The sequence below is a fragment of the Phytohabitans sp. LZ39 genome, from assembly GCF_059359075.1.
The window spans coordinates 115344-172580 of sequence record NZ_JCADBM010000023.1 but is presented as its reverse complement, the minus strand read 5'-3'; the positions used below and the strand labels follow the sequence as shown (position 1 = coordinate 172580).

55 protein-coding genes and 2 pseudogenes (1 of these 57 cut by a window edge) are annotated in these 57237 nt (G+C 69.7%); 33 read left to right on the top strand and 24 right to left on the bottom strand.

All coding sequences use genetic code 11. From position 1 onward, the window contains the following. Positions 1 to 761, bottom strand: the 5' portion of a protein-coding gene (locus AC5L36_RS35310; protein ID WP_441222972.1) for a LysR family transcriptional regulator. 148 nt of this gene lie to the left of the window's left edge; 761 of the gene's 909 nt are visible here — the first part of the coding sequence; the start codon lies at positions 759 to 761; its stop codon lies off the left edge, out of view. 105 nt (positions 762 to 866) lie between these two features. Between AC5L36_RS35310 and AC5L36_RS35305 the strand changes: the two genes are divergently transcribed. The 3 genes and pseudogenes from AC5L36_RS35305 (at position 867) to AC5L36_RS35295 (ending at position 2553) form a co-directional block, all read left to right on the top strand. Then, a complete protein-coding gene (locus AC5L36_RS35305; RefSeq protein WP_441222971.1) occupies positions 867 to 1946 on the top strand; it encodes an alpha/beta hydrolase in 1080 nt (359 codons plus the stop codon). 121 nt (positions 1947 to 2067) lie between these two features. Further along, positions 2068 to 2238: pseudogene (locus tag AC5L36_RS35300) on the top strand (transposase); the annotation flags it as partial. 9 nt (positions 2239 to 2247) lie between these two features. Next, on the top strand, positions 2248 to 2553 hold the full coding sequence (locus AC5L36_RS35295; RefSeq protein WP_441222970.1) for a hypothetical protein: 306 nt from the start codon (positions 2248 to 2250) through the stop codon (positions 2551 to 2553). A 605-nt stretch (positions 2554 to 3158) separates the two neighbouring features. Here the strand turns inward: AC5L36_RS35295 and AC5L36_RS35290 are convergent. The 5 genes from AC5L36_RS35290 to AC5L36_RS35270 all read right to left on the bottom strand — a co-directional run bounded on the left by AC5L36_RS35290 (position 3159) and on the right by AC5L36_RS35270 (position 7751). Beyond that, positions 3159 to 4115: a tyrosine-type recombinase/integrase gene (locus AC5L36_RS35290; RefSeq protein ID WP_441222969.1), complete on the bottom strand. Its 957-nt coding sequence runs from the start codon at positions 4113 to 4115 to the stop codon at positions 3159 to 3161. 409 nt (positions 4116 to 4524) lie between these two features. Then, entirely contained in the window at positions 4525 to 5631 is a 1107-nt protein-coding gene (locus AC5L36_RS35285; protein WP_441222968.1) for a DNA-methyltransferase, read from the bottom strand. Further along, positions 5628 to 6203, bottom strand: coding sequence for an XF1762 family protein (locus AC5L36_RS35280; protein WP_441222967.1), 576 nt, complete (start codon positions 6201 to 6203; stop codon positions 5628 to 5630). The genes AC5L36_RS35285 and AC5L36_RS35280 overlap by 4 nt, the downstream gene beginning before the upstream one ends. 366 nt (positions 6204 to 6569) lie before the next feature. Beyond that, positions 6570 to 7295 (bottom strand): hypothetical protein, encoded by a 726-nt coding sequence (locus AC5L36_RS35275; RefSeq protein WP_441222966.1) that lies wholly within the window; start codon positions 7293 to 7295, stop codon positions 6570 to 6572. Between the two features lie 276 nt (positions 7296 to 7571). Then, entirely contained in the window at positions 7572 to 7751 is a 180-nt protein-coding gene (locus tag AC5L36_RS35270) for a hypothetical protein (protein ID WP_441222965.1), read from the bottom strand. A gap of 524 nt (positions 7752 to 8275) precedes the next feature. Between AC5L36_RS35270 and AC5L36_RS35265 the strand changes: the two genes are divergently transcribed. The 9 genes from AC5L36_RS35265 to AC5L36_RS35225 all read left to right on the top strand — a co-directional run bounded on the left by AC5L36_RS35265 (position 8276) and on the right by AC5L36_RS35225 (position 18474). Continuing rightward, positions 8276 to 8785, top strand: a complete 510-nt coding sequence (locus AC5L36_RS35265; protein ID WP_441222964.1) for a hypothetical protein — start codon at positions 8276 to 8278, stop codon at positions 8783 to 8785. A 5-nt stretch (positions 8786 to 8790) separates the two neighbouring features. Next, the gene (locus AC5L36_RS35260) at positions 8791 to 9588 is read left to right on the top strand and encodes a hypothetical protein (protein WP_494909502.1); all 798 of its coding nucleotides are present in this window, start codon (positions 8791 to 8793) and stop codon (positions 9586 to 9588) included. Positions 9589 to 9902: 314 nt separating this feature from the next. After that, the gene (locus tag AC5L36_RS35255; RefSeq protein ID WP_441222962.1) at positions 9903 to 10229 is read left to right on the top strand and encodes a pilin; all 327 of its coding nucleotides are present in this window, start codon (positions 9903 to 9905) and stop codon (positions 10227 to 10229) included. Position 10230: 1 nt separating this feature from the next. Next, a complete protein-coding gene (locus AC5L36_RS35250) occupies positions 10231 to 11796 on the top strand; it encodes a TrbL/VirB6 family protein (RefSeq protein ID WP_441222961.1) in 1566 nt (521 codons plus the stop codon). A gap of 15 nt (positions 11797 to 11811) precedes the next feature. Then, positions 11812 to 11997, top strand: coding sequence for a hypothetical protein (locus tag AC5L36_RS35245; protein ID WP_441222960.1), 186 nt, complete (start codon positions 11812 to 11814; stop codon positions 11995 to 11997). Then, on the top strand, positions 11990 to 12928 hold the full coding sequence (locus AC5L36_RS35240; protein WP_441222959.1) for a PrgI family protein: 939 nt from the start codon (positions 11990 to 11992) through the stop codon (positions 12926 to 12928). Before AC5L36_RS35245 ends, AC5L36_RS35240 begins: the two co-directional genes overlap by 8 nt. After that, positions 12928 to 14730, top strand: a complete 1803-nt coding sequence (locus AC5L36_RS35235) for a VirB4 family type IV secretion system protein (protein ID WP_441222958.1) — start codon at positions 12928 to 12930, stop codon at positions 14728 to 14730. Before AC5L36_RS35240 ends, AC5L36_RS35235 begins: the two co-directional genes overlap by 1 nt. Continuing rightward, the gene (locus AC5L36_RS35230; protein WP_441222957.1) at positions 14727 to 17360 is read left to right on the top strand and encodes a helicase HerA domain-containing protein; all 2634 of its coding nucleotides are present in this window, start codon (positions 14727 to 14729) and stop codon (positions 17358 to 17360) included. Before AC5L36_RS35235 ends, AC5L36_RS35230 begins: the two co-directional genes overlap by 4 nt. A 196-nt stretch (positions 17361 to 17556) precedes the next feature. Next, positions 17557 to 18474 (top strand): replication-relaxation family protein, encoded by a 918-nt coding sequence (locus AC5L36_RS35225; RefSeq protein ID WP_441222956.1) that lies wholly within the window; start codon positions 17557 to 17559, stop codon positions 18472 to 18474. Positions 18475 to 18647: 173 nt separating this feature from the next. Here AC5L36_RS35225 and AC5L36_RS35220 read toward each other — a convergent pair whose 3' ends face one another. The 10 genes from AC5L36_RS35220 to AC5L36_RS35175 form a co-directional block, all read right to left on the bottom strand. Beyond that, entirely contained in the window at positions 18648 to 19022 is a 375-nt protein-coding gene (locus AC5L36_RS35220; protein ID WP_441222993.1) for an ATP-binding protein, read from the bottom strand. Continuing rightward, positions 18964 to 19194, bottom strand: a complete 231-nt coding sequence (locus AC5L36_RS35215; protein ID WP_494909503.1) for an ATP-binding protein — start codon at positions 19192 to 19194, stop codon at positions 18964 to 18966. The genes AC5L36_RS35220 and AC5L36_RS35215 overlap by 59 nt, the downstream gene beginning before the upstream one ends. Further along, positions 19143 to 19475: a hypothetical protein gene (locus AC5L36_RS35210; protein WP_441222955.1), complete on the bottom strand. Its 333-nt coding sequence runs from the start codon at positions 19473 to 19475 to the stop codon at positions 19143 to 19145. The genes AC5L36_RS35215 and AC5L36_RS35210 overlap by 52 nt, the downstream gene beginning before the upstream one ends. Further along, positions 19472 to 19810: a hypothetical protein gene (locus tag AC5L36_RS35205; RefSeq protein WP_441222954.1), complete on the bottom strand. Its 339-nt coding sequence runs from the start codon at positions 19808 to 19810 to the stop codon at positions 19472 to 19474. The genes AC5L36_RS35210 and AC5L36_RS35205 overlap by 4 nt, the downstream gene beginning before the upstream one ends. A gap of 5 nt (positions 19811 to 19815) precedes the next feature. Then, complete coding sequence (locus AC5L36_RS35200; protein ID WP_441222953.1) at positions 19816 to 20454, bottom strand: Mu transposase domain-containing protein; 639 nt, start codon at positions 20452 to 20454, stop codon at positions 19816 to 19818. A gap of 187 nt (positions 20455 to 20641) precedes the next feature. Continuing rightward, complete coding sequence (locus tag AC5L36_RS35195; protein ID WP_441222952.1) at positions 20642 to 21196, bottom strand: nucleotidyltransferase domain-containing protein; 555 nt, start codon at positions 21194 to 21196, stop codon at positions 20642 to 20644. 318 nt (positions 21197 to 21514) lie between these two features. Further along, on the bottom strand, positions 21515 to 22723 hold the full coding sequence (locus tag AC5L36_RS35190) for a hypothetical protein (RefSeq protein WP_441222951.1): 1209 nt from the start codon (positions 22721 to 22723) through the stop codon (positions 21515 to 21517). A gap of 125 nt (positions 22724 to 22848) precedes the next feature. Next, positions 22849 to 23169: a helix-turn-helix domain-containing protein gene (locus tag AC5L36_RS35185; protein ID WP_441222950.1), complete on the bottom strand. Its 321-nt coding sequence runs from the start codon at positions 23167 to 23169 to the stop codon at positions 22849 to 22851. Positions 23170 to 23785: 616 nt separating this feature from the next. Beyond that, positions 23786 to 25165, bottom strand: a complete 1380-nt coding sequence (locus tag AC5L36_RS35180) for a tetratricopeptide repeat protein (RefSeq protein WP_441222949.1) — start codon at positions 25163 to 25165, stop codon at positions 23786 to 23788. 1 nt (position 25166) lies between these two features. Further along, positions 25167 to 28370: a CHAT domain-containing protein gene (locus tag AC5L36_RS35175; RefSeq protein WP_441222948.1), complete on the bottom strand. Its 3204-nt coding sequence runs from the start codon at positions 28368 to 28370 to the stop codon at positions 25167 to 25169. A gap of 41 nt (positions 28371 to 28411) precedes the next feature. Between AC5L36_RS35175 and AC5L36_RS35170 the strand changes: the two genes are divergently transcribed. Together AC5L36_RS35170 and AC5L36_RS35165 are read left to right on the top strand one after the other, a co-directional pair. After that, the gene (locus AC5L36_RS35170) at positions 28412 to 28828 is read left to right on the top strand and encodes a hypothetical protein (RefSeq protein WP_441222947.1); all 417 of its coding nucleotides are present in this window, start codon (positions 28412 to 28414) and stop codon (positions 28826 to 28828) included. Beyond that, positions 28825 to 29793: a hypothetical protein gene (locus AC5L36_RS35165; protein ID WP_441222946.1), complete on the top strand. Its 969-nt coding sequence runs from the start codon at positions 28825 to 28827 to the stop codon at positions 29791 to 29793. Before AC5L36_RS35170 ends, AC5L36_RS35165 begins: the two co-directional genes overlap by 4 nt. A gap of 22 nt (positions 29794 to 29815) precedes the next feature. Here the strand turns inward: AC5L36_RS35165 and AC5L36_RS35160 are convergent, their stop codons facing one another. Beyond that, positions 29816 to 30643, bottom strand: coding sequence for a GNAT family N-acetyltransferase (locus tag AC5L36_RS35160; RefSeq protein ID WP_441222945.1), 828 nt, complete (start codon positions 30641 to 30643; stop codon positions 29816 to 29818). A 170-nt stretch (positions 30644 to 30813) separates the two neighbouring features. Next, the gene (locus AC5L36_RS35155; protein WP_441222944.1) at positions 30814 to 31134 is read right to left on the bottom strand and encodes a hypothetical protein; all 321 of its coding nucleotides are present in this window, start codon (positions 31132 to 31134) and stop codon (positions 30814 to 30816) included. A 588-nt stretch (positions 31135 to 31722) separates the two neighbouring features. Here AC5L36_RS35155 and AC5L36_RS35150 point away from each other — a divergent pair. The 15 genes and pseudogenes from AC5L36_RS35150 to AC5L36_RS35080 all read left to right on the top strand — a co-directional run bounded on the left by AC5L36_RS35150 (position 31723) and on the right by AC5L36_RS35080 (position 45145). Then, positions 31723 to 32271, top strand: coding sequence for a hypothetical protein (locus AC5L36_RS35150; RefSeq protein WP_441222943.1), 549 nt, complete (start codon positions 31723 to 31725; stop codon positions 32269 to 32271). A gap of 162 nt (positions 32272 to 32433) precedes the next feature. Next, entirely contained in the window at positions 32434 to 33141 is a 708-nt protein-coding gene (locus AC5L36_RS35145) for a hypothetical protein (protein ID WP_441222942.1), read from the top strand. Between the two features lie 142 nt (positions 33142 to 33283). Then, positions 33284 to 33862 carry a hypothetical protein gene (locus AC5L36_RS35140; RefSeq protein WP_441222941.1) on the top strand — a complete coding sequence of 193 codons (579 nt, stop codon included), beginning with the start codon at positions 33284 to 33286 and terminating at the stop codon, positions 33860 to 33862. Positions 33863 to 33970: 108 nt separating this feature from the next. Then, positions 33971 to 34597: a hypothetical protein gene (locus AC5L36_RS35135; RefSeq protein WP_441222940.1), complete on the top strand. Its 627-nt coding sequence runs from the start codon at positions 33971 to 33973 to the stop codon at positions 34595 to 34597. A 354-nt stretch (positions 34598 to 34951) separates the two neighbouring features. Continuing rightward, a complete protein-coding gene (locus AC5L36_RS35130) occupies positions 34952 to 35395 on the top strand; it encodes a hypothetical protein (protein ID WP_441222939.1) in 444 nt (147 codons plus the stop codon). A gap of 352 nt (positions 35396 to 35747) precedes the next feature. Beyond that, positions 35748 to 36143, top strand: coding sequence for a hypothetical protein (locus AC5L36_RS35125; protein WP_441222938.1), 396 nt, complete (start codon positions 35748 to 35750; stop codon positions 36141 to 36143). 253 nt (positions 36144 to 36396) lie between these two features. Then, a complete protein-coding gene (locus tag AC5L36_RS35120; RefSeq protein ID WP_441222937.1) occupies positions 36397 to 36678 on the top strand; it encodes a hypothetical protein in 282 nt (93 codons plus the stop codon). Positions 36679 to 36767: 89 nt separating this feature from the next. Continuing rightward, the gene (locus AC5L36_RS35115) at positions 36768 to 37571 is read left to right on the top strand and encodes a hypothetical protein (RefSeq protein WP_441222936.1); all 804 of its coding nucleotides are present in this window, start codon (positions 36768 to 36770) and stop codon (positions 37569 to 37571) included. Positions 37572 to 37720: 149 nt separating this feature from the next. Continuing rightward, positions 37721 to 38086 carry a hypothetical protein gene (locus AC5L36_RS35110; protein WP_441222935.1) on the top strand — a complete coding sequence of 122 codons (366 nt, stop codon included), beginning with the start codon at positions 37721 to 37723 and terminating at the stop codon, positions 38084 to 38086. Positions 38087 to 38143: 57 nt separating this feature from the next. Continuing rightward, positions 38144 to 38539: pseudogene (locus AC5L36_RS35105) on the top strand (hypothetical protein); the annotation flags it as partial. A gap of 140 nt (positions 38540 to 38679) precedes the next feature. Continuing rightward, positions 38680 to 39207, top strand: a complete 528-nt coding sequence (locus tag AC5L36_RS35100; RefSeq protein ID WP_441222995.1) for a hypothetical protein — start codon at positions 38680 to 38682, stop codon at positions 39205 to 39207. Positions 39208 to 40083: 876 nt separating this feature from the next. Next, entirely contained in the window at positions 40084 to 40725 is a 642-nt protein-coding gene (locus AC5L36_RS35095; RefSeq protein WP_441222934.1) for a GntR family transcriptional regulator, read from the top strand. Positions 40726 to 41148: 423 nt separating this feature from the next. Further along, positions 41149 to 42486 carry a hypothetical protein gene (locus AC5L36_RS35090; RefSeq protein WP_441222933.1) on the top strand — a complete coding sequence of 446 codons (1338 nt, stop codon included), beginning with the start codon at positions 41149 to 41151 and terminating at the stop codon, positions 42484 to 42486. A gap of 174 nt (positions 42487 to 42660) precedes the next feature. Next, positions 42661 to 43737, top strand: coding sequence for a M23 family metallopeptidase (locus AC5L36_RS35085; protein WP_441222932.1), 1077 nt, complete (start codon positions 42661 to 42663; stop codon positions 43735 to 43737). Positions 43738 to 44593: 856 nt separating this feature from the next. Continuing rightward, complete coding sequence (locus AC5L36_RS35080) at positions 44594 to 45145, top strand: nucleotidyltransferase domain-containing protein (RefSeq protein WP_441222931.1); 552 nt, start codon at positions 44594 to 44596, stop codon at positions 45143 to 45145. Between the two features lie 81 nt (positions 45146 to 45226). Here AC5L36_RS35080 and AC5L36_RS35075 read toward each other — a convergent pair whose 3' ends face one another. Genes AC5L36_RS35075 through AC5L36_RS35065 form a run of 3 tightly spaced genes read right to left on the bottom strand, consistent with a single transcriptional unit; the run spans position 45227 to position 49091 of the window. Further along, the gene (locus tag AC5L36_RS35075; protein WP_441222930.1) at positions 45227 to 47635 is read right to left on the bottom strand and encodes a site-specific integrase; all 2409 of its coding nucleotides are present in this window, start codon (positions 47633 to 47635) and stop codon (positions 45227 to 45229) included. Beyond that, positions 47632 to 47973, bottom strand: coding sequence for a helix-turn-helix domain-containing protein (locus tag AC5L36_RS35070; protein WP_441222929.1), 342 nt, complete (start codon positions 47971 to 47973; stop codon positions 47632 to 47634). Before AC5L36_RS35070 ends, AC5L36_RS35075 begins: the two co-directional genes overlap by 4 nt. 14 nt (positions 47974 to 47987) lie before the next feature. Continuing rightward, positions 47988 to 49091 carry a tyrosine-type recombinase/integrase gene (locus AC5L36_RS35065; protein ID WP_441222928.1) on the bottom strand — a complete coding sequence of 368 codons (1104 nt, stop codon included), beginning with the start codon at positions 49089 to 49091 and terminating at the stop codon, positions 47988 to 47990. A gap of 509 nt (positions 49092 to 49600) precedes the next feature. On the opposite strand from AC5L36_RS35065, the gene AC5L36_RS35060 reads away from it, so the two are divergent. The 4 genes from AC5L36_RS35060 (at position 49601) to AC5L36_RS35045 (ending at position 52436) form a co-directional block, all read left to right on the top strand. Continuing rightward, entirely contained in the window at positions 49601 to 50305 is a 705-nt protein-coding gene (locus AC5L36_RS35060) for a hypothetical protein (RefSeq protein WP_441222927.1), read from the top strand. A gap of 594 nt (positions 50306 to 50899) precedes the next feature. Further along, on the top strand, positions 50900 to 51115 hold the full coding sequence (locus AC5L36_RS35055; protein ID WP_441222926.1) for a hypothetical protein: 216 nt from the start codon (positions 50900 to 50902) through the stop codon (positions 51113 to 51115). A gap of 99 nt (positions 51116 to 51214) precedes the next feature. Next, entirely contained in the window at positions 51215 to 51748 is a 534-nt protein-coding gene (locus AC5L36_RS35050; RefSeq protein ID WP_441222925.1) for a hypothetical protein, read from the top strand. Between the two features lie 55 nt (positions 51749 to 51803). Then, complete coding sequence (locus tag AC5L36_RS35045) at positions 51804 to 52436, top strand: tyrosine-type recombinase/integrase (protein ID WP_441222924.1); 633 nt, start codon at positions 51804 to 51806, stop codon at positions 52434 to 52436. Between the two features lie 172 nt (positions 52437 to 52608). Here the strand turns inward: AC5L36_RS35045 and AC5L36_RS35040 are convergent, their stop codons facing one another. The 3 genes from AC5L36_RS35040 to AC5L36_RS35030 all read right to left on the bottom strand — a co-directional run bounded on the left by AC5L36_RS35040 (position 52609) and on the right by AC5L36_RS35030 (position 57113). Continuing rightward, positions 52609 to 53337 carry a hypothetical protein gene (locus AC5L36_RS35040; RefSeq protein WP_441222923.1) on the bottom strand — a complete coding sequence of 243 codons (729 nt, stop codon included), beginning with the start codon at positions 53335 to 53337 and terminating at the stop codon, positions 52609 to 52611. Between the two features lie 102 nt (positions 53338 to 53439). Further along, complete coding sequence (locus tag AC5L36_RS35035) at positions 53440 to 55848, bottom strand: tyrosine-type recombinase/integrase (RefSeq protein ID WP_441222922.1); 2409 nt, start codon at positions 55846 to 55848, stop codon at positions 53440 to 53442. After that, positions 55845 to 57113, bottom strand: a complete 1269-nt coding sequence (locus tag AC5L36_RS35030) for a tyrosine-type recombinase/integrase (RefSeq protein WP_441222921.1) — start codon at positions 57111 to 57113, stop codon at positions 55845 to 55847. Before AC5L36_RS35030 ends, AC5L36_RS35035 begins: the two co-directional genes overlap by 4 nt. Positions 57114 to 57237 lie beyond the last annotated feature (124 nt).

The window sequence follows — 57237 nt, the reverse complement described above, 5'->3', positions numbered from 1 at the left end:
TGGTGGGTGCGGGTGAGCGATGACGGGACCAGGGAGACCCCGAGGCCGGCTGCGACCAGCCCGAGAATCGTCTGCATCTGCACGGCTTCCTGCACCACGGTGGGCGTGAAGCCGGCGGAGCGGCAGTAGTCGTCGATCTGGTCGCGCAGACCGGGGCCGAGGCGGCGGGGGAACAGCACGAACGGTTCGTGCGCCAGCCGGACCAGAGCGATGCCGCGGGTACGGGCGAGGCGGTGGCCGGCGGGCAGGGCCGCGACGAGGCGTTCGCGGCCAACCGATTCGACGTGCAGGCCGTCGGCGTCGGGCTCGGGCACCGGTGGCCGGAGCAGTCCTATGTCGAGCCGGCCCGCCCTTAACTGGCCGGCCTGATCGGCGGTGGTCAGCTCGCGCAGGTCCAGCGTCACGTCCGGGTAGCGGTTGCGGAACGCGCGCAGCAGAGGCGGCAGCAGGGTCAGCGCGGCCGAGCCGACGAAGCCGACCACGAGGTGCCCGGTCTCACCGCGGCTGGCCCGTTGCGCGGCGCGGGTCGCCGCGCCAGCGTGGTCGACCGCCTTTTGCGCGTCGGGCCGGAACGCTTCACCAGCGGCGGTCAGCCGCACCTGCCGGGTGCTGCGGTCGAACAACGCGACGCCCAGCTCCGCCTCCAGCGCCTGGATCTGCTGGCTCAGCGGCGGCTGCCGGATGCCCAACGTCTCGGCGGCCCGGCCGAAATGCAGGTGCTCGGCGACGGCGAGGAAGTAACGCAGGTGTCGCAGCTCCACCCTCTGACGATATGCGACGGATATCTAACAGTCGTCAGCGATATATGAAACGTGACGACAGCCCTCGTGGCCGAGAACGGTGGATGGCGACCTAAGGAGGAAACGATGATGAGGAACCTGCTGCTGGCCGGTGCCGGTGCGATCGTCGCGGCGACCCTGCTGCCGGTGACAGCCGACGCCACAGAGCACTCACGCACGATCCGAACAGATCTGCGAGTCACCAGCGATCCCGGTGTCCGGATCGCGGTTCGTGAGGTGCGACCGGCTCGCCCTTCACTACGGCCGCCGGTGCTGCTGCTACACGGCGCGCGGGTGCCCGGGGTGGCCAGCTTCGACCTGCCAGTGCCGGGTGGCTCCCTGGCCGGCGTCCTCGCGGACGCGGGCCACCGCGTGTACATCATGGACGCGCGCGGCTACGGCGCCTCCACCCGCCCGCCGTCGATGGAGCAGGACCCGCGGGCCAATCCACCCGCCGCCCGCTCCGCCGAGGTGGTCCGCGATGTCGCCGCTGTCGTCGACCTGATCAGCCGGCACACCCGCCACCCCCGGGTGGCCCTGCTCGGCTGGGCCACCGGCGGCCATTGGCTGGGCCAGTACGCCGCCGCCAACCCGCACCGCGTCAGCCACCTGGTGCTCTACAACACCTTGTACGGCGCCCACGACGGGCATCCGACCCTCGGACGCGGAAGCGACTACGAGGACCCCGACCGGCCCGGCCAGTTCCACGCGGCGGCTTTCGGCGCGTACCGGCTCAACACCGCCGACAGCCTGTTGCCGTCCTGGGACGCCGGCATCCCGGGCGACGACAAGACGGTGTGGCGTGATCCGGCCGTCGCGGCGGCCTACCAGCGGGCCGCGCTCGCCTCCGACCCGACCAGCGCCTCGCGGACCCCGCCAAGCTTCCGGGCCCCGACCGGGGCGCTGGAGGACAGCTTCCTACTCGCCACCGGGCGCCAACTGTGGGACGCCAGCCTGATCACCGCCCCGACGCTGATCCTGCGCAGTGAGTACGACTTCTGGAGCCGGCCCGAGGATCCCCGCGCGATGCGAGACCACCTCGTCCACGCCGCCGAGGTCCGCAGCGTCGAACTGACCGGCGCGACCCACTATGCCCACCTCGACCGCGACAACCACGGACGCAAGCGGTTCCTCGCCGAGACCACCAATTTCCTGGCCCGACGCTGAACTCGCTCAGGCGGCGGTTTTGCCGATCCGGGCCGGCCGAGCAGCCGTGCGGGCGACCTCGCCGACGCCTACCTCGACCTCGTAGCCGCCACCGGCAGCTCGGTGGGCGAACTCAACCGGGATCGGCCCGTCCCGGGCGGCCCGCCTGCTCGGTGACATCGCAGACGTCAGCCGGTTCCGCAGCAAGGCCCACTTCGCCTCGTGGAACGGCACCGCGCCGATCGAGGCATCCTCAGGCGACCAGAAACGCCACCGTCTGTCCCGGGCCGGCAACCGTCGCATCAACCGGGTCCTGCACATCATGGCCATCCTGCAACTACGCCACGACACTCCCGGCCGCGCCTACTACCGCCGCCGCGTCGCCGAAGGCAAGACCACGATGGAAGCCCTTCGCGCCCTCAAACGCCACCTGTCCGACGTGGTCTACCAGCGAATGGTCCTCGACACCCGACGCACCCAGACCAGCAAGGCCGGCCCGGGAGGACACCAGGCAGCGACTCTGCAATCCACCGCGGCCAGCCCAATCCCAACAGCCAACTCTTCGAACAAGTCACAACCCGGACCCGCTGCCCACCAGCCTAAAACATCCCTCGCCGCAACCCCTTGACCTAGAGGGAAGCCAAATGAGTGAAGTGGTGGGGCGACGTGGCCGTGTTTGCGGTGGCCGGCCACGTCGCTGGCTGCTCAACTTACTCGCTGATCGACAGATCCCGGCGGATGCCAGGCCCGTGCGGGCAAGGCCGCGACGCCAGGCATGCTGTGCCGGAAGGTACTCCCATACGCCGCCGGCACGGCAACGGACCAGGGCTCCTCGGGCCTAGCCGTGGGTCGGGCCGGCCAGCAGGGGCCCGCGTGGCGGTATGCATTGATGTTGAGGCGTCTCTAGGATTTCGGGTCTTCTTGACATGTAATCAAGTGCTCGACAGTTGAGCTTTGTGTCGTCGGACGGCTGCGGAGCGTTCGGCCAGTTGCAGCATGTACGCCTTCCGCGCGTGCTTCGCCATCGCGACGCGGGTCTCCTCAGGTAGCACGCCCTCGGGATCAACCTGACGCTCGAACCGATCGAGGAACGCCCTAGTGCCAGAAGACGTCCGGGCCGTCCGGTTGACGGTCCTGGCCCATGATGCGTGCGCGGCGATCCGAGCTCGGCGACTGCGCTGCGCCGCGGTCAACCCACTCCCCCGCACCCGGCCGCCGCGCCCATTCCGCTTTTCAGACACGTTCGCCTACCTTCAGCCGCGCGTGTATCTTCTGGGCGCGCTCGGCTGCGGCGCTCGCGCCGTAGCGGCGCGGCATGTCATCGGATGTCCAGCCCAGCAGGAGCATCAAATCGCCGGTGTCGCCGCCGGCCAGCTTCCACTCGTGGGCGAAGGTGTGCCGCCAGCGGTGAGCGTGCAGATGTGGCACGCCGGCCGCCTCGCCGCGGCGGCGGAGCATAAGCTTGATCCCGTTCGCGGCCAGCGGGTTGCCGCCGCGCACGGCGAGCCACAGGTGCTCGGAGATGGCGTACCGGTGCTGGGCGCGGGCGCGCAGGTATCGGCTCAGCGCTCGGCCGGTCCTCGGTCCGAATCGGACCTGCCGGTCCTTGGCACCCTTGCCGTGGTAGTGCACCACGTCGCGATTGAGATCGACGTCGGCGACGGCCAGGTGGGCGACCTCCGACAGCCGCGCTCCGGTGTTGTACAGCAGGCGGATGATCGCCTCGTCCCGTAGTCCGGCGAAGTCGTTGCCCTTGCACACGTCCAGGACGCTCTTGGTCTCTTCGTCACGCAGGACCGGGATGAGCTTCTGCGGTGTCTTCGGCTGCCGCATCCGCTCCATCGGCGACCGTTCGATGACCTCCTCGTCTTGGAGCAGCCAGCGGAAGAACTGCTGCAAGGCCTTGTACTTGTTCATCGCCGTGGACGGTGAGCGGGTCTGCACCATCCACGCCTGGAAGCTCTCCAAGTGCGCTCGCCGCACGGCCGTCGGATCCGCGGCGGCGGCCTCGGCGCTGGCATCGACACGGTGGTCGTCGAGATAGCGAGCCAGTTGCACGACTGCCAGCAGGTAGTTGTACCGGGTTGTCGTTGGATAGTTGCCGGCTCTCAGTGTTCGGTCCCAGTCCCGCACGAATCCGGCCCAGACGGCGGCAATTCCCGTTGTCAGCCGCACCAGATCTCCGGTCACGGCACTTCACCGTCTTCGCAGGTAGCCGCGCGCCGCTCCGCTCCCCTGAAGCTGCCGGTCACGTCAACGTCGGACGGCGTACGCGGGAGTGGACGCGTAGCTGCTTGTGTCTGTTCGAGATGACGCTCTCGCGTCGGATAGGCAGGCCCTTCATGTCCTTTGAAGGCCCAACAGCGCCGACGAATCTGTCGACCGGTGACGGTCAAGGAGCCAACAGCACCCAACAGCGCCGCTCGAGCCCGGACATCGACGGCCAACAGCGAGTGCTGTGCACTGGATCGTGTTGACCGGTGCCCTGGGCCGCAGAGACTCCCCTGACTGCCTGACCGGCAGCGACCCCCGCGACCGGACGCCGTGTCGTGGCGTGTTCGGGCCGTCGTGTGTCTCATGCCTTGCTCGTGGCGGCCTCTCACAACGGTCCCCGCCCCGGGGCGTTCGCGGCGAGCCGCCTGATCGCGATGTCGTGGTAGTCGGCCTTGATATCGATGCCCCAGTACTGCCGCCCGAACTGGACGGCGGCAACGCCGGTGGTGGCGACGCCACTGAATGGATCCAGGACGCGCCCGTCTGGTGGACATCCGGCCTTGATTGCCGTTGTCGGCAGATCCAGTGGATAGACGGCGAAATGGGCTCCGGCGTACGGGCGGGTGGGGATGCTCCAAACCGACCCCGGGTTGCGGCCTCTGGGGTGCGTGGTGGAGTGCGTGGTTCCGGTGGCCAGCAGGTGCCTGCGGCCTGGCTCGCTGTGCTGGACGGCCCGGTCGGTCGCGTATGTGGCGGGTTTGGCGCCGTAGGCGGTGGCTCCGCGGCGGCGGCGGGTCGGGCCGATCCCGCCTGCCTGGCCTTTGTGGCGGCCGCCGATGATGCGGGTGCCGTCGAGGGCGTCGGGTCGTGCGAGGGGGACGCGGATCGCGTCCAGGTTGAAGTAGTAGAAGCGGTTCTTGGCCAGCAGGAACACGTACTCGTGGGAACACGACGGCCGGTCCCGGACGGATTCGGGGGTGGCGTTGGGTTTGTGCCAGATGATCGCCTGCCGTAGGTACCACAGCCGGGTGTCCTGGAGCGCGAACGCGACCCGCCACGGAATTCCAATCAAGTTCTTGGCGGGCAGCAGATCCTGGGTGCGGGGCCGGATCAGGCCGGGGCGGCTGGTGGCGGTGCCGCGGTAGCCGCTGTAGGTGCCGCCGCGGGGTGCGCCGCCGGAGTTGAGGCTGTAGGAGTCGCCGAGGACCAGCCACAGCGTGCCGTGGTCGCGTAGGACGCGATGGACTTCGGTGAAGACCCGCACCATCGTGTCCACATAGGCCTGTGGGGTGGGTTCGAGGCCGTACTGGCCGGGCACGTCGTAGTTGCGCAGACCGTAGTAGGGCGGTGAGGTGACGACGGTGTCGACGGACGCGGTGGGCAGCGCGGTCAGGACGCGGTGGGCGTCGCCGAGGTAGAGGGTGACGGGGCCGTCGCGGTGGTAGAGAAACCGGTCGGCGGGTTCCGGCGCGGCAAGCGCGGTGCGGGTCATGATCGCCTCCGCGCGGCGTCGGCGGCCGTCTGGTCGCTGTTGTGGTTGTCGGTGGGGCGGGCGTGCCAGTCGGGGGTGGTGACCTGCCAGCGGGTGCGGGCGACCTGGTCGGCGCCGTGGCTGGTGCGGGGGCGGGTAGGTCGGTCCCAGCCGCTGCTGGCGGGGATGTCGGCGACGGCCCGCCAGCCGGCGGCGCGCAGGCTGGTGCCGGGCTCGTCGTGGCGGGTGTAGGTGATCATCCGCTGGTAGCCCATGCTCCGGGCGACCCGCCAGGCCGCGGCCAGCAGCGCGGAGCAGGTGTTGCGGGAGCCGTTGGTGGCCAGTCGGGTGACTTCGGCGGTGAGGCCGTCGTCGTGGTGGCGGGCGATGGGCCGGCCGACCATCGCGACGCCGACCAGGTCTCCGCTTGGGGCGGCCAGGCCGATGGAGTATTTGTGGCCTTGCGGTGGTCCCAGGTGCCGGTGATGGGTGCGGATGAACGCGCACGCCTGCCGATAGCTGATCGGACGGATCCGGGGCCGCGACCCGCGACGGACACGGTCAGTGCTGCGACGGGCACCGTGGCGGGTCATCGTGGGGCTCCGTCCGCCTGGCCGGCGGCCACCTGGATACCGCAACGCACAACAACGGGGTTGGCCGCCCGCCGTTCGCGGCCTGCTCGCCGCGGACTGGAGGTCGTGTCGCTTCGGCGGGCCGGCCGGGTCGCGACATCCTGGCCGTCCGGTCGCGACCGGTCTGGCCTCCTGGCGGCTGCGCCGCGACACGTCGCCTCGACGCAGCGGCGCATCTCGGGTGACGGCAGCCGGCCGGCGCCGGTCTTCGCGATGGGACGTTCGCCCTCTGGCCGGCGACGTGGTCTGCGCCCGAGCTGTGGTAGTCGAAGGGTCTGTGGGGACGGGGCGTGGCCGGCCTGCGGTTTCAGCGTTGACGTCTGGAGGCTATGCATCGGTACCTACCGGCAGGACGAAGACCAGTAGGTCTTGGTAGTGGCCACCGGTCTGGGCGGCGTCGTGGTGCAGCGCGGCGACCTCGTCTGGGGTGGCGACGTAGGTGAACCGGTCGGTGGCGATCGGCACCGTGACGGCGACGATGTGATGCAGCCGGCGCAGCTGCGCACGACAGGCCGCGGCGAGCAGGGTGCGGGCGTCATCGGTGTAGCGGCGGTCCGGTGTTGTGGTGGCACGGCTGACGAGCAGACACCCGTCGGGGGCCAGAAGCCCACGACAGGCGGTCAGCAGCTCCACCAGATTTCCGTCGGGCTTGTCCTGCTGGTGAGGCCAGCGCAGTGCGATAAGTCCGGCCGGCCGCGGGAGATGCGTCGGGGAGGGCACTCGGGTCGGCGAGGTGACCGGCATGTAGCGGCGACCCGTTGCCTGGGTCACCGAGCGGAAAGTTGGGTCGTTGTCGAGGTCGACGACCACCGCGCCGGGCGTGGTGTAGGTGCGCACCAGCAGTCGCGCCAGCCGGGCGGCGGGGTCGCTGCCGCTGTCGTGGCCGGTCGCGAATCGCCAGACAATGACCGCGACCGGGCCATCGCTGTCGTTGATGGTGAAGGCGTCGGCGGCGACGAGGGCGTCGGTGAGCCGGCCGACTGCGGCAGCCAGCTCAGTAGCGATGAGTTCGGTGTCGGTAGGTTCGTTGTGGACGTGCGGGGGTCCAGTCATACGCGGGTGTTGCTCCCGCGCCGGCCGGCCGTGTTCACATCCATACAAGGCCCAACAGAAGTGCCCGTTGGCGCTGTGTGACCCGATCCGCCACCCAACAGCACCCAACGGCCCTGACCAACGCCGCCAACACCACGTCGGCAGACAGCCTCCACCGCGGAGCGCGTGGCCGGACGCCAACCGTTGGCGGCTGTCGAGATCTACGGTGCTACTCGGCTGCCGAACTGTCGTCCGCGACGCGGATGGTGGTCAGGGTCAGCCACTGGTGCTGCTGCATCAGCTGCGGTAGCGGCCCTTGCCCCCGGCGGCCCGGCGCCACAGCTCTTGCGGTGTGGGCCGTGGCGGCGGCGTTGCGTCGTCCGTCGGGAAACGGGCGGTCAACGCATGGTCGACGTAGTCAGCGTCGACCAGGAACGGTGCGGCCGCCTCGACCACCGCGCGCGCCAGTCTGCTCACGTCGCGCCGTAGGTCGGCGGCGAACTCCTGGGTGATAAGAGCGGCGGCGTGGTCGGCGGCTGCCGAGCGTCGGTCGTTGGAGAGGCTCAGACCGCAAGCCTTCGCGCCGCTGCCGCGTGGTGGAGGCCGCCCAACGCTGTGGTGTGGCCGGCGCTGTTGTGCCCGTTGGGCGCAGGCACTTGTGGAAGGCGGCGCCGTTCGAACATCACGTTGGCCGGTATCGAGTTTCATCGAACAAACACCTTCTGCGTGGTGGTGATGACCTGCGCCATCGCGGGAGAACCTGTCCGCGACAAGGTTCTTGGCGCTCCGCGCTGCCGTTGCCGTCGCGGCCTCGTCGGCACGGCTGCTGAGCTGGCCCAACAGCCGGTCATCGCGGCGTTCCGGGCGTCTGCGCCCCGGGTGGACTTGTTGGCGGCTGTTGGCCGGCTCGCGTTGGGTTGATGTGGCTGGCTTGGGGTTGCGGCACACCCGGGTGGTGTCGCGCCTATCCCCTGTTCCTGCTCTGTGTCGGGAGCCAAGCCATGTCATCAATGCGAGTCTCCGCCTGGTGGATGTCGGCGCCGGAACACGCCGAATCGGCCTTCGACGTTCTCGCCGGCCCACCGTCGCCATTGCAGGTGGACGGCGAGGTACCTGGCTTTCCGGAGCGCACGCTGCGTCTGGACGAGCTACAGACGATCGTGCGGGCGGCGCGGACACCGCACCGGGTGCGGGTGGCGGTGTGGCGGGTTCTGGTGTTGCGGGCTCGCTACGACGGTCCGGACTGGACGGTGGCATGGGTCGGCTTGGCCATGCCTGGCCTTCGCCGGCGTGCCCAACTCCTCGCCGACCGACGAGGCGGCGACGCATGGCAAGACGCGGTGCTGACCGGCTTCCTCACCGCCGTCCGGTTGGTCGAACACGACGACCGGCCGGGCGGCCGTCTGTGGGATCCGTACCGTGTGCTGGAGCGGCCGGCAATGATGGCCGCCAACCATGTCTACCGCCGTGCTGGTCGCCGGCTGGCGTGGGTTCGTCTGGCGGTGCGGTGAGCGGGGTGGCTTCGTCGTGGCCGTCGTCGTCTCTGGCCGCCGCTGATCGGGCTTTCGCTCTGTTGACCTGCCCGCCGGCCCCGCTCGCTTTTGACGGTCGAGGCTTCGACGGGTTACCGGACCGCATCGTGGCTTTGGACGAGCTCAAGAAGCTGCTGCTCGGGCGGGGCATGTCCCGGCTGGAGCAGGACGCGGTCTGGCGCGAACTCGTGGTGCGGGCTCGCCGGGACGGTCCGGCCTGGGTGATCGCCTGCGTTGGCCTGGCCATGCCGGGCCTGCGTCGCGCGGTACGCCGGGTGGGCAGTGACTGGGCGTCGCCTACGGTCGACCTGCACGCCGAGGTCTTGGAAGGCTTCCTGACCCAGTTGAAGAGGGTCGACCTGGACGACGACCGGATCGTCGGGAAGCTGGTCGATGCCGGCACGCGTCGTGCGCGTAAAGCCCGCGACGCGGACGCCGACGCGTCCGCGATCCGCGTGAATCGGCCGTGGTCGCGGGCGCCGCTAAACCCGTGGGACCATCCGGACTGGGTCCTGGCCCGCGCGTTCGCGGCGGGCGTGATCGATAGCGAAGAGCACCAGCTGATTGGCCGCACTAGGTTGGAAGGTCACACGGTGGCCACGGTTGCCGCGGAGTTGGGCATCAGCGCAGCCGTCGCGGGTGACTGGCGGCGCAAGGCACAGCTGAAGCTGGCCGATGCGATCCGCGCCGGCGAGTTGGACCACGTCCGGCTGGACGCCACCCTGGTCCGCCGCCGTAAGCGGCTGCGCGAACTGTTGGGCGTCGTGCCGGTCGCCGCATAGCTGGTTTGTTGGGTGCTGTTGGGCGCTCAACAGGCCGTGGCGTGCTAGATCGGCCACCCAACACGAGCCCTTGGAGGGGCAAGGAGTCACCACGGCCGGACGCGGTCACCGGTGTCTCCCTGCGCCGCCAAGGGCTCAACCGTGTGTGGTGACGGGCTGGCCGACCCGGTTCGTGTTCACACCTGGCCCGCATTCGGCAGACAAGGAGCAACGCTCCCACCCGCTTGCCGCACGCCTTGTTGATCCCTTGGTGGCGCTTCCCCTACCGCTTCGTGCACGCCCCCACCTGTGGGTGGGGGCGGGAGGTGCCCGTCATGAACCGCATCATCCGTACCGTCGCCCGGACCGCATCGGCTGTGACCACCGCAGTCGTGCTGGCCGCGCCCGAACCGGGCGAGGACCCGACCGCCGACCTCGAGCTCGTTATCGACGACGCCACCAAATGGATCGCGGGGATCGCGTTCGCCATCGCGACCCTGTGCGGCACCGCTGGCCTGGCCCTGTACATGATGGCCGGCGGCGACACGACCCAGCTCGAACGCGCGAAGGTCGCGTTCAAGGCCGCCGCTGTCGGCTACGCCGGCGTGATCCTGACGCCGGTCTTCATGGGGATCCTGGGCCAGATCCTCGGCGAGATCTGACATGGGCTGGACCCCCTGGGGCTTCGGTGTCGAGGCGCTGCTGGATCAGGTCGTCAAGTGGTTGGGCGGTGTCGCCGCTGACGTGATCAACACCGTCTGGGGTTGGCTGGCCGCAACTGTGCTGGTCGTGCCGAACGTGACCGTCCTGCCCCAGGTCCAGGCCCTCCATGACCGTTCCTTGGCGATCGTCAACGTTTGCTATGTCCTGGCGTTTGTCGCGGTCGCGGTCGTGGTGATGGCCCGCGGCACGGTCCAGATGCGCTACGGCTTCACCGACCTGGCCCCGCGTCTGGTGATTGGGTTCGTCGCCGCGAACTTCGCTATGCCGATATGTGATGCGCTGATCACCTTCGGGAACGCGGTGACCCGGGCGATCACCGGGCAGGACATCGCCTCCGACGAATCGCTGTCCCAGATGCGGCGGATCGTCGAGGGGTCACTGGCGAACCCGGCGATCGGGCTGTTCACCACGATCGTTTCACTGAGCATCGCCGGTCTGGTGATGTGGATCATCCTCGGCTGGATCCTTCGGCTCGGGCTGGCCATCGTCCTGGTCGGCGTGGCGCCGATCGCTTTGGCCTGTCATGGGACTCCGTGGACCGATCCGGCCGCTCGGTTGTGGTGGCGGGCGTTGTTCGGCGCGCTCGGCACGGTGACCGCGCAGGCGGTCGCGTTGCACACCGCCGCGGTCATCTACTTCTCCCCCGACGCGCAGGTCGACCAGTTCGGGCTGCCCAATGACCCGACCGAGGTGTTCAACCTCTTCGTGATCGCCTGCATCCTGTACGCGGTCGCGAAGATCCCCAGCCTGATCCGCCAATACGTCACCCACAGCCGCGGCGGCGGCAACGTGCTCGGGATGATCCTGCGGGTCGCGGTCGTCCAGCAGGTGACCCGGGCCGTGACCGGCGGCGTGTGGGGCGGCGGACGAGCCGGCGCCGCCGCAGCCGCCGGCGGCAAGACCAGCCGATTTCCGCGCAGCGGAACCGGCCGGCTGCCCCGCACCACCCACACGCGGATCCGACCCACCTGGATCCGGCCACGCTCGGCTCGCACGTCGACCACCAACGCCAGTCACGTTTCGGCCAGCGCCGCAACCGCCGGCTCATCGCAGGCCGATGTTGATCCGGCCGCACGGTCGCGGCCGGTCGTGCCGTCGCATGTCACCCCGGGCACCGCGATGCCGCGCAAGCCGTCCCGGTGGTCGCGGCCTTGGGCGCACACCGGCTCGGCCACCGGCTGGCCGGCCGAGCCGATCCAAGGCCCGCAGCCGTCCACCGCCCGGTCCTACCAACGCGCCGTCCCGGCCACCTTGACCGCCTCCACCCACGGCTCACCGCTGATCACCGCGGGCGAACCCATCCGGGCCACCGCCCCAGCACCGGCTGGGGTCGCGCCCACCGGACGCCGCGCCACCGGCACCGGCTGGCCGGTCCTACCCGACCGGCCGGTCCGGACCCGGCCACGGGACCGGCCGCAACTGTGGCCGGACACCCAACCGAAATGGCCGCGGCCGGCCGGCTGGCACGCGCCGCCACCAGCCGCGACACCACCCCGAAACCGCTGAAAGGACCAACCAGCGATGCCCGCAACCCACCCGCCCACGCCCGACACGAGCAGCGCCGACACCGGCGGGCAGGCCGCCACCCGGGTGCCTACCGGCACTGGCTGGCCCACCGACCCACCCACCGCATCACCAACTGGCCGGGCGACCGGCACCGGCTGGCCCACCGACCCACCTGCGGCGAAGGAGCACCCCGATGTCTGAACCGGAGATCCGCGCGAAGATCCACGCGGACGTCGAAGCCCCCGACAAGATCCTCTACGGGCTGACCGCCCGGCAGGTCACCATCCTGGCCGCCGCCGCCCTGGCGGCGTATCTGATCTGGCGGGTCGGCGCCGGCTGGCTTCCGACGCCGGTCCTGGCCGGTGCTCTCATCCCGCTGACCGCCGCCGCGGCGGTGCTCGCCCTGGGCCGCCGCGACGGGCTCAGCTTCGACCGGTGGCTGCTGGCCGCGCTACGCGCCGCCCGCGCCCCACGCCGGCTGGTGCCCGCCGCCACCGAGGTCACCGCCCCGCCGCGCTGGGCACCCGCCGGCACAAACCCTGCCGCGGATCCTGCGCCGGCGGTGCTGCGGCTGCCCACCAACGGCATCACCGAGGCCGGAGCGATCGACCTGGGCGGCAACACCTACGCCGCGCTGGTCGCCGTGTCCACTGTGAACATCGGGCTGCGCACTGGTGAGGAGCAGGCGGCGATGCTCGGCGGGTTCGCCCGCTGGCTGCACGCCCTGTCCGGGCCGACCCAGATCGTGGTGTCCACCCGCCGGGTCGACCTGGCCGCCCACGCCGACCGGGTCCTGGACGCCGCGCAGGCCCTGCCGAACCCGGCCCTTCACGATGCGGCCTGCGACTACGCCGGCTTCCTGCTCGACCTGGCCGAGCATCGCGACCCGCTATGGCGCACCGTCACCATCGCGCACACCGCGACCGGCCGCCACGCCGATATCGAAGCGATGCGGCAGGCCGAACACACCGCCGGCGCCCTGTCGGCGCTCGGCGCCGCCACCCGGGTCCTGGACGGCGGCACCGTCACCGGCGTCCTGGCCGCCGCGACCGACCCCTATGCCGGTGTCGACCCGCATCCGGGCCGGGCGCGGCCGGACCAGCCGGTCACCACCAACGGGTGGAGGCCGTGATGCGGGTTCCATGGTTGACCCGGCCACGCCCGGCACCGCCGCCCGCCCAGGGCGCCGACACCGCGGCGGCGACCGCGGTCCTCGGCCCAGCCGCCGTGGAGGTCGCCGCCCGGCATCTGCGGGTCGGGGATGGCTACGCCGCCGTCCTGATCGTCACCCAGTATCCGGCGGAAGTGTCCGCCGCCTGGCTGGAGCCGCTGCTTGCCTGGCCGGGCCGCCTCGACCTGACGTTGCACATCGAACCGCTCCCGGCGCCGGTTGCGGCTCGCCGGTTGCGGGCGCAGCGGGCCCGGCTGGAAACCGTCCGCCGCTCCGACGCCGACCACGGCAGGCTGCACGACCCGAACACCGAGGCGTCCGCCGAGGATGCCGCCGACCTGGCTGACCGGGTCGCCCGCGGCGACGCCCGCCTGTTCCGGGTCGGGATCTACCTGGTCGTGCACGCCCCCACCCTGGACGAACTCGGCGAGTCGGTGGCCGAGGTGCGAGCCATCGCCGCCTCGGTTCTGCTGGACACCGTCCCGGCCACGTGGCGGCAGATGCAGGGCTGGACCTCGGGGTTGCCGCTCGGGGTGGACAGCCTCGGCATGCGCCGGGTCTTCGACTCCGACTCCCTGGCCTGCGCCTTCCCGCTCGCCTCCGCGGACCTGCCGGCGCCGCTGCCCGGCGACCCACCCCAACCGGGCGGTGTGCTGTATGGGCTGAACACCGCCACCGGCGGGGTCGTGTGGTGGGACCGGTGGAACGCGGACAACTACAACAGTGTCGTGCTGGCCCGAAGCGGTGCCGGCAAAAGCTACTTCATCAAGCTGGAGATCATCCGGTCCCTGATCGGCGGGGTGCTGATCCAAGTGATCGACCCGGAGGACGAGTACGTCCGCCTCGCCGCCACGGTCGGCGGCACGCTCATCCAGCTCGGCGGCCCCGGGGTCCGGATCAACCCCCTCGACATTCCGCCCGGCGACCGGCATCCGGCGGCGTTCGACCGGCGGGTCCAGTTCGTCGTCACCCTGGTCGCGGTCATGCTCGGCACCGACCACCTGTCCGGCCCGGAACGCGCCGCCCTCAACGCCGCCATCCTGGCCGCCTACGAACAGGCCGGCATCGACCTCGACCCGGCGACCTGGTCTCGGCCAGCGCCGCTGCTGCGTGACGTCCTCGCCGCGCTCGAAGCGGCCGGCACCACACCGGCTTTGTCGCTCGCCGCGCAGCTGAGGCCGTGGACGTTCGGCAGTCTCAAAGACCTCTTCGACGGCCCATCCACCACCATGCCGGACGGGCGGCTGGTCGTCTGGTCCACCCGGCAGCTGTCCGAGGAACAGCGGGCGCCGGCGATGCTGCTCGCCTTGGACGCGATCTGGCGGCAGATCGACACCCCCGCCCCGCAGGCGGTCGCCGACGACCTGCGCCAGTTGGTCATCGTCGACGAAGCCTGGAAACTGCTGCAAGACGACGCCGGCGCCGCGTTCCTGCGCACCCTGGCCAAGTCCGCCCGCAAACGCCGCGCCGGCCTGTCCGTGATCACCCAGGATGCCGCCGACGTCCTGGGCAGCACACTCGGCCGTGCGGTGGTCGCCAACTCCGCCACCCAGATCCTGCTGCGCCAGGACGCCTCCGCGATCGCCGACATCGCCACCGCGTTCGGGCTGACCACCGGCGAGGCACGGCTGCTGCTGTCCGCCCGCCGCGGCGAAGGCCTGCTGCTGTCCGGCGGCCACCGGCTCGGATTCCAGGCGGTCAGCTCCCCCGCCGAGCACGCCGCGTGTACCGGGGACCGCGACGTCGACGGCGGCCAGCCATGACGCCGCTGCGGGTGTGGACGGATCGGGCCTGGCTTCGGCCTACACCGACGCCGTCACCGACCAGCCGCACCCCGCGGCAAGACCACCACGATTCGTCCCACCCGACGATCGACGCGATCGGGCAGGCGGCCTGGTGGCTGCGGGACCGGCCCTGGCTGCTGCTGCTCGCCACCGCCACACTCTTCGCCACGATTGTGGTGCACGGACGGGTGCAGATGTGGCGGCACCAACGCCTCGCCCGGCACGCGCACCAGATCACCATCACCCCACCACCGGAGGTTCAACCCGAAGGCTCGGCGGTGTGGTGGGCGACCCTGGCCCAGATCCTGCGCCCGATCTGGTGGCGCCGGCTCATCTACGGCACCCCACACGTGGCCATGGAGTACCGGTGGGCCGGCCGACAACTGACGATCATGCTCTGGGTGCCCGGCACCATCCCGACCAGCCCGATCGTGGCCGCCGCGGTCGGGGCCTGGCCCGGCACGTCCTGCATGGTCGACAGCGCCGCATCACCACCCGTGCCGCCCCCACCGGCCCACACCGTCACGGCGAAGCCGGACGCCCCCGTCGAGCCAGTCAACCGCGGCCGTTCGACGGTCCCGGGCATGCGCGCCGCGGCTGGCCGGCTGTTCACCTGCCGCGCCAAGGCGAACGCCCCGACCGCGGTCGCCGCTGGTGGCGCCCTGGTCCCGGCCCTGCCCGGCTGGCAGCCGCTGCGCACCGAACACGACACCGACCCACTGCGGCCGCTGCTGACCGCCGCCGGTGGCCTCGGCGACCACGAACACGCCTGCGTGCAGGTCCTGACCCGGCCCGCCACACCGCATCAGGTCCGCCGGCTACGCCGCACCGTCGGCGCCCTCCGCGCCGGTCACCCACCAACCGGTCTGCTCAACCCAGGCCGGTGGCTGGGCGCACTACTCGACCCGCTGCTGCCCACACCAGCCCCCCGCCCCCAAGGCCCGGCCGGCGGCCGGGTAGTCAACGTTCACCACCCGGAACGGGACCGAGACATCCGGGCCGCGGTGGACAGGCTCGTCGACGGCCCGATCTGGCAAACCTGCATCCGCTACGCCGTCGTACACACCAACCCCCGACGGGTGCCCGCCGCCCACCTCCACGCCCGGGTCAAGACAGTCGCGCACGGCATCGCCGGCTCGTACGGCGTCTACAGCGGCGCCCGGCAACGCCTGCGCCGCCTAGCCATGCCCCACCCCGCCCGGGTGCTGGCCGGCCGGCCGCTGCGCGGCGGGTTCCTGCTGTCCACCGACGAACTTGCCGTCCTCGCCGGGCTCCCCCTGGATCTGGCGGTGCCCGGGCTGCTGCGGGCCCGCGCGAAGCCGATGCCGGCACCGATCGAGGTCCCGGCCGGCGGCCGCAACGTCAAAATCCTCGGCCGGGCCGAGGTCGGCGGCCACACCGTCGGCCTCGCGGTCGCGGACGCCCGACATCACCTGCACGTCATCGGCTCCACCGGCACCGGCAAGTCCACCCTGCTGGTACGGATGATCGTCGCCGACATCCTGGCCGGTCGGGCCGTGGTGGTCATCGACCCCAAAGGCGACCTGGTCACCGACGTCCTCGACCGGATCCCCGCCACGATGGCTGACCGGGTCATCCTGATCGACCCCGACCAACGCGTCGGGGACCGGCTCAACCCGCTACTGGGCGACGACCCCGATTTGGCCGTGGACAACATCGTCTCCATCTTCTCCAAGATCTTCCAAAGGTTCTGGGGACCACGGATGGACGACATCTTCCGCATGGCCGGCCTCACGTTGATGCGGCACGCCAACCCGGTCCTGACCAACATCTCCCCGCTGCTGCTGCAAAAACAGTTCCGCTCGCAGCTGACCGTCGACCTGGACGACCCGGAAGGTTTGCGCGGGTTCTGGGACTCGTTCGAGACCACTCCGCACGCCCAACGCGCCCAGATGATCGCCCCGGTGCTGTCCCGGCTGCGGCTGATCCTGACCCGCCCGTTCCCGAAGTACACCCTCGGCGCCGCCACCTCCACATTCGACATGGCCAAGGCGCTGAACACCGGCGGTATCGTGCTTGCCCGGCTGCCCAAAGGGCTGCTGGGTGAGGACACCGCCAGGGTGATGGGCTCGTTCGTACTGTCCACCGCCTGGCAGGCCGCCACCGCCCGCGCCCGCGTCCCTGAGGACCAGCGCCGGGACGCCACCGTCTTCGTCGACGAGGCGCACAACTTCCTCAACCTGCCCGGCTCGGTCGACGACATGCTCGCCGAAGCCCGCGGCTACCGCCTGTCCCTCGTCCTCGCGCACCAGAACCTGGCCCAACTGCCGAACGAGACCCAACGCGCTTTGTCGGCCAACGCCCGCAACAAAATCTTCTTCGACATCGCCCCCGAAGACGCCGTCGATCTGGCCAAACACACCCTGCCCGAGCTCGACGCCCACGACCTGTCCCACATGGACGTCTACCGCGCCGCCACCCGGCTGGTCGCCGCCGGCCGCCCCACTCCAGCGTTCACCCTGCGCACACTGCCGCCGACCGACCCGGTCGGCGAAGCCACCGCGATCCGGCAGGCATGCACCGCCCGCGTCGCCAAGAGCGACCCGGACGAACCCACCGGCATGCAACGGCTGGCCCGCCGCAGATAACCAGCACCGCGTCGGATGGCGACAGTCCCGGCGCCGGTGCCAGGCCCGGCTCAGACCCGGCGCAGCCATGGTCACCGAACTGCCGACCCTACGCCGGCCCACACCAGCCCAACACCGCAGCTAGGAGACGGTCATGCCCGCACCCATCCGATCCCAACAGTCCCCACAGGGGGACTCACTCCTACCGGGGGAACCCGTGTCCACACCAAACGATCGACGGTCCGCTCCCCGCTCCACCCGCCGCACACTCGTCGACATCTCCCCCCGGCTCCAACCCCGCGACTACGCCATCGCCGAACTCCTCGTCGACCACCAAGTCCTCACCACCCGACAACTCACCAACATGCTGTTCACCTCACCCACCACCTGCCTGCACCGGCTGCACACGCTGCGCCACCTCAGCGTCGTCGACCGCTTCCTGCGTCACCGGCCCGGCCAGCCCGAACCCCTGCACTGGGTCCCCGGGCTGCTCGCCGCCCGCTGCGTCGCACTGGCCCGCAACGAAAAGCCACCCACTCCGGCCGCGGTCTACGAACGCAAAGACCGCGCCATGATGCGCCCCGACCTGAACCACCTCATCGGCGTCAACCAGTTCTTCACCGACCTCATCGCTTATGCGCGCGCACATCCCGAGTATCGGCTGGCCCGCTGGTGGCCCGAGAACCACACCGTCGACGCCTTCGGTCGCCGGATCCACCCCGACGGGCACGGCGTCTGGAACCACCCCGACGGTAGCGTCGGCTTCTTCCTCGAGTACGACACCGGTACCGAGAAACTGCCCGTACTGACCGACAAACTCGACGGCTACCGGCGGCTACGCCGCGAAGGCGGACCCCACTACCCGGTGCTGTTCTGGCTGCCCACCCGCACCCGCGAACAGAACCTGCACCGCCGCCTCGCCGACGGCGTCACGCCGGGCATCACCATCGCCACCGCCGCCCGCGACACCGTCAACGGCCACAGCCCCGCAGGGCCCATCTGGCGGCTCTACGGCAACGGCCGCCACCGCCTCCACCTGGCCGACATCCCCGCTCACCACGGCGCCGCCGGCCCGCTCAACCCCGCAGCCCCTACCCCAGACCAGGACCCGCTCGCCGCGCTCAACGGCGCATAGCTCGTCGTGGGTGGCTGGGCTGGCGGTGTTGAGGAAGTCGTAGCAGAGGTTAAGCAGGACGGCGATCTGGTGGCAGCTGTTGGTGCCGGCGCCGTCCGGGTCGAAGGCGGGCTGTTGCTCGCGGCCCGCGCGTTCTGGATGCTCTGATGTGGACACTGCGACTGGGGTGTGGGTCAGGCGGCGGGTTTCTGCCTGCGGTTGCGGGTGGTGCGTAGTCGGTAGGAGTCGGTGCCGGTCTCGATTTTGTGGCTGTTGAAGGTGAGCCGGTCCACGATCGCGGCGCAGAGCCGCACGTCGGTGAAGGTGCGTTTCCACTCCGAGAAAGGCGCGTTGGACGCCACCGCGATCGCCCGGCGCTCCTCGCGTTCGGTGAAGACCTGGAACAGCAGCTTCGCGCCAGCGGCGTCCGGCTCGAGATAGCCAAACTCGTCCAGGCAGAGCAGGTCGACCCGGCCGTAGCGGGCGATGGTCTTGGACAGATGTTTCTCGTCAGCAGCCTCGACGAGCTCGTTGACCAGGTTCGCGGTGGTCGTGTACTTGACCTTCAGCCGGGCCTCGGCGACCGCGGTGCCAAATCCCGATCAGCAGGTGTGACTTGCCGGTGCCGGAGTCGCCGATCAGGCAGAGCGGGCTGCCTTCACGGACCCAGGCAGTGGAAGCGAGGGTGTTCACCGCGGCCGGGGAGATGTGCGGGTTAGCGGCGAAGTCGAAGTCTTCCAGGCGTTTGGGGCGAGGGAACCGGCTTCGCGCACGAGTCGGATCTTGCCGCGTTCCTCGCGGTCGGTGACGTCGCAGGCCAGCAGGTCGGCCAGGAACTGTCTGTAGGAGGCGTGCTCGCGCAGCGCGTCCGCGGCGATCTGGTGGTAGCGGTCACGGATGGTGGGCAGGTGCAGGGTGCGGCAGGCGTCATCGATCGCCGCGTCGGTGGCGTCGACGCCGGGCGCGGCGGCCCGGGTGCGCGGTGGGCGGACCGGCCGGTCGGTGACGGTGCTGGCGGTCATGCGTTGTCCTTTGCTGGGCGAGAAAGCAGTTGGTCGTAGATGTCGACCGACGGCGGTGGCCGGTTGTCCGGTGGGACGCGGCGGTGCGCGTCAAGGTCGATGACCGGTGCGATGGGCAGCTCATCGACAGCCGGCGGCCACTGCTCGACTGGTTCGTCGTCGACGTCGAGGTCCGGCTCCCGTATCAGGTCGGCTGGGTGGTCGTGGTGCAGGCCGCCGGCGGCCTTGCGGGCCTCGATCGCGACCAGCTCCGGGCTGGTGGAACCGACGCCGAGCGCGGCCCGCATCCCGGCGACCACGGCGTGGGCGGGTCGGTGCCGATGCAGCAGCAACACCTCGATCAGTACCCGGGTGCTTTTGGCGTCGCCGTGGGGTGTGCTTGGCCGCGGTCCAGAACTGCTCGTGCACGTCGGTGAACGAGCCCTGGCGCGGGCCTGCGCCAACCCGGTCGATCCGGCCAACGCACGGGCTTGGCGATCAGGATCTCGATGAAGTGGTCCAGGTCGTCGCGGTAGTCGTAGCGGCGGTTGATCCGCGGATGCCGGGCCATTAGGCGGCGGCCGTCGAAGACCAGTACCTCGTTCGCACGCAGCAACAGCCGCACCTTGGCGCCGATGAATCTGGCCGGCATCGAGTAGTAGCACTGGCGCACCACGACCCGCGAATAGCGGTTCACGGTCGGCGTCAGCGTCGCCCCGCACTCGAACTCCTCGCCGGGCAGCGGCGCCAGCAATGGCGCCTCGACGGCGAAGTTGACCCCGACCGGGGTCGGGCTGCCGTGCACGTGCCGGCGGTCTTCGGCGGCGTCGATGACGGCCAGCTTCTCCTTGAGCTCGGCCAAGGACTCAACTTCGGGCACCGGGACCAGGTGCGTGCGGCGGAAGCGGCTGCCTTCCTGCTCCACTCCGCCTTTCTCGTGCGCGCCGTCCTTGCCAGGCTGACAGTAGAAGGCGTCGAAGCCGATCCCCGGTGAGTTCACGAATACTGACGCCGCGCCTTCCTGAACTCACCGCTGCAACAGCGCAGCAACGGCCGAGTTCGACCTTCGTGGCGCTACTGACAATGAGCGCCGTCGCGCTCATTACGCTGCCGCCTGCAGCACCGCGCAGCACTCATCCCTCGATGCGAATCACCGCGGACGGCCGCGACCTGTCAGCCGTCCTTTGTTACTCAGCCGGTCCCATGCGGTTGTCGGCCGTCTCTGTGGCGAGCAGCCCCCGCAGTATCTCCATGTCGCCGATGTCTTTCTGCCGCCATGGCCGGCCGTGGCGCAGGTGTGGAAACTGCTCCTTCATCGCGAGCATGCCGGAAGCGCTCATGGCCAGGACCGGCGTGCCGTCGAGCGTCACGGGCTCGTCGTCAAAGGATCCTGGCGGAAACCGCCAGTCAGAGAACCCCCCGATGGGCTGGTAGAAAGATCCGTCCGGCCGCCGGTCGAAGTAGGCGGTGCTGAAAGAGGTCCCGTCAAGGATGAACTCGCAGGCCTCTTCTGGCGGCTGAGTCGACAAAGCCGTGCCACCAATCCCTTCGATCAGCGCCCTTGATTGGTCGGCGTGAATGCGTTCGACCCAGAGCTCCACGTCGCCGTGCTCTCGCGTGATCCGGCCGATCCTTGCGTCGAGTCCCCAGCCGCCGAACAACCACGCCGAGATGCCCTCAGCTTGCAAGGCCGCGATGACCTCGCGGATGACACGCAACTGCGCCCTGGCCTTTGAATCCATGGATTGATCCTGTCATGCAGCGGACGGCGCACCCATGTCCCCTGGAGCAGTGGATCGTGATGCTTATCGATTCACTTCGAGTTGTTCACGTCGGGTTCTGGTCGGCGGGCTCCGGCCAGACAGTCTTGGCGTAGCGCAGAGCGGGTTTGGCGGTGAGGCCGAACATTGCGGCGATGTGCAGCGGGTCACCGTTGGCAGCTCGCGCCTCCTCCAGGATGCGATCCTCGCGAAGCTGGGCGGCGGTGGCCGGCAGGCCGTCGAAGAGGCAGGTGAGCCAGTGGGCGCTGACCGGTCCGCGTTCGTGGGCGTTGCGTCGCGTCAGCTATAGGTGCTGGTTTCCCGTGTCTGGCCAGCGCTGATGCCGGTAGTCCAGGTAGGCGGCCAGCGCTGCGGCGGTGAACGGATCCAGGCGCCGTCGGGCGTGCCCAGGTCGACGCGTTGGTTGGGTAGATCGATCTGATCGAGCGTCAGGCTGCGGACCTGATGAGGGCGTAAGGCGTGGACGCCGATGAGCGCCACCACGGTCTGCAGGGCTGGGTCGTTCTTGGCCGCGTCGCCGATGGCGTGGAGTGCTTCGCAGGTCAACGCGGCCGGCGTGCTCGGGTTGGTACTTCCGACGTGAATTCGTGTGAGCGGATTGGCGAAGACCAGGCGCTGGGCCTTGAGGACGCCGAATAGGTCACGCAGGGCGTGAGCGTCGGAGGCCCGGTGTTTGCGGTCGTCGAGCCAGTCGAGCACGTCTTGGCGGGTGACCTGGCGAAGCGTGGTGTAGCGGTCGGCGATCTCGGTGAGGAACGGGTGAGCGGCGGCAAGCAGCGTGAAGGCGGTGATGCGGGGCCGGGCTCGCCGCCGTGCAGTGCCGTGTCGTAGCACCGTGATCCAGGCGTCGAGCTCGTCGCGCATCCGCGGGGGCAGCGAGGCGAACTTGGCGTCGATCCGGACGGTGAGCGAGTCGGTGCGATCGTCGACGACGAGGTCGTCGCCAGCGGCGAACAGGACTTCGAGCACACGCAGGCCGGGGACGCCGTGCGGGCTCATCGCGGTGGCGGTGCTGGCCCTGACCGGCTCACCCGGCTCGTGACAGCTGGCGATCATCCGCAGGCCTCGGCGGACCTGTTGCAGGGTGCGTGGTGGCCAGCCGTTGTGCTCGGCCAGGACATCCGCGTGGCGCAGCGCCAGGTGCAAGAAGCCGGGATCGCGGGGCGGGTCGAGGCTGCTGGCATGTCGGCAATCGCGCGGCGCATCGACAAGAATCGGCTGCTCCCAGCCCTTCGGCTGCGCTGCCAGGGCCGCCAGTGTCGGCGGCGGCACTCGTGACCGCACCCACTTCGAGCGCGTCCGGGCTGCCCGGGAGAAACCGGCGAGGAATAGTTGCTGGCCGGTGCTGGCCGCGACGGTCAGGTCCAATGCGGTCTTGCAGTGGGGTCCGGCGATCAGGCTGGCCTGTCGGCGGCAGAGCCGGCAGACGCCCTCGTCGACCGGGACGGCCCAGCGGGCGCAGGTGCGGCAGCGACCGAGCGGATGCATGGTGGCGAAGGTTTCGCAGCCGCGGCAGAGCCGCTGGCGTAGCACGCCCCAGGCCAGGCACTGCTCGCAGCTGCGCGCCGGCCCTCGATAGACGCGTTTGCCCCGGCGGCGCAGTGACGCTGTCCTCATACCGGGGGTTTGCTGCGTCCGGCGTGTCGGCGCTGGATCGGCGCCTCGCCCGCTACGGCCCGCAGCGGAGCTGCCTCGGCCGGGCGCGGCGCCGGCAGCGGGGCGTCTTCCAGCACCAGCAGATCGTTCGGGGTGCAGCCGAGCACCGTGCAGATGATCTGCAGATCTTCGAGCCGGATCGTCACCGGCTGGCTCGACCACAGGTGCGACATCTTCCCGGCGCTGATCACCAGACCGGCGTCCGCGAGCATGGCCTGCAGCTGCGAGGGCTTCCAGATGTCGCGTTGCGCGGCGGCCAGGCGCAGGTTCCACTTCATCGTCGGCTCCCGAAACGGTTCGCGGCCCGCTGGCCGACACCGGCCCATGCGTCTTCGATGTGGGTCTTGTCGACGTGCTCTGGCGACGTCAGATATTGGAACTGTCTGAATGCCCGTGTGCAGACCACCGCGCCACGCCGCCCGCCTGATGGCTGAGCAACACTCGGGCGGGCACTACGTTCAGTGACCGGCAGAGATTGGGTCCGGAATCCCGACGTGTGCGTGTGGCCGCGCGTCCGGCCGAGGCCGCCGCCGTACAGTTGATCGCGTCGGCGAGCGTTGTACCCGCGACCGCCCGCCGACCCTGCGGTGACGCGGTGGCCAACGCGAACATTGACGACTCCTTCGCGTCAGCGCCTTACCGGCGGCAGATCCGGATACCCGATGACCGACGATTCGCTTCCTCTCTAGTCTCAGCTCTTCAACGGGCGCGGCTGGCTGAGGTGCCGAGGAACGCGAAAGTGCTTCTGATCTGGGATGACATGACTTGTCTAGGACCAGAATCGTCGTTTTCGAAGGCACTCTCAAGGTGCAGAGTACCGGCACGCGTCCGAAGGTTAAGGTCACCCGCTCACGGCCGCCGCCCAGTGCTGGTTGAGGGAAAGCACCTGTCCGGTCAGCGGGTCCGCCACCACGACGGCCGGCCCAGACGCAGCGCCGAACGGCGTACGGCCAGCTCACGCACGATCGGGTCGCCGAATCCCAGAACCTCGATCTGGTCGGGGAGCCGGTCCTCCAGCATCGCCTCGTACTCCTCCTGATGGCCCTGGTCGAGCAGCTCGGCGATCAGGAAGAATGCGATGGTCGCGGTTTGCCGGTGGGTGCGGCCGAGCACCCGGTCGGCGTCGGCCAGCCCGGTGCGCAGGGTGGCCAGCGCCGCGGCCGGGTCGCCGCCGTCTTTCTCGCAGCCCGCGAGATGCCAGCGGGCCCGGATCACCTCGGGATGGCCCGGTCCGAGCAGTTGAGTGCCCTCGTCGACGACCCGGCGCAGGACAGCACCGGCAATCGCGGGATTGCCGGCGCGCCGGGCCGCGGCCCCGTGGTCGACCCAGTCCTGGATCGTCTCCGCGGTGATCGGCCCGGACGGCTCGGCAGGTTCGAGGTCGCCCGGGTTGTCCTCGGCGGCGATCGCCCGGCGGATTAGGGCGGTCACCGGATGATCGGCGCCGAGTTCCCGGTCGGCGTCGGCCAACACGTCCCGCCACACGGCGAGCGCCTCGGCGGGCCGGCCGCTGTGCCGCTGCACCGCGCCGACGTTGATGATCGCCTTGAGGGTTTCCGGGTGGGCCGGCCCGAGCACCCGCCGGTGCCGGTCGGCGACCCGGCGGGCCAGCTCCAGTGCCCGGTCGAAGGCGCCGATGGTTTGCAGATCCACCGCGAGGTTGGCGTAGGCCAGCCAGATCGCCGGATGGTCGGGGTCGAGCCGAGCCGCCGCGATCGCCTCTTCCCGGACCCGGACCGCGCGGTGCGGCGCGCCTTCCTGCTCGTGCACCGACGCCCGGTGGTCACGCACGGTCAGCAGTCGCGGGTCGTCGTCGTCGAGCAGCCGGGTCGCGGAGCGCACCGTCCGGTCGATCAGCGGCCGGGCCGCCGCCCCGTTCTGCGCGGTGAGCAGCACGACCGTGGCCCGGTCGAGCAGGTCCAGCACCCGAAGGAAGTCGTCATCCGGATCGGTCAGCGAGATCCAGGCCAGCATGTGTGGCAGCAGCCGGAAGCACCGGGCCGTGATGGCCGGATCGTCGTCGCCGAGGTAGGCGCGCATGTACAGCACCGCCTCGGCCCGGCCGTCGGCCCCGTGCCGCTCGCGGATCTCCCGTTGCAGCTCCGGCGCGATCGACACCGTTCCGTCGGCATCGCCGGCACGCAGGATCCCGGACAGCTGCCGGCGGGTGCGCCGGCCGGTCCAGCCGCGGCCCGGATCGGGCAGCACCTCCGCCGGGATGTCCTCCGGCGCCAGCCAGGCGGCGATCTTCAGGATATCTTTGGCTCGGCTCACCTCACGCTCCCACATGCACGTACGAGGCCCACGTCGTCGGCGCAGCCCGGTGGGTTTCCCGCAGCTTGCGTACGGCGTGGTGCAGCGCGACCGCCGACACGGCTGCTCGTGGCGGATGCTGCCCGCCGGTGGTGAGCCGGTCGTAGAAGTCCCCGGCGAGCCGGGCCGCGATCGTGTCGCTGACAGGCCACAGCGCCCCGATCACGTGCCTGAACCCGGCCAGCTGGAAGGCCGCGGTCAGGTGGGTCGACTCGTCGGTGAGGTCCGGGTCGACCTCGGAGGTGCTGCACGCGGACAGCATCGCCAGTTCGCGCCCGGGCAGGTGCAGCGCGGCCAGGTCGGCGACGGTCAGCGGGGCGGTCTCGTGGTCGGCGAGCAGCAGCCGGCCGGCGCCGGGCCGCCGGGGATCGGACATCGCGTGGCAGGCGAGGTGCACGTGGGTGTGCCCGGCCAGTGCGGCGAGCACGGCTTCGCGGGTTGCCGCCGCCCCGGCGAGGACGGTGCTGCCGGGCAGCAACGGCCCGAGCGCCGCGATCTCCTCGTCGACGCCGCGCAGCGGGACGACACCGGCCACCTCGGGGGCGGCCACGACCAGAGTTCTCGGCGGCGCCGGGTCTCCCCCGGCGCGGGTTTCCCGCAGGGCGCGCAGCCCGGCGGTGTAGGAGGACACAACGTGGTCGAGCACCCCCGGCCCGTCCGCCAGTCCGGCCGCGTGCCACGGCAGATAGCCGAGGAAGCCAATCGGGCACCACCACACCCGCGGCCCGGCGGTCGCCGGCTCACCGATGACACCCAGAGCGTCGAGGATCGGCCGGGCCGCGGCCGTCCACAGCCACTGCAGGGTGGCGCGCACCTCCTCTTGCGCGCGGCGGCGGACCTTGAGCGGGTAGACATCGTCGAGCGCGTAGTGCCGCGCGGCCAGGAAGGTGAGCACCCGGTCGCGGGTCTCGTCGGCGGCCAGGCCAGGCAGTGGCAGCGCGACGACCGGCCGGTCCGGCTCGCCGGTCAGGATCAGCGCCTGCCCGTGCGGGTCGGCGGCCGCGACCAGCAGGATCGGGCCCGCGGCGGCGAGCTCGGTGAGGCTGGCCGCGGTCTCCGGCCGGCCGGTATGCACGGCGGCATCGGCGCGCAACCGGTCCCAGCGGTCGAGCAACTCGGCGCGGTCCGCCGCCAGCGCCCGTTCGGCCTCGCGGGTGCGTTCCGGGCCGGTCGAGCCACGGTCGCGAGCCTGCAGATCCCGCAGCGCCGCGGCGGTCTCCTCCAGGGCGCCGGCGAGCGCCTCGTCGCGGGCCCGCACCCGGCCCAGGTCGCCGCGCAGGTCGAGGGCGTCTTGGGCGAGCAGGCCGCGGGCGCGCTCGAGCAACCCGACCGTACGGACCGGGTCGCCGGACGCCGCGCCGGCGGTGACAATGACCGCGCTGAGATCGGCATACGTCCGCAGGATCTGCTCGCGGTCGGACAAGAGCGCCGCGGTGGAGAAGTTGTGCCGCAGCAGATCGACGACGATCTCCATATCGGACAGTTTGACGGCGGTGGCCGGCCCGGACGCCAGCTGCGCGGCGGCCCCCAGCCGGGTGTCGGGGCGCGCGTCCACCGATCGGGCGACCTCGCGCAGCGCATGCCGGGCCTCGGCCAGCGCGGCCGGGTCGCCGTCAGCGCGGGCGAGGGCGGCCAGCGCGGCGGAGCGTTCGGCGGCGGTGAAGGCGGTCATCTCGGCCGGCGGGCCGATAGCGAGGAGCCGGTCGGCGACACGGATCGCATCGCGCAGCCGGTCCCGGTCACCGCTCGCGGCGCCCAGCGCTCGATACACCCGCAGCAGCGTGACTTGCGCGACCGACGCCGCCGCATGGTGCGCCGGAATCACCGTGGCGGCGGCCTCGGCGTGCTCGACGGCCTCGTGCAGGGTGGTCAGCGGCTCGTCGAGGGCCACCAGGAACAGGTCGGTGAGCGCCTTCGCGAGGATGGTGCGGGTCACGGCGTACGAAACCTGGGCCGCGCCCATGCGGGCACCGACCTCCCGCAGCGCCTCGACCGCCTCCCGCAGTTGGCCCGGATCACGGCGGTGCGCTGCCAGGGTGTAGCGGAACGTGGCGTGATTGACAGCCATCCGGATCGCGTTCGGCGAGTCGTCGTCCGGGGCCAGGGCGGCCTCGGCCTCACCGGCGGCGTGCAGGGCGTCTCGCTGTGCCTCAAGGTCGCCCGTCAGCTCGTACAGCGCCCAGTGCGCACCGGCCAGCACGCCGGTGACCACAGAGCGATCGTCGGGGTCCAGCGTCAGTGTCGCCTCGGCAATGGCAATCGACTCCCGTACGGTAACGAGGTCCCCGTCGACCTGACCGATCACCGACAGTGCGGACGCGACACTGGCCGCTATCGCGATTTTGTCGATAACCGGCTGGGCCGGCAGCGCGAGCGCCCGGCGGCCCCAGCCGGCGACCTCACGGAGACTGTCGAGCCGCAGCTCGTCCAGATAGGCCAGCGAGGCCAGCTGAGCCAACGCGGCCAGCGCCGGGGCGTCGGCCGGCGTGTCCGGCCGGCCGGAGCCGAGCGAGTCGCGGCAGAAGGCGGCGATCCGCTCGTGCCAGGCGGGGTCAGCGACGAGCTTGCCGAGCAGCACGGCCAGATTCGCGATAGCGCGAGCGTCCACATCGGCGGTTTCCCGCAGCACCCGCAGCGCGCGAAGACCGACCGTCTCGTCGTCGCTCAGCGGCGCCAGGGTAGCCAGCGCGCCGCCGAGATTGATCAGCGTGGTCACGTCCCCCGGGTCGAGCTCGTGAGCCTCGTCGAACAACCGCACCGCCAGCGCCAGCAGGTCGAGGTCGTCGTGGTCGTCGCCGAGGCGGAACGCCGAGAAGCCGGTGAGCATCAACAGCTCCGACCGCTCGGCATGGTCCGGTGGCAGCAGGCCGAGCGCGTACAACCCGGTCTCGACCAGCTCGGCGCGGGCGTCGTCGTCGCCCGCCGAGCGCAGCACGTCGAGGTAGCGGACCAGCCGCAGCGCCACCTCGCCGATCCGCGGATGCTCCGGGTAGGCCGCGTGCAGGGCCAGCCGCTGCAGCCCGACCGCGACCTGCAGCGCCGCGGCGTCGCCGTGGTCCAGCCAGTCGGCCATCGCCATCGCCGCGATCTCCTGGCGGCCCTCCGGGTCGTCCGGGAGGTTCGCCGGATCGAGTTTCGACCGGTCTGGACGGCTGGATCGACTCATGGCCCACTCCGCACGGTGGATTTGGACGATAAGCTACTCGCGTGTCCGAGGATGCGCCCGTCGCGCCAGTGTCACATCCCATTCCCGCCGCGCTTGCCGAGCGGATCGGGCAATTCTGCCGGCAGTACGGGAGAAACGATCAGCTTGCCGACCTGATGACCGAGGTCGGCGCCGACGACCTGCTGGCCTCGGCCCTGTCGCTGGCCACTTCGGACAGTGCCGGCCCGGCCGAGGTGACCCGCGCGCTGGACGCCGTCGAGGAGGTCCTCGCCGGCCTCGGCATTCACGGCCTCACCAGCCCGAACCGGGAATGGCGCCCGCTGCCCGGAGTGACCGCGTCGGACGCCGCTCTGTCGGTGTGGGTGTGCCCGGTCCGCCGCTGCGCCCGGGCCGAGACCAGCGCCGCCGCCTGCGGCCTGACCGGCGGGCCGCTGACCGCGATCCCGATCCCCCGGTGAACCCGCTGCTGCAGGAACTGTCCAAGAAGCTCGCCGAGCGGTGGGCGACGCTGTTCCTCGGCCCCGGCCTGCTGTTCGTCGCCACCGCCGCGCTGGCCCGGCACCAGGGTTTCCGGCATGCCGTGGACCTGCCTTTCCTGCGTCGTCACCTGTCCGGGATAACGACCGACACCCGAAACCGGGAAACCGCGGTCCTTCTGATGATCGCCGCGTTCGCCGCACTGGCCGCGGTGATCGCCGGCCTGCTGGTGGCCGCCGCCGGCCGGCTCATCGAACGGTTGTGGACCCCCACCGGAACGGCCCGCTGGACCGGCTGGCTGACCGCGTGGCGGCTGCGCCGCTGGACGCGCCTGCGCACCGCGCTGGCCGAGGCAACCACGCAGGCGGGCGCCACCCTGGCCATCGACCGCTTGTCCGCCGGCACGCCACTCGAGCGCCACTTCCCGCGCCCGCACCGGCTGCGCTCACGCTTGGAGCACTGGTCCGAGGGCCGCCCCGACCAGCCCACCTGGTACGCCCAGCGGATGGCCGCCCTGACCCGGCGCCTGCACGACCGCTACGGCATCGACCTGGCCCTGTTCTGGCCGCACCTTTGGACGATCGCCGGCGCCGACGCCCGCGCGGACGTGCAAGCTGTGCAGGACAATTACGCTTCCGCCGCGCGCCTGGCCGGCTGGGCCGTCGCATACGCAATAGTCTTCCCTGGAACGGGTTGGTGGCCCGCCCTGCTGATCGCGCTCGCGCTGGCCGCCATGGCCCGCAGCCGCGCCCGCGCCGCCGTGAACACGCTGGTCCCACTGGTCGAGAGCATGGCCGACCTGAACCTGCGATCCCTGGCCGACCGTCTCGGCGTGCCGTGCCCGCAGACGTTCACCCCGCAGGTCGGAGCCGAACTCACCACAATCCTCCGCAGCACGGGCACGGCGAACACCTCACCCGATCCGATCCGGCCGGCACCGAGGTGAGCGCGACGCTAGCTTCAGCCCTTCAACAGGCGCGGCTGGCTGAGGTGCCCAGGAACGTGAAAGTGCATTCGCGGGACTGTGCCACGAACGGCACCTCTCTGCTGCCGACGTCTTGACAAAGAGAGGTGCCGTTCGTGGCACAGAACCGGCGAACCAGCCGCTCCCGCGGCGCGATCGTGTCCTCTTGCAGCCCCCGAGCCGCCACCTCGTTGGCGTGGTATCCGAGGACGTCGCGCAGGATGAGGACGGTGCGTTGGCGGGCGGGCAGGACCTGCAGTGCGGTCACGAAGGCCAGGGAGATGGCTTCGGTCTGTTCGTAGTGTGCCTCTGGGCCGAGCGGCACGTTGATCGCGCCTTCGAGGAGGGCGTCGGGGTACGGCTCGAGCCATACGACTTCGCCGATCCGGGTCGGCTCTGGCGGGTCAATGTCGGGGATGTCCCATTGTTTGGCCGGGCGTCGGTTTGCCGAGCGAAGCGCGTTGAGGCAGCGGGTGGTGGCGATCCGGTATAGCCAGGTGCGGACCGAGGCGGCTTGGTGGCCAGGACGTAGCCGACACGGTGACCGGCCAACCGCGAAATCACGCAGCCACACGCCGATCGAACCCACCGGCCGGTCACCCGCACGGTCCACGATCACCATCGGATAGCCCTCACCGTCACGGGCACGCGCGTGCTGCCGCGCGATGAACGCCAGCCCATCCTCGCGCGTGAACGGGCACGGGACCGTCGTCACCAACGGGATATACGGATCGGCCGCGGCCTCCCGCACCAGCCCAACGTCACCCGGCTCGAACGCACGCAACACGTACGGCCCGGCAGCCAGCCTCGGCACCGCGAGCGTTGACGTCACCCGCCGATTCTCGCCATCCCCGCAGTGGTGCTCAAACTCATTGCCAAACGATCAAGGGCAGCAACGCCAACTCGCTACCACCCAAGTAGGAAGTGGCGCTCGTTCTCCTTGCCCGACTGGCGCTCAAACACGTTGCCACAAACATCGATAGGCAACTGGTTGCCTGCCACCTAACCGTAGTGGATTCGGACTCTAAGCTCTCCGTACGCCTCGGCGCCCTCCGCGTTGAGGTCCGCGCGTCGACGGCAGTAGATCCGGTAGCGGACGAAAGTGGCCAGCAGCCCGAGCGCCGCGACGGCGAACGTCAAGAGGTCAAACCCCCACGCCACCCACAGCACGCTCCGGTGCCGATCGCCGCTGACGTCACCGAGCAGAGCTAGAACACCGGCGCCGACGGCGGCCAGCACACCGCCCACAAGGAACCTGACCGCAATCGACCTGAGTCGTTGCCTGATATGGGCGGTGTGGTCTGCCGGATAGATCGGCGCCATGGGATCAGTGTGTCGACCGGACCGCAAATCCTACAAGGACTCGGCGCGGTCACGACGCGAGCGGGACATCTCTCGCCGGCCTCGATGCCGTGCAAGCCAGCCCAGTAGCTTCAAACCCGGCACCTGACGACGCCGCACCCCAACAGTAGTCAACAGCTAGCCCTCCTGCGGCCGCTGAAACCTGGCCAACAGTGCAGGTCTCGGTCGCCCTACCGGGGTTTCTCGCGGTGGCGTGATCTGTTGGGTTGGCGCGGTACGGTCGCATTTCAACAGAGTTTGAGCACCACCTGGGGCGTTGCCCGCTCGCGGTCGCAGCCGCATCAGCCCACCTGCCGCACTGGCCGGTCGGCGGCGTCACTGCCCGCGCAGCCCACGCCCACCCGCACCACCTTTCCCGCCGCTCTTGACGGCCACCGCCAGCCAGATCCAGCTTTCTGGACGCTCACGGCGGCACAGCCGGCACCCACTCACGGGTACGCCCGGCCAATCCCCTCTGCTTCGCCCCCATCGCCGCGTCCGCGACCGCAGACCGGTCCCATGCCTTGCGTGCGCGGGCAACCCGTCTCCCCATGGAAAGGGGGTCTTCCCATGCCGATCGCCATGCCCTGCGGTGTCATGGTCCGCACCATCACGTTCTGGTACCCGGCCGACCATCTGGGCATCGACGACTGGACGGTGCCGCTGGCCACCTACTTCGACGACGAGATCCAGCCGCACCGCCGGCTGCTGGCCGCCGCGCCGCGGTCCGCGTGGTCGCTGCTCGCCGCCCCGCGCAGCGGGCGCCGCATGTGGTGTGCCGGCGGGCCGCTGAACCTGCTGGACCTCGCCGGCACCGGCGCCATCGCCGGCGAAGAGGCCCGTTCCCGCTTTCAGCTGTGGACAAGCACCGGGACGGTTCGTGGGCGTCGACCCGGCCCGGCCGAAGCTGACCTGCTCCGCGCCGGTGAGCAGACCTACGTGGCCTACCACAGCCTGCGTCGCGTGGTCGGCGACGTGTTGGTCGTCATGCGCAACGGCTGGCTGCCGCAGCAGCCCGCCGCGGGCACACCCGACGCCCTAATTGCCTTCGTCCAGCGCGCCACCGGCCTGTTGGCCCAAGCCAACCCCAACGACGTGCTCATCACCGTCGCCATCTGAGCACCGCCCCCGCTCGGTCTGCCCGCGTAGCGGGCACCCACTGGCCGCTGCCTACCGACATCACCCCGCACCGCCGCGGCGACGCCGCCGCCCAGTGGCCCGGCGCCTATGCCGCGCGGGCCGCGGCCCTTTCATCCATGCAGAGTAGGAGGAGGTTTCCCTGTGTTCATCGATTCGCGGACCGTCGTGGTCTGCGTGCCCGCCGCCACCCCGGTGGAAGACCTGGTCGATGTGGCTGGCGCCCGGCTGGCCACGCTCGGCCTGACCACACACGGCCCCGTTGGCCACTTCGTCGTTCACCCTGGGCCCGCCCCACGCCGGTTCATCCGCGGGAAACGCCGCCCGACACCGACTCTGACGTACGGCGGGCCGATCCGCCAGCTGGACCTGGCCGGCATGCGCCACGGCGCCGCCGCGCACGCCGCCGAACTTTGGCAGCTGTGGCAGCAGGTGGTCGCCAAGACCCCGCCTGCGCGGCCGTACTGGTCCTTTGAAGACCGTCACTACGAGGACCCGCAACGGTGGCCGTTGGCCCGCGCGCAGCTGGCTTACACCAGCCAGCCCCGCTACCAGGCCATGGCCGTCTACAACGCCGCCGTGCACCCGGTGCACCAGCTTTCCACTGACCATCTCGAAGCGTTCCAGGCCGGCGCCGACGCCTACACCCGGCTCGCCGCCCTCGCGGCCGTCCCCGCCGACGCGGTCGCCACCGTGCCGGCCGACGCGGTCGCGGTCGCTTCCGGACCGCCGGGCTGGTTCACGCCCACCTCCGCACGCCTGGCCGACCTGGTGGCCTACCTGACGCTCGCCAACCGGCTGCTGGACAGCCTGCCCCTGGACACCCGTCTGGCGGCGCTCACCGCCAGCTGACCGACTCGCACAACCCGTCCGGGCACGGTGTTTCGCCGGTCCCGCCCGAGACCGCGGCGGGACCGGGGGCGTCGCGTATTGGCCTGTCGACTCCGTTCGGCGCCTGCTGCGCGCCGAGCGCTCACCTCAGAAGGAGATCCACATGACCATCGCCAACCAGCCGAGCGGGTCGCTCGACGACGAACAACTCCGCGCTGTGCTGACCCGCGCCTGGGCCGAGTATGGCTTCGGGCCGGTCGCGGACCCGATCGTCCAGTCGTTCCTGTCCGCTGCCGCCGCACGCCGGGCTATCGGACTGGAGCCTGACCCGGCCGGGCACAACCATTTCGACGACGAGCGCGATGGCTGCGTCGCCCGGCTCGTTGAGGACGTCCGCGCGAGCCTGCGACGGCGGGCTGCCGCCCAGGCCGCCACCGACAGGCAGCGCCGGGCACTGCACCAGTTGCAGGTAGACCTCCGAGCAGCTGCGGTCGACGCGCTGGCCACGCAGCCGCAGCTCGCGCAGAGTCTGGAACCGGCGCTGCGGGACTGGGGTATGCCACCGATCCCCACCCCATACGCGGTCACGTTGCAGGTCCCGATCGTCGTCCACGTCGACGCGGCCGGTGAGCAGGAAGCCACGGACCGGGCGACCGACCGGCTCCGCGACGAACTCCACCCGCCGTACGGGATGGACATCGACATCAGCGAGGCGTTCTGCACCGACCTCGCCGCCGAGTAACACCTGCCGCACACGCCGTGCCACAACCGGCTTTGCCTAAGCCACCTCGAAATCCACCGCAGGTGGCGTTCTTCGTATCCGCTCACTCCCGATTGGAGACGCCTGGCCATGACCGACTCCCCGCCCCAGCCCGCCACCGCCGACACCAACGCCGTAACGGTGAAGCCCGTTGAACTCGGCGTCGCCGAGCAGCTCACGGCTGTCGAGCTGATGCTGGCCAATGCATGGTTCGCCATCGACGGCCAACCCGTTGCCCCGCCGGCATGGCTACACCTGGTTGCCGCCCGCGTGGTGGCTGACCTTGGCCCGATCCCCGGCCTGGACACCCTCGCCGGGGTACACCGGTGGCTGGTCGGCTTCGCCGACGCTACCCGCGCCGCTGCCGACGCCGCGCACGCAAAAGCCGACGAGGCGGGGCAGGCGCTGGATGACTTCCACGCCGATGTACGCCGCCGCGCCGCGCACGCCGTGGCGGAGGGCCAGATCTGCCTCTCCGGCACCAATCGCACCCTCGACCGGTTCGGCGTCGATGAGTTGCCCGAGAAATACCGGGTCGACCTGCTGGTCCCGGTCGCGGTCACCGTATACGCCACCGACGAGGACGACGCATACCGGCAAGCCGAAGAAGCCGTCCGTGACGACCTGGTCGGATCCGTCGTCGACATCCACACCTGCGATCTGCGGCATGAGGGCGCCGACGCCACCGGCGAACTCGATCCGGACGATCTCGACTGAACCCGTTCGCCTGGGCCTATCTCGGGTCCTACCACCGTTTCCCACACCGCCGCCGGTTCAGCTAACGGCGGTGAGTGAAAGCGCGCAAGCACCCGGCGCTGACGCCGCTCGACCCCGACGCTGGCGCCCGGCTCGTTGACACGGCACCGCGGCGGGCCGGTCGACCAAACCCCTTGTGGTCCTCTGCGGCCTCCGGCCTGCGACCGCCTTTGCTCTGGTCGGATCCGGCGCGCCGATGAGCCCTCACGCCGATGGGCGTTTCCACGTGGTCGCACATCGCGCTGCGAATCCTTCTTCCGTCGCTCCGCTCGGTTGCCTATGCCGCGCGGAGTCCACTCATGCAGGGAGACAACGATGACCGAGTCGACCAACATCCTGGCCGGTACCGCTGATCCGGCCTGTCCGCGGTTCCGGGTGACCGGCACGCTGCCGGTGACCGTCACCGTCGCCGCCAACCACACCAGGCACGCACGCCTGCTCGCCCTGGCAACCATCGCCACGGCGCTCGCCCCGCACGCCGACTTGCTCGTCGACCTGCACGTCGACCCGCAGGCCGCCTACCCGGTCGGCACCGCCGACACCGAACCGGTCGCCGACGGCGAACCCCCACGGCAGTGGCGGGTACCGGTGACCGTGGCCGGCCACATCGACATCGCCGCAGACGACGCCCTGACCGCTGCGGTGCTCGCCCTGGAAGCCATCCATGGCCGCCTCGCCCCGCACCCCAGCCTCGACGTCGACGCCGCGGCCGCAACCTGCGCCACCTGCGAGCCGATCACCGAAACCACCGTCAACTGACCGCGGTCGTGCTGACCCCGACAGCCCCGGTCAGGGCGTCGCCCTCGCGGGACCGGCCCGCCGCCCCAGCGCCAGGGCGATCCACCGTTCGACCCAGCACTGCCGCCCACGGGGGCTCACGTCGTCGAAATCGCCCGCCCTGCGGGCTGACTCAAACGCGGCAATAGTGCGGCGCCCACGCCAGCGCATGCCCGATGCGGCGTCGCGGCACAGCGCTGCCCTGCTGTAAGCAGCACACCGCTTCTCTGCGGCCGTTGCCCGGCCACTGACCCACCCGCGCGAACGCGCAACGTCCGGGCACGGCCACCTGGCCGCGCCCGGACTCCGTCTGTCCACAAAGGAGATCCGGATCGTGAGCCATCCAACGCACACCCCAATCGTCCAGCGTCCGATGCTGCGTCTGGGCCAGCAGGTGCATGTCAACGCCCGCGCCAGCTGGCTTGCCGCCACCGTCACCTCGATCGCCCCGGTCAGTGTCGGGGTCCGCTACCACATCGCGACACCGCTGGCCCCGCTGGTCGCGCCGTGGCTGATCCGCCCCGCCGCAGGAATCCGGCTACAACCGGTCCACCAGCTCGCCGCCGGCGATCAGGTGGTCGCCTACGACGGCGCCATTCAGGTCATCAGCGGCCCGCCCTGGCGGGGCCGCGACGGCTGGTGGGTGCTCACCTACGACAACGGCGAATCCGCCGTCCTGCCAGCATCCGCCGTTCTGCGTCTGAACGACCCCGGTAGTGGCGATGCCTGAGGCGGCCGATTGTGACGCTGCCTCGCGGCCGGCGCGGGCAGGGACAGGGTGTGCGCGCTGCGGCGGCGCCGCAACGGCGCTGGGAGGCCGTCGGTGGTGCCCGTCGTGCGGCATCTATCTGGTCCTTGATGTCGACTCCGGCGAATGGGGTCAGCCACGCCGAGCTCGACCATCGCCAGCGCGAGGCCCGCTCCCGACGGGCCGTGGGTGTCTCCGCTCGGCTGGCTGCCGCGCACTGCCTGGGGTCCGCAGGTTGTTGCCGGCCGGCTGGTCGGCCACCGCGTCGCAGGCGATCAGCGGGGCGACGCACACCATCGCGATCACACCGCCGGTCGGCGCCGTGGATGCCAGCGCGTACCTGTCCCCGCCCGCGTCGGACAGTGACAGCGGTTGGACCGTGCGGATCCACCACCGTGCCGAAGGCATCGGCTTTCCGCTCTACACCGCCGGCGGCGCCCACGCCGCTACCTACTCCACGGCGCCGGACGCGGCTGCTGCGGCCGTCGCAGCCCTGCGCTGCGAAACCGCGCGATAGACCCGCCGCAATCCCGCGACTACGGGCCATAGGCGAGCCAACCCGGGGCCGCCACCGGCGAGCGTCCGCACAGAAAGGTTCTCATCCGCATGACGATCTTTGACCTTTTCAGCGCGACCGAGGGCCACGACGGGCACCGGCGTGCGTCCGGCCTGACGGCCGTGGTGTGCCTGCCGCCCGGCAGTTCCGACAACCCGGCCGCGGTGACCGCGGCGGTGCAGAGTCGGCTGCCGGCCCTGGTTCATCCGCAGATCGACCTACGCCTGAGCGAGACGGCCTATCTGTCCCGTACAGGTCTCACCGCGCGCGAACACCGGCAGCTGGTCGGCGCCGGTGCCGTGGTGGACGGGCGAGTTGGCTGCGCGGGTGGACCGATCGGCTTGCTGGACCTGCCGGCCACCCGCGAGGTCGCCGCCGCCGCAGCCCGGCAGTTGTGGCAGCGGCACCACAGCGTCGTCGCCGGGACACCGCCAGCGGCACCGTGGTCACAGTTCGCCGACCGCAACGAGGCTGACCCCGACCACTACCCGTATGCCACCGCGGTTTGCGAGTTCACCGCGCAACCCCGGATCGCGACCATGCTCGCGCACGACGAGTTCACCACTGATCCCGACGACACGTTCACGCTCGACGACTATGGACCGGGCCTGGCCGCCTACGACGATGGGCCCGCTGCGTACGCCGACTACCGCGCCGGTGTCCTGCTCTACGGCGACGTGCTGATCGGCGTCAACGGCCGCCCGGTGACACCGACCGGGCAGCTGCTGCCGTGCACCTCGCACACCTGGCCGCAGCGGCAGGCATACCACCAGCTCGCCGCCGCACACCTGGCCGACTGCGAGCCCGGGACCGTGCTGCTGTCCGTCACCGTGCAGGGCAGCGAAAACTTCTAGCCCCGCACCCCGCTCGCCCGGCCGGTCCCCTTTCGTGGGACCAACCCGGACATTGGCACCCGTTGGTATCTGGTAACCGCGTCGCCGCTTGCACCCGCCTGCGGCGACGCAGGCGGCGACGCGCACCTCCACTGGCGAAGGAGCGCGCCATGCCAGCCACGGCCTACCCCGTCGGCACCTCCCGGCGTCCACGGTGGACACCCGCCTGGATCGGGCTGCCCGACCTGCCCGCCCCGTACCCGGCGCTCGTGGCTACCCGCCGCCGCCGACACACCAACCCGATCGCCCGAGTAAGTCTGCCGGTCCTGCAACGGCTCGCCGGCGACACCATCGACCGCTGGCACACCGACCCCGAACCCGGCCGGCTGCTGCCCGTCATCACCCTGCACGACGGCGACGTTCACATCCTGGCCCGCTTCGGCGACCGCGACACCCCCGTCGAACCCCTGCCACCAGACGCGGACGGCCTCTACCGCATCGCCGGCCCGCTATGGCCCTGGATCGTCAGCCACTAACCGGCACACCCCAAACCCTGCGCGGGTCGCAGCGCCGTTGCCCGGCGCTGACCACCGATGAAAGGGGCGTGCCTGATGGCTTCCTTCCTGCAATCATTGACCAGCTGGCGCCGCTACCGCGACCGGACACTGGCATTCGCCGCAACCACCACGCTGGCCGGCCTCTGCCTTTACCTGCTCACCGGCTTCGCCTGGATCGTCGCCGCGGTGCTTATCGCTGCCACCGCGGCGTTTCTGGCCGGCCTCCACACTGGAACGGCCGGCACCCGGGACCTGCTCGGCGCCGCCTACACCGACCCGGTCACGGGCCTGGCCACCCGGGCGGTCGCCGACCACCTGCTGTGGGAAGCCGACCGGGCCGGCATCGGGTTGCGGGTCGCGGTGGCCGACGTGGACAACCTCAACGAAGTCAACGCCGTCGGGCACGCCGAAGGCGACCGCTACCTGACCACGATCGCCCGGCGGCTCGAGGCCGCAGCCAGCGCTCACGGAACGGTGGTACGGCTTGGCGGGACGAGTTCGGGATCCTGTCCACGAGCCTGTCCGCCGACCAGCTCCGTGACGCGGTCGACGCGTCCCTGGCCGAGCCGACCGTGGTCGCGGCGACCCGGATGCGGCCACGGCTCAGCGTCGGTATCGCCAGCACCCGCATCGGCCGCCCCTCGCATGTGCTGGCCTGCGCGGACGCGGCCATGCAGACGGTCAAGACGGCCGGCGGACACCGCAGCGCCGTCTACCACCCCGACCGTGACGGCATCCCCCGACACGATGGCCTGCTGCCCCAACTGCGTCGGCCCGAACCACTGTTCGCCCCACAGGCTGTGGCCGCCAGACCCGACCGGCTGTTGCGCCTCTACCTCACCGCAGCCGAAGCCCGCGGCGTGCACCACGCGTTGCAGGCTCTGCACGACCGATGGGCCCAGGTCACCCGGACCCCCGAGGCCACCGTCCTCGACCTGCCGGCCACAGCCGCACCCGCGCCGCCTGGGCTCGCCGACGTCTCGGCCAGTTCGCCGTGGCGAGCCGGCATCAGCCGCATCAGCCAAGCCCAGGCCAACCGCTACGGCGCACTCGCGCAGCAGGTCCAGCACGTCATCACCATCGCCGACGTCCTGACCTGACCGCCGCCCGCGTCCCATCTCGCCGCGGGCCCGTTCACCCCCAAGACGCGGGTAAACCCAGCCGCCGGTGTCCACACAAACCCGGCCCGCTGCCGCGACGGCCGCACACCATCGGCCCGACGTCCCAGACCTTCGGCAGCCATCGCGGCTAGGCATCCCAGGCCGGCCCGCGCATCCGCTTGAAGACGTATGGACTTCCGTTGCAGCGGCCGGGCCAGCGAACGCCTTACGGTTACCGCACCACACCAGCTCTGACGAGCAAAACGCATGCTCCACAACCAGCACAGCCCGCCATGATCCACCGCCGGTTCCCGATCCGGCTGCGCCATCGCCTCGAGCCCGCCACCTCCACCGGCTAGTACCTGACGTTGCTGGACAGCGAACGCGAAGCGTCGCTGGGCACGGCTCGGCAGGCGGCCGAATGCGCGGACGCCGGCTACGCCGACCTGCTCGCAATCGCGGCCCGCGCACCAGCCACAGGTGGCGCGGCTGGTGTTCAGCCTCAGCGAAGGCGTCACCCATCGGCGCCGCGCGATAACACCGCGTTTTCGTCGACCGGTCGTCGCTGCCGGAACACCCGCGATGCCCGCGACCGCACCAGCCACCACAACCAGCTCCACACCGACGGACCGTGCTGGTAGCCATCCACCGGCCGACGAGTCGTCGCGGCTGGCGACAGAGCCTCACAGGCCGTCAGTCGCGACCGAAGCGACAACCGTCGCGACGGGACCGCAGCCTGTCGCGACAGGCCGATCCCCTCAACATCCCGGGGCGACCACCTTGCCTCGACCCCGAAGGGCTGATCATGATCCCTGTCAACGCCGCGCGACACGCTCGGAGTCCGTCGCGACGGCCATCACCTGCCGCGAGCCAGCGGTGACCGGCCACCCCGACGAGCAGCCGCGGGAAACATTCACCTTCGCCAGCTGGGTGTGGGACATCACCACCGCCCGCGCCATCGTCGCCGGACGGCCCCACCAGCTGATCGCCGTGGGGCCGCTGCACAGCTACCTGGCCATCGGCCTGATCCGCGTCGACCCGAACCACGCGATGACCACCGACCTGTCCCAGCCGCTGATCCTGGCCCCACTGCCCGGCGCCGGCGGAAACCTACCCATCGACGGCTGGCACCGCATCTACCACGCTGTTCGCAAGCGGGTGGAATACCTGCCGGCGGTCGCGTTGACCGACGCCGAAGGCGACCAGATCCGCACCCAAATCCCCGGCTGGCAGCCTCTCACCCGACCCGCACCACCACCGGCCGTGCCCAGACCGGCAGACCAGCTCCGGGCCGAAACCCCGTTCGGGCGTCTGCCTGAGGGCGCCGTGCGGGACCTGGTCGCCGCGCACCTGGACAACCACCCCGGGCAAGGCTTCACCATCGGCGAACTAGCTCGTGTCCTGGGCATCGCCAAAGCCCCGGTCCGCGACGCCGTACAGCGCCTGGTCGCCGACCACCGCGCCACCCGGACAGCCGGCCGGTACACCAGCACATCAGGACCCACCCCCGCGCCCTGACCCATGCCCAGACCCCTGCCCGGCCCTGCGGCTGGGCACGCCGGGACGGCGGTCACCCACCCGTCCACACCCTCGGCGCCCAGTGTCGAGATCCCACCAACCCCTCGCGTGGGTGTGCCGACGCCCACGCGAGGGCGCGGCACACCGCGCCCTTTCATTCGTGGAAGGGAGCGTTGCTGTGATCCACCACCAGCGCACCGGCCGACTCCGGCCAGCGGAGCACAGCCACCAACTACGCCCGACGCACACCACCCCGACCGTGGCCCGGCCCGCCGGCCTACGCGGCCGGACCGGTCAGCAAACGTCACCGGCCACCCCATCGACCGCAGCAGCAGCGGCGATCGTCCACATCGGCGGTCCGGCCCCCTCGACGGCGCCGCCTCACCCGCCGGCCACGAACCGACTGGCCCGGCGGTGACCGCGATGGCGACGACCGACCTACCCGAACCGGCCTCCCCGACCCCGCCCGCACCGACCACCGGCCGGACTCCAGCGGTGGTACCGCCGCCACGATGGTCGCCAGCCCGGCTGGCCTACTGGTTCTACACCGTCGCCGCCGCCGGCGCAGTCATCGGCCAAACCTGGGTCGCGGTCACCCACATCCCCTGGAGCTCGTCCCTACCCGCCGTCGCGCGTGTAGCGGCGGTGCTGCCGTTCGCGCTCTGCCTGGAACTGCTCGCCATGGCCTTGGCCGCGATGGCCGACCAGCGGATGCGGCTCGGCGAACGCGCATACGGATTTCGCCTTTTCTCCGCGACAGTCGCCGCAGTCTCGGTCGGGATCCTGATCGGCGGTCACTGGCCGGACCTGTACTGGTCCGCCGGGTTCGGCCTGCTATCCGCGGCGGCGTACCTGCTGTGGCTGCTGCACGCCGCCGCCCGCCGCCGGGACGCGCTACGCGCCACCGGCAAGCTCGCCGACACCGCCCCCGACTACGGGCTCTGGCGCCGCCTGCGGTACCCGCTATGGACCGCCCGCGCCGCCGAACTCGCCCGCACCGGCACCCACAAACCCCACGGCCGGTGGCGGCCGCTCGGCCTGCACGAGTCGCTGGAAGCCGCCCGACTAGCCATCCGGGCCGACAAGCGACGCCCGGCCATCGCCAAGGCGGTCGAACAGGTCATCCGCGCCGACCAGTCAGACCCGCTCATGGCCGAGATCGCCGTCCGCACCCTCGATCTGGACCGGCTCGCCGCCGGTCTCGCCGACCAGATCGACTACACCGCCTGGACGGCTCGGCTGGCCCCCGCCATCACCGCACTGCCAACAGCGCGGATCGAGAAGCAGGCCAGCTGGCCGAACAATGGCGACAGCCCGACCGGCTCAGCCACCGGCAGCGCCCCAGACAAACCAGATCTCGCTGAGGACGAAACCTCCGACAGCCGGCAGCCACCGGTGGATCTGATGCGCCAGATCCCCATCCAGCAGGAGCAGTACCGGGCCTGGCAGACCGTCTGGGCCGACCTGACCAACCACCCCGACGAGCCCCTGGACACGATCGCCGCCCGCCACAAGATCAGCCGCCGGCAGGTCGAACGGATCCGCCGCGCTGGCCAGTTCAGCCTGCTCAACTGGCCCATCCCACCGGCCCGACTGATGGCCACCATGCTCGTCGACGGCTACCTGACCAGTCCGCCCCTCACCGTTGGCCGCCCGCAGCCACCGCTAGCCGACACAAATGCCGGCCACACCGCCACCGGATCCACATCCCACGGCGGTGTGCCGCCGGCGGCAGACAACGGCGGCACACCGCCGACGTGAGCCGGCCCGTCCACCGCGCATTCCTTCACGCCGTCAGGGGCCACCACTGCCCGGTCAAAAACCTCGAGCAGCCACGCCCTCTCTTTCCCGCGGCGTAGCAGCCCGCGTGCCCGTCGCCCAACCCCACGTCCCGGAGGTCACCATGTCCAGCCGATCACCGCGGCAGGTCCACCCATGAGCAGCCGCGCCATCGCCACCATCGTCGCCGCAGGCCTATGCGTCGTACTCGTCTGCGGCGCCGGCACCGCCGTGCTCACCGCCGGCACCGCATCCGCCTGCACCACCACCGCCGTCCCCACCGCGACGCACACCACCGGCGCCGGCGCCGCGACAACGTCGGGGCCGTCCACGCAATGGTCACCGATCGAGCCGTTCAACTCCGAACAGGTCGGCAATGCCGTCACCATCATCCGGGTCGGCGCCGACACCGGCCTGCCCAGCCAGGCCTGGGTGATCGCGGTTGCCACCGCCATCACCGAGTCCAGCCTCTACAACCGCACCGTCCCGGTCGACCACGACAGCCTCGGCCTGTTCCAGCAACGCCCCAGCCAAGGCTGGGGCACACCGCAGCAGCTCACCGACCCCGTGTACGCATCCCAAGCCTTCTACCGCAAACTCGCCACCGTCGACGGCTGGCAGACGATGCCTCTCGCCGAGGCCGCACAAGCGGTGCAGAAATCGGCGCGCCCGAACGCCTATCAGAAGTGGGCGGAGCACGCCGCCATGCTAGTCACCACGATCAGCGAGACCTTGGGCCTGGCCAGCTGCGCCGCCAGCGGCTGGACCCAGCCCGTTCAGGCACCGGTCACATCCGGCTTCCGGACCGCCGAACGTCCCACCCACGACGGCGTGGACCTCGGCGCACCCCGCGGCACCATCGTCCGGGCCGCGGCAGCCGGCAAGGTCGTCCGCGTTCGCTGCAACGCCATCGACATCCGCGACGACAGTGACTGGGGCTGCCACCGCGACGGCGACAAGAACCTGACCCGCGGCTGTGGCTGGTACATCGACCTGGCCCACGACGGCGGAATCATAACCAGATACTGCCACCTCGGCCGCCAGCCAACCGTCCACGTAGGAGACACGGTATCCGTAGGCGCCCCGATCGGAGTGGTCGGCAGCACCGGCCACTCCAGCGGACCACACCTGCACTTCGAGGTTCATGTCAACGCTGATTCCACATCGGACGGTGTAGTTCCGCCGGAGCCGTTCATGGCCCAACATGGCGCACCGCTAGGCCAAGCTGGCTAAACCTCGTGAAGGATCAACGATTCTCACCTTCACGTCGGCACAGACATTCCCCGCTCGCTGCCCTTCATACCCGTCCTGACCTCCGGCGCCAGCAGCGCCGACAAGAGCCGGGGAGTCGCTGACGGCAAAGCTCAATGTCAGCATGATCCACACCCTTCTGTACCTGAATCCAGAACGCGCACCTGATCTCGCACGTTGCAGCTTCTCGCGCGCTTCTCACGCAGAAAAGGAATACCAACAACACCGATGGAGGCGAACCGCACGATGACAACACGGTTGTGGTGGCGGGTCACACAGTTGCTCCCGATAGCCGAGCACGCCGCTGCCGTAGCGACCGGCCGCGACGCCTGCTCATCCACCCCGCGCTGGTTGGTTCAGCGACAGCGGCGGCGACCGCATCGAGTCCAGCGGCCAACCGGTCTGGTACGACGCCGACGGACACCTGCGTGCCGCGACCGCCGAGACCTGGACACATACTGCCCACCGGCACAATCGGGAACCCGGCGCCGGCCAGTGACCGCGACCGCCACCTGCCGCTGCTGGCAGACCACCCGGACGGGCGACGGAGCCTGTTGGATCTGCTGCGTTTCGCCCGCGCCCACGAGGTGAACTGGCTCGCCGTGCACCCGGACCCCCGCTTCACCCGCGAGACCGTGCAACGGATGGGCAGTGACCTGGCGTACATGAACAAACGGTGCAGTCGGGTATTGCAAGTCTCTGAATGTGTCCGTTCCCGGAAGGTCAGCGGGGCAGGGCGGTCGCCAGGACGTCGGCGGCGGCGTGGTCCAGATAGGTCCGGAGCCTGGCGCCCGTGGGCGGCGGATGGCCAGTCCACCTGCATGGCAGGATCACGACTATGGACGAGAAGACCGAAGGGCAGCTGCGTGTCATTCGCGAGGTCGTCGCGGTCCTGCAGACGGACGATATCCCAGCGTGGCTGTTCGGAGGCTGGGGACTCGATGCGAGGATCGGCCGGATTACGCGTGAGCACGGCGACGTGGAGTTCTGGGTCGAGCGCATTCATGCCGAGCGTTCGAAGGCGCTTCTCGTGGGAGCTGGCGCCACGGCTCTGCCGACTCAACCGCCGGAGGAGTCTTGCGAGTTCACGTGGGACGACGTTTCGTTCAGTACTGCTTACTTTGATCGGTGGCCAGACGGATCGTTCAGCCAGCCCCTTGGGCGGTTCGCCGACTGGCTGTTCCCGCCAGGATCCTTCGGCGATGAGCTCGTGACGCTGGACGGCACGCCGGTCCTGGCCATGAGCGTCTCTGGCATGCTCGCCATGAAGGAGCAGTTCCCCCATCTGCGCAACGGCCGGCCATGGCGACAGAAGGACATTACCGACATGGAGATACTTCGAGGATTGGCCTTTGCGGAGACGACCGACGGCCGCATCGGAGCGCCCTGAACGGCTCAGCCCGTGAGATGGACCAGGGATAGCGGATTGCATGGGTGAGAGTCGACGTGCCATGGCGGGAGTCGCTTGAAGTCAAGATGGCTTTCGTTGGCTTACGGCGGCGGCGTATCCGGACCAATCGCCTGCGGATGCCTTCTGCCATAGGACCGCTACCTGGATGTGGATCCCGAGCATCCGGGCGAGGACGGCGGCGGGGAGTTCGGCGGCGAGTGCGAACAGTGCGGTGGAGCGGTCTTGCTGGGGGCGTAGGCCGATCGCGTGGAGGCGTTGTCCGAGCCGGTCGTCGCCGAGCGGTTGACCCGGACGGCCACCCGGGAACAGCCACGGGATGTCGTCTGGGGTGCCGATTCTGGCCTTGCCGCGGCGTGTCGCGACGAGTTGGCGGACGAGGCTGGCCAAGGGCTCCGGGAGGACGACCGGTGAGCTGCCGAACCTGATCGTGAGCGTGTCGCCTTCGAGGTCGACGTGTTCGACGGTCAGCTGGCTGATCGTGGCGATGCGCTGCGCGTAGAGCAGCAGCAGTAGGCCGGCGACTCGGTCGCCCGTGGGCAACGTGTTGTCGTGCAGGAGTCGGCGGGCGTTGGCCCAGCGTTTCTCGGTGTCGAGCGTGCCCCGCGGGCCGGCCCACCGGACGGCTGGAAAGGTCAGCCCGGTGGTGTGTCGCTGTTGAACGGCCCAGCGGACGAAGTGCCCGGTCTCGTCGTGGTAGGTGGTGTCCGGATTGGCGATCCACTGATCGAGGTGCTGTTGGGTGCACGTCTTGATGGTCAGGCTGCTGGCAGTCAGCCAGTCGAGGAAGTTGACGGCGGCGGTGACGTGGCAACGGACGTTGAGGGCCTGCAGATGGGTGGTGTGGCCGTCATCGACGCGGCGTCGCAGCCGGCGCAGGTGGTGCCAGACGGCATAGCCGTGCAAGACCCGCCGCTCGACGGGGTCTGTTCGATTCTGAACCGCGGTCTTGATCCAGGCTTCCAGGACGACGAGGCGTTCGTCGCGGACTGGCAAGGCGCCGGTGGCGACCAGGACGCTGCGCAAGTGAGCCAGCAGCTTGTCGGAGGGCAGTTCGTCGAGGACGTTGTGCGAGAGGGGCCGATTGTCGCGGCTCAGGTGTTCCAGCACGGCGCTGACCTTCGTGCCGGACAGCCAGACGAGGGTGGAGTCGGGGCGTTCGGCATTGGCGAGCGCATCGCGGAAGGGCGCGAGGTCCGCTCGGACGACACCGGTGCCGTTGCTGAGAAGTTTGTCGATCCGTTCGTTCAGGTTGCAGCGCAGGCAGGGGCGTGGGCTGCGTTGCCAGGTGGCCTTGCAGGTCGGGCAGCGGCCCCAGAAGTCGGGGTCCGGGTTGGTGCACGCGGCGCAAAGCGGGGCGACCCAGGTGCCTCCGCGGATCGGCGCTGTGGTGGCGCAGCCGCTGCAGGTGGCCCATCGTTGCTGGCAGCGCCGGCACCAGGGCTGCCCGGTGGCCTGCGACATCTCGCAGGCTGATGTCCTGCCGCAGTGGAAGCATTCGGCGGTGAGTTTCGGGCGGCAGTTGTCGCAGCGAGGGCCGTCCGGGGTCCGGACCGCAACACGTTTGCGGCGGCCGCAACCGACGCATACCTCGAGGTTGGCCGGGTCGGAGATCAGGCAGTTCGGGCAGAGCGGGTTGCCGTCGGCGTCACGGGTGGCAGGTTCGCGTACCGCCCCGCAGCGGGCGCACGGGACGGCGGCGTGCCGGGCGAAACAGGCCCGGCAGACCCGTTTGCCGTCCAGCAGCTTCGACAGCACCTTCACCCCGTGGCAGCGGGGGCAGGCCGGCCGGACGATTCTGGTGGCGCCGACGGCAACGAGTTCGTCGAGGAACCGCAGCACCGCCGGAGTCGGCGCGTCGTGCCCCGCCCCGGTCAGCAACGCGGGTGAGGAGAGCACCGCCCAGGCGAGTCGCCGCTGCCCGGCTGGGCGGACGGTGGCCCGGCCGAGAGCAGCGTGCACCTGGTCGGCGGTCAACGCGGGGTCGAGCCCGGTGACCAGGTTGACGAGGTCATTGAGCGGGTCGCCGGCAGTGTCGGGGCATTTCGCGCACCGGGCGCTGCCGTGACGGTCGCGGCTGACTACTCGCCGCAGTTGACCGCAGCCTGCGCAGTTCGTCGGCGCGTCGGAGCATGGCGAGCAGGTCCACACGCCGCCACTGCGGCTGCCCACGTACGCCACCGCGCGATCACATCCGCTGCACCGTGGACGGCTGACGTCTCGGGCGCCCTCCTCGCGTAGCGCCATCAGCAGCTTGGCCACGCAGTATGGGGCGGGCGGCCGTCCCGTTCGCAGGACCGTCGCGTCCGCTTGGAGGGCTTGAGCCAGTCGCCGACGGCCGGCCCGTTGGCCCATCACCGCGCAGACGACCGCGCGGACGGCCTCCTCGTCGAGGTGCCGCTCGACGGACTTGACCAGACGCACGACCACTTCGACCGGGTCCTGCAAGACGTCATCGACGGTGTCGGTCACTGGTCCACCGCAGTGATCCGGGCACGCTTCGGCCGAAGGCTCCCGATGCTTTCCGCGCCGGCGCCGCCCGCTGCGGCCTTCCTCGGCTTTGCCCCCGTGCCGGCCGCAGAGACCGGCTCGATGAGGTCGTCCATAGTGCAGTCCAGAATGTCGAGCAACGCCATGAGAATCTTCAAGCTGAGACGCTCGGGGCGGTCGACGACCAGCCGGTAGACCTGGCTGGATGACAGTTGGATGTCGCGCTCGGCCAGCGGCTTGAGCAGGTCGGTCGTGGAGAACATCCCGCGGTCGGCCATGATCCTGCGGAGATGCCAGCGATAGTCGAGCTTGGCCGCCATCGGCTCGTCCTTCCTTATCGCGTCCTGCCGAAGGCAGGAGCCAGCGCCTTGTTCAGGGCAGTGTTCATGAAGTCGTCGCTTACGTGGGTGTAGATCGCGGTCGAACTGTCCCGTTCGTGGCCCACCTGCTGCTGAATGAAGCGGCGGTCGACGCCGTCCTCGGTGAGATGGGTGACGTAGGAATGTCTTAATGAGTGGGGTACGAGCTCGCCTGGCAGCTTGAGGGCGTCGCGGTAGGCGACGAACCGGGCGTTAATCTCCGACGGCGTGATCCGCCCGCGTCGTTCGGTAAGCCACAACCCGGGGTGGTCATCACAGCCGAAACGCGGCCGGACGTTCTCGACGTAGTCAGCAACCGCCTCCACCGCCCAGTCCATCACCGACAGCACATTGCGCCGACGCGGCGGCTGACCACGCTTGGCCTTGCCATACCGGACATTGAGCGTGCCGTACCGCCCGAACTGCGGTGCCTGCGGGTTACGGCCGAAGTCGACCAGATCCAGCTTCGCCGTCTCCGTGCGTCGTAGCCCCCACCCGTAGACGACCTTGAACAGGGTGGCATCGCGGTAGGCAGCCAGCGCACCCTTGCGTTCCGCCCGGACCGCACGCTCGACCTGTTCATCGGCGTAGTCGAGGAACAACTGCAGCTCCTTCCGGCTGAACGGACGGGCCTCGGGTGCACCTTCGTAGCCGTTGAGGTGGGCGATCGTGTTCCACTCGTGGCAGATCGCCACCGGATGGGTGCCGAACGCCTCCTCGCAGGCCGGTCCCCAGCCGTACCGGCCGTCGATCAGGAACTCGGTGAACATCCGCAGATCACCCTGATACGCGCGGACCGTCGACGGCGCCAGCCTCCGCTCACCGGTCAGGTGGGCCGACCATTCGTCGAGATGAGCCGGCGTCCACCGCCATGGATACTCGTTGACGTAGCCATGGAAACGGCGTACCAGCCGCTCCCGATCCTCGACTGTCTCGTCGCGCAAACCCCGAGCCTTCTGCTGCGCTCGCCATCCACGCAGCATCGCATCGAACATCGCGTCCTCCGGACGCAGCTGAACCACACCCGAGACCAGCTCCAAGCGTGCCGCCCCGGCCAGAGCTTTCATCTGCTGCCCCACTCCAGACCATCCCTTCTGGAGGGAAGATCTTGCATCAGACGGGCGCTCTCTGGCAAACTTGCTGATCAGACGCGATACGCTGCATCAGCTTCAGGAAACCGATGGCCACCCTGACAAGCAGGTTGTCCGATCCAGTTGAAGTCTGCGAATCGTCGGCCGGCTGACCAGCGCTTCGCAGAGTAGATCTGACCGACCCGGCCGGGATTTGGTCAGAACTGCCTTGCGATTTCGGTGGATCTTGTTGGTTCGAGTAGGTGGTGAGTGCGGGAATTCTCCGGCTGGCGTGGGGTCAACGGAGGACCGTGATACTGGGTCTCCGTGACCGTCCGCTGTGTATTGGTAAACCCCGGACCGGAACGCATGTCCATTGCGGCATGACGGCTCCAAGATCCACGGAGATGGGTAGACATCCCCCTATATCCTCTCGTCATGTCCTCGGATGAAGGGCGCGAAACGTGACGCTGCCCGGCTGGCAGCCGCCCGCGCCGACGCGGTCCCGGAGGAGGTTGGTGCTGTGGATGGTCATCGCGGCACTCATCGGAGCAGCGGTGCCCGGGGTCACCCTGGTCAGGTACTACCTCGAACTCGAACCCCGGCCCCCGTCCCTCCCCGCCACGCTATGCCCCCAGGATCGGGGAACCGGTCCGGTGCGGCATCCATCGGAGTACACCGATCGGGCCGCACCCTACGCCGGGCCCGGGCCACACCCCGCGGACTTCTTCCAGCTTGGCGACGGCCGTGAAGTCCACCCTGTCCTCACCGAGCCGGACAACGAACGGTTGCCGGCCGAATGGAGGCCAACCGGCGCAACCGCGAGTACCAACGCCAGTACCAATGTGCAGCTCGTGGTCTGCGAGTACCTGACCAGAACCGGATCAGCGATCAAGTCGTGCACGTACCACCAACCGCCGTACGACGGTCTCTCCACCGCAGTGCCCCGTGTCGAAGGCAGAGCGGTGACGATGTCGCTGATCGAGGCGTCGTACACCTACCAGGTCTACGAAGCGCGGACCGGCAATCTCATCGCCAAGTTCGACCTGGACGGCTCAAGCTCCTGCCCTCCCTTCGGCTTCCCCTACCAGGCACGCCTCAGGCCCGGGGAAACGCAGCTGCACTGGCCGCAGGAGATCCAGGAGCAGGTCTCGAACTCGCACCTCTACGACCAGTTGCGCCCGATCATCGCAGGTACGGTCCGAACGCATACCCCACGATGAACCCAACGAGGGACAACAACAGCGGCTGCGACCGCCACCCGCGCGAGAATCCGCCGCGACAACCGCACGGTCCCCGAGAACCTGCCAACTTCACGGAGGCTGGACAGCCCGCCCGGCAGCGACTCGCAGGGTAATTCTGACCCTCGCAAGATCACTCGCAACCTAACTCTGACACTCGCAACCTTCGGCGATACAGGACACAGGTGACTTGAGGATCCTCGCCCATCTGATGCAATTCCTGAGCTTTCTTGTAGCCCAGGGTGACGTTGATGTCGCGGTGGCCTGCTATGACCTGGGCGATATGCGGTGGCAGGCCGCTCATGACGGCGTCGGTGATGAAGATTCGCCGGAAATCGTGGGGCGAGTAGTGCAGGGGTTGCCCGTACCGTCTACCCCGAGGAGGCCATCCAAGCCCACCTGGCCTTCCTCGCCCGCCGCCGGTCCCTGCGCCCAGGCGAGGAATACCGCATCCCCACCGACGCCGAATGGGAGGAATTCCTCGGACATTTCGAGCTGAGAAAAGTCGCCACGGGAACATGCGGACGCGCCTTTGGAACCCCGCGCGTTCACGAGCACAGCTGCCTACGTTGCAGCATGCACTGGCCCGACCCCGCTCAACGCCCCCGCATCGCGGAGATCCGCGACAATCTGATCGCCCGCATCGCCGAGGCCGAGCGTGAGGGCTGGCTCGGCGAAGCCGAAGGCCTCAAAATCAGCCTCGCCGGCGCCAACGACAAGCTCGCCCAGATCGACCGACGCTCCCGCACCACTGTCGAACTCGGCAGTCCGGCGGTCCCTGTGGCCCGCTGACCAGGGATGCGAGCCATCAGAGCCTGAAGATCACCTTAAGAGAAGAGGATGTGGTTCCTTCAACCCCTATCATCGACCAACGGCACGAGGGGAGTCGTCATGACCGTGATCATCGGGTTGGTTGGAGCGATCGTTGGTGCTGTTGTCGGGACTATCGCTACCTACCTGACGACGCGCTCCAACATGAGACTCACGCTTGAGCACTCGTACGATCAGACAATGCAAGGCAAGAGGCTAGAACGCTATCAGGCACTATTTCATGTTTCTAGACACTTACCTCGGTACTGGCCTCCAATGGAAGAGCAACCAAAACGAACTGATTTGCAAAGATACATGCGAGACTTCCACGACTGGTATTTCGGCGAGGATGCCGGAGGAATGTTCCTCACTCCAGCCGCGAAAGACATCTACATGAGACTACTGAACCTACTCGCGGAAGCCGCGTTTAAAGACAAGGACGGACCCAATAGCGCGGTTGACTCTCCGCTGTCAGCCGCCGAATCACAGACTTTGCGTAACCTGGCCGGTGAGCTCCGACGCCAACTTGCTGAGGATGTAGGAGCAGCGAACCCGCCTCGCCTGCGATGGACGCGACCAAACCCACAGACCCCACTACCGAGGATCAGCAACTGACGCCGGTCGCCAGCCAGCACTCCTGAGCCGCGCGCTTCGGCCGCAAGTTCAGAGAATGGTCATCGGCCCGGAGCTGGCCAACGTGTTCGCCCAAGTCATCCACCGCGTCCGGGGCGGCAACGAACGCGTGCCCCTGGTCACCCGGTACGACCACGCCGAACGGCTGCACAGCCCGCCGCTGCCGTTCCTGTTCCAGCGTCGGTGGGGACTGAACACCATCGCGGTCACGCATACTCGGGTCAAGGAACTCCTCGACGAGCTCGTCGCCGCGGCCACGATTACCAACCCGGACGGCACCCCGGCCGCGTTCAGCCCACACGACTTCCGGCGCATCTTCGCCACCGAAGCGGTCGCATCCGGCCTGCCCGTGCACATCGCCGCGAAGATCCTCGGCCACGACGCGATCGCCACCACCCAGACCTACATCGCGGTCTACGACCAGGACGTCATCGACCACCATCGCGCGTTCATCGCCCGCCGGCGAAACCTGCGCTCGAGCGAGGAGTACCGCGAACCCACCGACAGCGAATGGGACGAGTTCCTCGGACACTTCGCCAAACGCAAGATCGAACTTGGCACCTGCGGACGCGCCTACGGCACGAGCTGCCAGCACGAGCACCCCTGCTTAACCGAAGTGATCTTGGTCGACAGCGCACCGCGCCCGGCATCCACTCCTCACCTAGAGTGATGGAGAGGGATTGCAATGCCTTCTCGCCCGGGCGTGTCGGTGTGTGAGTTCGGACGAAGAAGTGCATCAAGGAGCGGTGGCGCGCCCTTGTTCGCAGCCGCTTCTGCGCACTTGACCTTGACAGCCAAGGGCGGCTGGTGGCACGCCGCACTGCGGTAGGCGATGCTTTCGTTCAGCGGTGCTGCACCCAGAGATTCTGCTCTACGTAGACACCGCAGTCCCGTTCCCGGTCGATCCGGACCAGGTTCAGCGCGTCTGGGACGACATATTCTCGCGTGACAGGGAAGACCATGCCCGTCCAGCTCTCCCATTCCGCGACGGTGCCTTCAACCACCATCGAGCTCAGTGCCGGGCCAAGCACCCGTGCGCCCATCCGCTGATGGGCGCGAATCCACGGATCGATCGAGAGCCCGTCTGCGCGTGCCCACGCGGCGTATTCGTCCATGGGAACCATCGGGTACCGGTGCTTCCATGTCGGCCGTAGCGGAGCAATGACGTGGACAAGGCCAGCCTCGTGAGCCCGTCGCGTCAGCTCCTGAAGAACAACAGTGGCGAGACCCCGCTTGTCATGCGCTGATCCGACGGCGACGGCCATGAAGCTCAGCGTCGTGGCTGGGATGGCCGCCTCCCGCGCGTGCACGGCTCGGACCAGCGCATCGTCATAACCCGACGGCAGATCGTCGGCGTCGCCGCTCCACGGAATAGGTACGCCCCAACCACCGGCAACCACGGCGTCGTGGTCGAGCACCATGATGTCGAAGCGGCCGAAGTGCTGCTTGACGCGGCCCATGTACTTCTTGGGTATCTCGTCGTGGAATATGAACTCCGGCCAGCGTTCCTTGAACACGGTAGCGGCCATGTCGTGCAGATCCGGCCTGTCCGCGCGAGTCACGACCTCCACGGCAGGACTCTACCGTCACCACGGCCGGGTAGGGACCTTGGCAATCCGCCGACATCCGCTCAGCAGAAGATGATGCGACGATCGACGCCTGTGGCGGGGCCCTCATCGTTTCGGTTCACGCCAGTTCGATCGGCCGGCGGGTAGACGGGCATGGGGCATGCCGAGGAGAACAGGTGTCTCGCGGGCAGTGCGCATGGCTTCGAGCTTTTGAGCTGCGGCCGCCATGGTGGTCTGGATCGCGGCGACCTCGCCCAGCCAGCCCCGCTCCTTGGCCTCGGCGAGTCGGTCGGCGAGGTTGGCGTGGATCTCCTCCAGTCGCAGCATCTGGGCCGGATCAACCCGAAGGAGTGGGCATCTGACGCAGGCGTTTTCGTGCGCGCAGGGGGTGCCATAGTCCCGGCCGCAGGTCCCGAGAGCAACTTTCCGCAGCTCGAAGTGGGCGAGGAATTCGTCCCATTCGGCGGCGGTGAGGTCGCGGTATTCCTCGCTGGGTCGCTGGTCGCGGCGGCGTGCGATGAACGCCCGGTGGTGGGCGATCACGTCCTCGGGGTAGATGGCGGCATATCCTATCGTTGTGTCTACTGTGGAGTGGCCGCAGAGCTTGGCGGCGATGTGCGGGGGCAGGCCAGAGCGGACGGCGTCGGTGACGAAGATCCGGCGGAAGTCGTGGGGTCGCCATTGCAGTGGCTGGCCGGCGGCGGTGATCTGCGCGGCATGGGATGTGGCGAGAAGGCATTCGCGGATGTAGCTGCGAGTCAGCGGACGGTCCTCGGTGCCGTATCGGCGCTGGAATAGAAACGGCATCGGCGGGCTCCAGGTCTGCTCGAACACGTCGTAGGCGGAGACCAGCGGCAGGGCGGCGTTGCCCGCGCGGACGCGGAAGATGATCGCGGTCAGGACCTCAGCCAGCTCGGGCGAGACCAGCAGCAGTCGCTCGGCGTCGGTCTTGGACGGAGCGATCTGCAGCATCGGGACAACCTCGCCGGTGGTGGGCAGCGTGTAGGCGACGAAGCTCTGGTGGGTCAGTTCCAGCATCTCCTCGATGCGGATTCCGGTGTGCCGCAACACTTCCACCGTTGCCCACGACCAGAACGCCGCTTCCTTCTCGTGGGTCAGGTCTCGTCGCTTGCCTGTGCTCAGGTCGATGGCGTAGACGCGGCCGGAGTCGCCGACGCGGCAACGCTGGAACTCTATGCCGCCTGCGGTGAGCCGACTGCCGGAGGGGACAGCCCTTGCGATGCCGACGCGTTCCTCGGCGTCTTTGTGCTGCTGGTCAACCGCGCGTAGCAGGGCGGGCAGCAGCGGCAGCTGGGTCCGGGTCCGCTGATCCATCCGGGCCTTGACCCGCGCCTGGACCTTCTTGCGAGTCACTTCATAGGCCTTGATCGGGCACGGCGCGACCCAGCGCGCCCAGCGGGCCGGGTCGTCAGCGGCCCAGCGGGCGATGTCCTCGTAGAAGGCCCGCACGAACACCAACTCGCTGCGGTAGTTCACCCGCGGCCGCACGGGCTTGCCATCGGCGTCGCGGATGTGGGCCAGCCGTTCCTTCCACGCTTGCGCGATCTCGGGGGCCAGCCTCAGCGAGTCGATGCCCGGGTGGTGGATCTCCAGATCGCGCCAGAACAGCCGGCAGAGGTTGCGGGCGACCGATCGCAGCGAGGTGTGGTCGAGCTCGGGGGATCGCTCGGTGAGGTATTCGACCAGCAGGTCCCGGACCGGCCCGCACTGGATGTCGTAGGCGTCGACGATCTGCTCGACGCTGCGGCGGCCGTCCACCCGCAGCGCCCGTAGCCGCTCCGGCGCCGCGGCTGGGAGCACGCCGGTCGCCTTCAGCAGCGCGTAGAACAGCGGACGCCCGGCGCTGCCCCGGAAGTGGTGCTCCTGCAGCGCTTTGGTCAGCTCGACGCAGTCGCCAACGGTGATGTCGGCGACCAGGCCGCCCTTGCGGATCACGATCCAGGTGAGCTTGTTCAACGCATCAGACCTCGCGTAGCGGGCGGCCTGGTTGGCGTCACGCTCGATGCGGGCGAAGCCGTCGGGGTCGATGGCCGCACGAACCTCGGCGAGCATCAGGGCTTGGCGTTGCCGCAACAGCCATGGGTAGCCGGGCCGGATTGCCTGGCCGGCCACCAGCATGGCCAGTCCACAGCTCAGCTCGTCGCGGTGGTGACGCCGCGGGTCGACGATTCCGTTCAGTGGCAGGTCGGCCCAGTCGAAGCCGGCCGCGTTGGCGCCGCTGGCCAGCCATCGCTGCTGCCAGGTGGCGCCGGGCTGGCGTTCGAGCCAGTCCAGCACCTTGCCCAGGCCACGTCGCCGGGTCTTGTCACGGGTGCTGCTCGCTCCTTGCCCGGTGAACATGCGCAGGAGCCGCTCGACCAACGCGACGCGGGTCTGGCAGGTCTGCCACCAACTCTGCTCGACCGGCCGCGGCTCCCACTCGCCGAGCCGCACCGCCTCAACAACGTCGAGCTTCGCGTCGGCGACTGCGGTGTCGATCGCCGTGACGCTCACCGATCACGTACCTCGGCAGGCGCGGCACCGAACAAGGTCGCAAGCACCTCCGGCCGGTAACCGGGCGCCGGGGGCGCTGGTGGTCCTTCTCGCTCGGCGCGCTGCCGGTCGTGGTGGGCTAGGACGTGAGCGATGACCTCGTTGGGAGTGGGTGCGGTGTAGATCTCCGTGGTGGTGATGTGGGCGTGCCCCAGGACCCACTGCACGTCGGCCAGCGTGAGGTTCGGGTCGCGGACCATCCGCTTGGCCGCAGAATGTCGCAGGTCATGGAGGGTCCAGTTCGCGCCGAGGGCGGCGTTGACCTTGGTGAACACCATCCGCACCGCGTCGTACGTTAACGGCCGGAACGGTCGGCGCAGCGACCACCACAACGGCTCGTTCGGCCCTTTCGGAACCAAACCCATGGTCTCCTGCTGGTAGAGCCGCAGCCAGACGAACGCGTCCGCTGAGGCAGGCAGCCGCTGCAAGGCTTGGCTGCCCTTGCGGACCACACCGATCACCTGCTCCTCCGGTTCCACCAGGCCCTGGCGGACGCCCAGCAACTCGGAGGCGCGTGCGCCGGTGGAAATGTAGAACGCGAGCAGCGCCCGATCCCGGTTGCAGATCAGCGCCGCGAAAAGGACGTTGAAAGCGTCGTCCGGAATGCTCCGTGGCGCTGCTTTGGGCTCCTTCGGCTGATACATGGCTCGGCGAGACTGCCGGCGGAACGGTCGCATCGGGTTGTGGTGGGCGTTGAGATCCTCATCCTCGACACCCGCGGTCTTGGGGAATGGGTTGACCAGGGGTCGACCATGAGTCTCGCGGTGGTACTCGTAGAAGGCGCGGACCACCGCTCGGGCGTGCCGCCGGGTCCGGGCCGCGTAGTTTTCGGCCGGCGTTGCCTTGCCTGTCACCAGGTTCACCGACCCCGGCGCCGGCGCATCAGGCAGCCGCGGCCGTGCCGGCTTCTTGCTCGTCTTCAGCCACAACGCGAAATCGCGGGCTTCCACCCGGCTAGCCAGATGCCACGGCACCTCGACCGCGCGCAGGAACCGGAACCAGGACAACAGTTCGTAGGCATACGAACGCAGCGACGCCGGGCTAGCGTCGTCGGCGAGCATGTGGCCCAGGAACTCCGTGACAGCCAGTTCCTCGACACCATGCTCATCGACAAGCCTGAACGGCCGCAGCCGGTCACCGGTCTCCTCGACCCGCCCGACTCTCGCGACCGCCAAGGCCGCCACGTCCCGGATCACCCTGCCGCGTTCCGCCACCCGAACCTCCACGAGCCGTCTTCCCCTGACAGCACGGGATCAGAGCAGAGACACCTCACTACGCGCAGTGACCCGCAAAAGCAAAACGGCCACGAACGTCACCGTCCGTCAACATCGGAGAACCGCAGGACGTCCC

Bases quoted from the DNA above. Each gene is read 5' to 3' on its own strand.
- AC5L36_RS35155 (WP_441222944.1), bottom strand. From the start codon at position 31,134: ATGGCGCCGATCTATCCGGCAGACCACACCGCCCATATCAGGCAACGA.
- AC5L36_RS35190 (WP_441222951.1), bottom strand. From the start codon at position 22,723: ATGCATCCGCTCGGTCGCTGCCGCACCTGCGCCCGCTGGGCCGTCCCG.
- AC5L36_RS35135 (WP_441222940.1), top strand. From the start codon at position 33,971: ATGACCGACTCCCCGCCCCAGCCCGCCACCGCCGACACCAACGCCGTA.
- AC5L36_RS35280 (WP_441222967.1), bottom strand. From the start codon at position 6,203: ATGACCCGCCACGGTGCCCGTCGCAGCACTGACCGTGTCCGTCGCGGG.
- AC5L36_RS35255 (WP_441222962.1), top strand. From the start codon at position 9,903: ATGAACCGCATCATCCGTACCGTCGCCCGGACCGCATCGGCTGTGACC.
- AC5L36_RS35130 (WP_441222939.1), top strand. From the start codon at position 34,952: ATGACCGAGTCGACCAACATCCTGGCCGGTACCGCTGATCCGGCCTGT.
- AC5L36_RS35185 (WP_441222950.1), bottom strand. From the start codon at position 23,169: ATGAAGTGGAACCTGCGCCTGGCCGCCGCGCAACGCGACATCTGGAAG.
- AC5L36_RS35175 (WP_441222948.1), bottom strand. From the start codon at position 28,370: ATGAGTCGATCCAGCCGTCCAGACCGGTCGAAACTCGATCCGGCGAAC.
- AC5L36_RS35285 (WP_441222968.1), bottom strand. From the start codon at position 5,631: ATGACCCGCACCGCGCTTGCCGCGCCGGAACCCGCCGACCGGTTTCTC.
- AC5L36_RS35195 (WP_441222952.1), bottom strand. From the start codon at position 21,196: ATGGATTCAAAGGCCAGGGCGCAGTTGCGTGTCATCCGCGAGGTCATC.
- AC5L36_RS35250 (WP_441222961.1), top strand. From the start codon at position 10,231: ATGGGCTGGACCCCCTGGGGCTTCGGTGTCGAGGCGCTGCTGGATCAG.
- AC5L36_RS35085 (WP_441222932.1), top strand. From the start codon at position 42,661: ATGAGCAGCCGCGCCATCGCCACCATCGTCGCCGCAGGCCTATGCGTC.
- AC5L36_RS35295 (WP_441222970.1), top strand. From the start codon at position 2,248: ATGGCCATCCTGCAACTACGCCACGACACTCCCGGCCGCGCCTACTAC.
- AC5L36_RS35245 (WP_441222960.1), top strand. From the start codon at position 11,812: ATGCCCGCAACCCACCCGCCCACGCCCGACACGAGCAGCGCCGACACC.
- AC5L36_RS35230 (WP_441222957.1), top strand. From the start codon at position 14,727: ATGACGCCGCTGCGGGTGTGGACGGATCGGGCCTGGCTTCGGCCTACA.
- AC5L36_RS35080 (WP_441222931.1), top strand. From the start codon at position 44,594: ATGGACGAGAAGACCGAAGGGCAGCTGCGTGTCATTCGCGAGGTCGTC.
- AC5L36_RS35050 (WP_441222925.1), top strand. From the start codon at position 51,215: ATGACCGTGATCATCGGGTTGGTTGGAGCGATCGTTGGTGCTGTTGTC.
- AC5L36_RS35305 (WP_441222971.1), top strand. From the start codon at position 867: ATGATGAGGAACCTGCTGCTGGCCGGTGCCGGTGCGATCGTCGCGGCG.
- AC5L36_RS35240 (WP_441222959.1), top strand. From the start codon at position 11,990: ATGTCTGAACCGGAGATCCGCGCGAAGATCCACGCGGACGTCGAAGCC.
- AC5L36_RS35275 (WP_441222966.1), bottom strand. From the start codon at position 7,295: ATGACTGGACCCCCGCACGTCCACAACGAACCTACCGACACCGAACTC.
- AC5L36_RS35115 (WP_441222936.1), top strand. From the start codon at position 36,768: ATGACGATCTTTGACCTTTTCAGCGCGACCGAGGGCCACGACGGGCAC.
- AC5L36_RS35090 (WP_441222933.1), top strand. From the start codon at position 41,149: ATGGCGACGACCGACCTACCCGAACCGGCCTCCCCGACCCCGCCCGCA.
- AC5L36_RS35140 (WP_441222941.1), top strand. From the start codon at position 33,284: ATGACCATCGCCAACCAGCCGAGCGGGTCGCTCGACGACGAACAACTC.
- AC5L36_RS35150 (WP_441222943.1), top strand. From the start codon at position 31,723: ATGCCGATCGCCATGCCCTGCGGTGTCATGGTCCGCACCATCACGTTC.
- AC5L36_RS35055 (WP_441222926.1), top strand. From the start codon at position 50,900: ATGCACTGGCCCGACCCCGCTCAACGCCCCCGCATCGCGGAGATCCGC.
- AC5L36_RS35045 (WP_441222924.1), top strand. From the start codon at position 51,804: ATGGTCATCGGCCCGGAGCTGGCCAACGTGTTCGCCCAAGTCATCCAC.
- AC5L36_RS35110 (WP_441222935.1), top strand. From the start codon at position 37,721: ATGCCAGCCACGGCCTACCCCGTCGGCACCTCCCGGCGTCCACGGTGG.
- AC5L36_RS35265 (WP_441222964.1), top strand. From the start codon at position 8,276: ATGTCATCAATGCGAGTCTCCGCCTGGTGGATGTCGGCGCCGGAACAC.
- AC5L36_RS35235 (WP_441222958.1), top strand. From the start codon at position 12,928: ATGCGGGTTCCATGGTTGACCCGGCCACGCCCGGCACCGCCGCCCGCC.
- AC5L36_RS35210 (WP_441222955.1), bottom strand. From the start codon at position 19,475: ATGACCGCCAGCACCGTCACCGACCGGCCGGTCCGCCCACCGCGCACC.
- AC5L36_RS35070 (WP_441222929.1), bottom strand. From the start codon at position 47,973: ATGGCGGCCAAGCTCGACTATCGCTGGCATCTCCGCAGGATCATGGCC.